This window comes from Agrobacterium vitis, from assembly GCF_037039395.1.
Classification (GTDB): Bacteria; Pseudomonadota; Alphaproteobacteria; order Rhizobiales; family Rhizobiaceae; genus Allorhizobium; species Allorhizobium vitis_E.
Window position 1 is genome coordinate 3,798,653 of the sequence record NZ_CP146242.1, and the last position, 57,671, is coordinate 3,856,323.

54 protein-coding genes (2 of these 54 running past the window's edge) are annotated in these 57,671 nt (G+C 57.8%); 21 read left to right on the forward strand and 33 right to left on the reverse strand.

Going from position 1 to position 57,671, the window contains the following annotated elements:
• The 17 genes from V6582_RS20115 to V6582_RS20195 form a co-directional block, all read right to left on the reverse strand.
• On the reverse strand, positions 1-48 hold the beginning of the coding sequence (locus V6582_RS20115; protein WP_337739375.1) for a DUF4279 domain-containing protein. 369 nt of this gene lie to the left of the window's left edge; the window shows 48 of its 417 coding nt (coding positions 1-48); it begins with the start codon at positions 46-48; the stop codon falls past the left edge of the window.
• 36 nt (positions 49-84) lie between these two features.
• On the reverse strand, positions 85-1,056 hold the full coding sequence (lipA, locus tag V6582_RS20120; RefSeq protein WP_156634024.1) for a lipoyl synthase: 972 nt from the start codon (positions 1,054-1,056) through the stop codon (positions 85-87).
• Positions 1,057-1,094: 38 nt separating this feature from the next.
• Positions 1,095-1,343 (reverse strand): GlsB/YeaQ/YmgE family stress response membrane protein, encoded by a 249-nt coding sequence (locus V6582_RS20125; protein WP_015915932.1) that lies wholly within the window; start codon positions 1,341-1,343, stop codon positions 1,095-1,097.
• Positions 1,344-1,413: 70 nt separating this feature from the next.
• Positions 1,414-2,859, reverse strand: coding sequence for a dihydrolipoyl dehydrogenase (gene lpdA, locus V6582_RS20130; RefSeq protein WP_060715993.1), 1,446 nt, complete (start codon positions 2,857-2,859; stop codon positions 1,414-1,416).
• A gap of 77 nt (positions 2,860-2,936) precedes the next feature.
• Entirely contained in the window at positions 2,937-3,203 is a 267-nt protein-coding gene (locus V6582_RS20135) for a YdcH family protein (protein WP_070150865.1), read from the reverse strand.
• Between the two features lie 96 nt (positions 3,204-3,299).
• The gene (locus V6582_RS20140; protein WP_156634026.1) at positions 3,300-3,938 is read right to left on the reverse strand and encodes an SGNH/GDSL hydrolase family protein; all 639 of its coding nucleotides are present in this window, start codon (positions 3,936-3,938) and stop codon (positions 3,300-3,302) included.
• Positions 3,935-4,387 carry a hypothetical protein gene (locus V6582_RS20145; protein ID WP_156634028.1) on the reverse strand — a complete coding sequence of 151 codons (453 nt, stop codon included), beginning with the start codon at positions 4,385-4,387 and terminating at the stop codon, positions 3,935-3,937. The genes V6582_RS20140 and V6582_RS20145 overlap by 4 nt, the downstream gene beginning before the upstream one ends.
• A 17-nt stretch (positions 4,388-4,404) precedes the next feature.
• A complete protein-coding gene (locus V6582_RS20150; protein WP_156634030.1) occupies positions 4,405-5,751 on the reverse strand; it encodes a pyruvate dehydrogenase complex dihydrolipoamide acetyltransferase in 1,347 nt (448 codons plus the stop codon).
• A 15-nt stretch (positions 5,752-5,766) separates the two neighbouring features.
• Positions 5,767-7,161, reverse strand: a complete 1,395-nt coding sequence (locus V6582_RS20155; RefSeq protein ID WP_349508905.1) for a pyruvate dehydrogenase complex E1 component subunit beta — start codon at positions 7,159-7,161, stop codon at positions 5,767-5,769.
• 20 nt (positions 7,162-7,181) lie between these two features.
• Complete coding sequence (pdhA, locus tag V6582_RS20160; protein ID WP_156613903.1) at positions 7,182-8,228, reverse strand: pyruvate dehydrogenase (acetyl-transferring) E1 component subunit alpha; 1,047 nt, start codon at positions 8,226-8,228, stop codon at positions 7,182-7,184.
• Positions 8,229-8,429: 201 nt separating this feature from the next.
• A complete protein-coding gene (locus V6582_RS20165; protein WP_015915925.1) occupies positions 8,430-8,741 on the reverse strand; it encodes an FtsB family cell division protein in 312 nt (103 codons plus the stop codon).
• Positions 8,742-8,921: 180 nt separating this feature from the next.
• Positions 8,922-10,196 carry a phosphopyruvate hydratase gene (eno, locus tag V6582_RS20170; protein WP_156634033.1) on the reverse strand — a complete coding sequence of 425 codons (1,275 nt, stop codon included), beginning with the start codon at positions 10,194-10,196 and terminating at the stop codon, positions 8,922-8,924.
• An 89-nt stretch (positions 10,197-10,285) separates the two neighbouring features.
• A complete protein-coding gene (kdsA, locus tag V6582_RS20175) occupies positions 10,286-11,140 on the reverse strand; it encodes a 3-deoxy-8-phosphooctulonate synthase (protein WP_156634035.1) in 855 nt (284 codons plus the stop codon).
• Positions 11,137-11,988, reverse strand: a complete 852-nt coding sequence (locus V6582_RS20180; protein ID WP_156634037.1) for a VOC family protein — start codon at positions 11,986-11,988, stop codon at positions 11,137-11,139. The genes kdsA and V6582_RS20180 overlap by 4 nt, the downstream gene beginning before the upstream one ends.
• A 216-nt stretch (positions 11,989-12,204) precedes the next feature.
• Complete coding sequence (locus V6582_RS20185; RefSeq protein WP_156634039.1) at positions 12,205-12,885, reverse strand: hypothetical protein; 681 nt, start codon at positions 12,883-12,885, stop codon at positions 12,205-12,207.
• 99 nt (positions 12,886-12,984) lie between these two features.
• The gene (locus V6582_RS20190; RefSeq protein ID WP_156634041.1) at positions 12,985-14,205 is read right to left on the reverse strand and encodes an amidohydrolase family protein; all 1,221 of its coding nucleotides are present in this window, start codon (positions 14,203-14,205) and stop codon (positions 12,985-12,987) included.
• 117 nt (positions 14,206-14,322) lie between these two features.
• Positions 14,323-15,522, reverse strand: coding sequence for an amidohydrolase (locus V6582_RS20195; protein ID WP_156634043.1), 1,200 nt, complete (start codon positions 15,520-15,522; stop codon positions 14,323-14,325).
• 235 nt (positions 15,523-15,757) lie between these two features.
• Here V6582_RS20195 and V6582_RS20200 point away from each other — a divergent pair, with 235 nt between their 5' ends.
• Positions 15,758-17,311 (forward strand): gamma-glutamyltransferase family protein, encoded by a 1,554-nt coding sequence (locus V6582_RS20200; protein WP_156634044.1) that lies wholly within the window; start codon positions 15,758-15,760, stop codon positions 17,309-17,311.
• A 404-nt stretch (positions 17,312-17,715) separates the two neighbouring features.
• Here the strand turns inward: V6582_RS20200 and uvrB are convergent, their stop codons facing one another.
• Both uvrB and V6582_RS20210 read right to left on the reverse strand, forming a co-directional pair.
• Positions 17,716-20,706: an excinuclease ABC subunit UvrB gene (uvrB, locus tag V6582_RS20205; protein ID WP_349508906.1), complete on the reverse strand. Its 2,991-nt coding sequence runs from the start codon at positions 20,704-20,706 to the stop codon at positions 17,716-17,718.
• 141 nt (positions 20,707-20,847) lie between these two features.
• On the reverse strand, positions 20,848-22,785 hold the full coding sequence (locus V6582_RS20210; protein WP_156634048.1) for a putative bifunctional diguanylate cyclase/phosphodiesterase: 1,938 nt from the start codon (positions 22,783-22,785) through the stop codon (positions 20,848-20,850).
• Between the two features lie 347 nt (positions 22,786-23,132).
• On the opposite strand from V6582_RS20210, the gene V6582_RS20215 reads away from it, so the two are divergent.
• Entirely contained in the window at positions 23,133-23,486 is a 354-nt protein-coding gene (locus V6582_RS20215; protein ID WP_156634050.1) for a VOC family protein, read from the forward strand.
• Between the two features lie 237 nt (positions 23,487-23,723).
• On the opposite strand, the gene ccoP is transcribed toward V6582_RS20215, so the two are convergent.
• From ccoP to ccoN, 4 genes are read right to left on the reverse strand one after another with little or no spacing between them, the layout of a single operon-like run.
• A complete protein-coding gene (gene ccoP / locus V6582_RS20220) occupies positions 23,724-24,587 on the reverse strand; it encodes a cytochrome-c oxidase, cbb3-type subunit III (RefSeq protein ID WP_156634052.1) in 864 nt (287 codons plus the stop codon).
• 2 nt (positions 24,588-24,589) lie between these two features.
• Entirely contained in the window at positions 24,590-24,751 is a 162-nt protein-coding gene (locus tag V6582_RS20225; RefSeq protein WP_049777167.1) for a cbb3-type cytochrome c oxidase subunit 3, read from the reverse strand.
• A gap of 10 nt (positions 24,752-24,761) precedes the next feature.
• Positions 24,762-25,493, reverse strand: coding sequence for a cytochrome-c oxidase, cbb3-type subunit II (ccoO, locus tag V6582_RS20230; protein ID WP_070164610.1), 732 nt, complete (start codon positions 25,491-25,493; stop codon positions 24,762-24,764).
• 10 nt (positions 25,494-25,503) lie between these two features.
• Positions 25,504-27,144, reverse strand: a complete 1,641-nt coding sequence (gene ccoN, locus V6582_RS20235) for a cytochrome-c oxidase, cbb3-type subunit I (RefSeq protein ID WP_156634054.1) — start codon at positions 27,142-27,144, stop codon at positions 25,504-25,506.
• 323 nt (positions 27,145-27,467) lie between these two features.
• Between ccoN and V6582_RS20240 the strand changes: the two genes are divergently transcribed.
• Together V6582_RS20240 and V6582_RS20245 are read left to right on the forward strand one after the other, a co-directional pair.
• Entirely contained in the window at positions 27,468-27,827 is a 360-nt protein-coding gene (locus V6582_RS20240) for a hypothetical protein (RefSeq protein ID WP_156634057.1), read from the forward strand.
• Positions 27,828-27,870: 43 nt separating this feature from the next.
• Positions 27,871-28,377, forward strand: a complete 507-nt coding sequence (locus V6582_RS20245; protein ID WP_156634058.1) for a hemerythrin domain-containing protein — start codon at positions 27,871-27,873, stop codon at positions 28,375-28,377.
• Between the two features lie 383 nt (positions 28,378-28,760).
• Here the strand turns inward: V6582_RS20245 and V6582_RS20250 are convergent, their stop codons facing one another.
• The 4 genes from V6582_RS20250 to rpiA all read right to left on the reverse strand — a co-directional run bounded on the left by V6582_RS20250 (position 28,761) and on the right by rpiA (position 33,537).
• Positions 28,761-30,137: a class II 3-deoxy-7-phosphoheptulonate synthase gene (locus V6582_RS20250; protein WP_156634060.1), complete on the reverse strand. Its 1,377-nt coding sequence runs from the start codon at positions 30,135-30,137 to the stop codon at positions 28,761-28,763.
• A 338-nt stretch (positions 30,138-30,475) separates the two neighbouring features.
• Complete coding sequence (gor, locus tag V6582_RS20255) at positions 30,476-31,864, reverse strand: glutathione-disulfide reductase (RefSeq protein ID WP_156634063.1); 1,389 nt, start codon at positions 31,862-31,864, stop codon at positions 30,476-30,478.
• 239 nt (positions 31,865-32,103) lie between these two features.
• Positions 32,104-32,697 carry a DUF2059 domain-containing protein gene (locus V6582_RS20260; protein WP_156634065.1) on the reverse strand — a complete coding sequence of 198 codons (594 nt, stop codon included), beginning with the start codon at positions 32,695-32,697 and terminating at the stop codon, positions 32,104-32,106.
• Between the two features lie 141 nt (positions 32,698-32,838).
• A complete protein-coding gene (gene rpiA / locus V6582_RS20265; protein ID WP_156634067.1) occupies positions 32,839-33,537 on the reverse strand; it encodes a ribose-5-phosphate isomerase RpiA in 699 nt (232 codons plus the stop codon).
• Between the two features lie 235 nt (positions 33,538-33,772).
• Between rpiA and V6582_RS20270 the strand changes: the two genes are divergently transcribed.
• Complete coding sequence (locus tag V6582_RS20270; protein ID WP_337739373.1) at positions 33,773-34,471, forward strand: HAD family hydrolase; 699 nt, start codon at positions 33,773-33,775, stop codon at positions 34,469-34,471.
• A 65-nt stretch (positions 34,472-34,536) separates the two neighbouring features.
• On the opposite strand, the gene V6582_RS20275 is transcribed toward V6582_RS20270, so the two are convergent.
• On the reverse strand, positions 34,537-36,381 hold the full coding sequence (locus V6582_RS20275; protein WP_156634068.1) for a L,D-transpeptidase family protein: 1,845 nt from the start codon (positions 36,379-36,381) through the stop codon (positions 34,537-34,539).
• 411 nt (positions 36,382-36,792) lie between these two features.
• Here V6582_RS20275 and fumC point away from each other — a divergent pair, with 411 nt between their 5' ends.
• The 4 genes from fumC to V6582_RS20295 all read left to right on the forward strand — a co-directional run bounded on the left by fumC (position 36,793) and on the right by V6582_RS20295 (position 41,951).
• Positions 36,793-38,184, forward strand: a complete 1,392-nt coding sequence (fumC, locus tag V6582_RS20280) for a class II fumarate hydratase (RefSeq protein ID WP_156587045.1) — start codon at positions 36,793-36,795, stop codon at positions 38,182-38,184.
• A 58-nt stretch (positions 38,185-38,242) separates the two neighbouring features.
• Complete coding sequence (locus V6582_RS20285; protein WP_156634070.1) at positions 38,243-38,983, forward strand: hypothetical protein; 741 nt, start codon at positions 38,243-38,245, stop codon at positions 38,981-38,983.
• A 114-nt stretch (positions 38,984-39,097) separates the two neighbouring features.
• Entirely contained in the window at positions 39,098-40,702 is a 1,605-nt protein-coding gene (locus tag V6582_RS20290; RefSeq protein WP_156634072.1) for a fumarate hydratase, read from the forward strand.
• A 181-nt stretch (positions 40,703-40,883) separates the two neighbouring features.
• Positions 40,884-41,951, forward strand: coding sequence for a GGDEF domain-containing protein (locus V6582_RS20295; protein ID WP_060715615.1), 1,068 nt, complete (start codon positions 40,884-40,886; stop codon positions 41,949-41,951).
• 18 nt (positions 41,952-41,969) lie between these two features.
• On the opposite strand, the gene V6582_RS20300 is transcribed toward V6582_RS20295, so the two are convergent.
• On the reverse strand, positions 41,970-42,332 hold the full coding sequence (locus V6582_RS20300) for a DUF971 domain-containing protein (protein WP_337739374.1): 363 nt from the start codon (positions 42,330-42,332) through the stop codon (positions 41,970-41,972).
• Between the two features lie 444 nt (positions 42,333-42,776).
• Between V6582_RS20300 and moaA the strand changes: the two genes are divergently transcribed.
• The 4 genes from moaA (at position 42,777) to mobB (ending at position 45,942) form a co-directional block, all read left to right on the forward strand.
• Positions 42,777-43,778 carry a GTP 3',8-cyclase MoaA gene (moaA, locus tag V6582_RS20305; RefSeq protein WP_156634081.1) on the forward strand — a complete coding sequence of 334 codons (1,002 nt, stop codon included), beginning with the start codon at positions 42,777-42,779 and terminating at the stop codon, positions 43,776-43,778.
• 100 nt (positions 43,779-43,878) lie between these two features.
• Entirely contained in the window at positions 43,879-44,772 is an 894-nt protein-coding gene (locus V6582_RS20310) for a DMT family transporter (protein WP_349508907.1), read from the forward strand.
• 14 nt (positions 44,773-44,786) lie between these two features.
• Entirely contained in the window at positions 44,787-45,428 is a 642-nt protein-coding gene (mobA, locus tag V6582_RS20315; protein ID WP_156634392.1) for a molybdenum cofactor guanylyltransferase MobA, read from the forward strand.
• Positions 45,415-45,942 carry a molybdopterin-guanine dinucleotide biosynthesis protein B gene (gene mobB / locus V6582_RS20320; RefSeq protein WP_156634393.1) on the forward strand — a complete coding sequence of 176 codons (528 nt, stop codon included), beginning with the start codon at positions 45,415-45,417 and terminating at the stop codon, positions 45,940-45,942. Before mobA ends, mobB begins: the two co-directional genes overlap by 14 nt.
• 56 nt (positions 45,943-45,998) lie before the next feature.
• On the opposite strand, the gene V6582_RS20325 is transcribed toward mobB, so the two are convergent.
• On the reverse strand, positions 45,999-48,596 hold the full coding sequence (locus V6582_RS20325) for an OmpA family protein (RefSeq protein ID WP_349508908.1): 2,598 nt from the start codon (positions 48,594-48,596) through the stop codon (positions 45,999-46,001).
• Between the two features lie 289 nt (positions 48,597-48,885).
• Here V6582_RS20325 and V6582_RS20330 point away from each other — a divergent pair, with 289 nt between their 5' ends.
• From V6582_RS20330 to V6582_RS20360, 7 genes are all read left to right on the forward strand, one after another.
• On the forward strand, positions 48,886-49,662 hold the full coding sequence (locus V6582_RS20330; protein ID WP_156634395.1) for a transporter substrate-binding domain-containing protein: 777 nt from the start codon (positions 48,886-48,888) through the stop codon (positions 49,660-49,662).
• Between the two features lie 95 nt (positions 49,663-49,757).
• Positions 49,758-50,561 carry an ABC transporter permease gene (locus V6582_RS20335; RefSeq protein ID WP_156634396.1) on the forward strand — a complete coding sequence of 268 codons (804 nt, stop codon included), beginning with the start codon at positions 49,758-49,760 and terminating at the stop codon, positions 50,559-50,561.
• The gene (locus tag V6582_RS20340; protein WP_156634397.1) at positions 50,558-51,388 is read left to right on the forward strand and encodes an ABC transporter permease; all 831 of its coding nucleotides are present in this window, start codon (positions 50,558-50,560) and stop codon (positions 51,386-51,388) included. Before V6582_RS20335 ends, V6582_RS20340 begins: the two co-directional genes overlap by 4 nt.
• Positions 51,389-51,623: 235 nt before the next feature.
• Complete coding sequence (locus tag V6582_RS20345) at positions 51,624-51,890, forward strand: usg protein (RefSeq protein ID WP_156634427.1); 267 nt, start codon at positions 51,624-51,626, stop codon at positions 51,888-51,890.
• A 194-nt stretch (positions 51,891-52,084) separates the two neighbouring features.
• A complete protein-coding gene (locus V6582_RS20350) occupies positions 52,085-52,894 on the forward strand; it encodes a methyltransferase domain-containing protein (RefSeq protein WP_060715624.1) in 810 nt (269 codons plus the stop codon).
• 126 nt (positions 52,895-53,020) lie between these two features.
• The gene (gene pip / locus V6582_RS20355; protein WP_156634398.1) at positions 53,021-53,995 is read left to right on the forward strand and encodes a prolyl aminopeptidase; all 975 of its coding nucleotides are present in this window, start codon (positions 53,021-53,023) and stop codon (positions 53,993-53,995) included.
• 105 nt (positions 53,996-54,100) lie between these two features.
• Positions 54,101-54,970: an NAD(P)-dependent oxidoreductase gene (locus V6582_RS20360; RefSeq protein ID WP_156634399.1), complete on the forward strand. Its 870-nt coding sequence runs from the start codon at positions 54,101-54,103 to the stop codon at positions 54,968-54,970.
• Positions 54,971-55,009: 39 nt separating this feature from the next.
• On the opposite strand, the gene V6582_RS20365 is transcribed toward V6582_RS20360, so the two are convergent.
• The 3 genes from V6582_RS20365 to V6582_RS20375 form a co-directional block, all read right to left on the reverse strand.
• Positions 55,010-55,498 carry an Lrp/AsnC family transcriptional regulator gene (locus V6582_RS20365; RefSeq protein ID WP_015915887.1) on the reverse strand — a complete coding sequence of 163 codons (489 nt, stop codon included), beginning with the start codon at positions 55,496-55,498 and terminating at the stop codon, positions 55,010-55,012.
• 65 nt (positions 55,499-55,563) lie between these two features.
• Positions 55,564-56,199 carry a uracil-DNA glycosylase family protein gene (locus V6582_RS20370; RefSeq protein ID WP_156634400.1) on the reverse strand — a complete coding sequence of 212 codons (636 nt, stop codon included), beginning with the start codon at positions 56,197-56,199 and terminating at the stop codon, positions 55,564-55,566.
• Entirely contained in the window at positions 56,196-56,720 is a 525-nt protein-coding gene (locus V6582_RS20375; protein ID WP_156634401.1) for a thermonuclease family protein, read from the reverse strand. Before V6582_RS20375 ends, V6582_RS20370 begins: the two co-directional genes overlap by 4 nt.
• 121 nt (positions 56,721-56,841) lie before the next feature.
• On the opposite strand from V6582_RS20375, the gene V6582_RS20380 reads away from it, so the two are divergent.
• Positions 56,842-57,671 carry the 5' portion of a sensor histidine kinase gene (locus V6582_RS20380; RefSeq protein WP_156634402.1) on the forward strand. The gene runs 706 nt beyond the window's last position, so 830 of the gene's 1,536 nt are visible here — the first part of the coding sequence; the start codon lies at positions 56,842-56,844; the stop codon falls past the right edge of the window.

Below are 57,671 nucleotides of genomic sequence, written 5' to 3' on the forward strand. Positions count from 1 at the left end.
ATCAAGATCATCACCGGCAAGCCTGAGCGAAATCCTAAACCGCCTCACGCTCGCCAAATGACCAATCCTTTACCCTGAAGCGCGTTACTCCGCAGCCGCCAGCAGCTTCTTTTCGCGGTTGGCCTTCAACCGGGCAAAGTCGTCACCGGCATGGTGGGAGGAGCGGGTGAGCGGGCTGGAGGCCACCATCAGGAAGCCCTTGGTATAGGCGATATCCTCATAGGACTTGAATTCTTCCGGCGTCACGAAACGTTCCACCTTGTGGTGCTTGCGGGTCGGCTGGAGATATTGGCCGATGGTCAGAAAATCCACATCCACAGTGCGCAGGTCATCCATCAATTGCAGCACTTCGTTGCGCTCTTCGCCAAGACCGACCATGATGCCGGATTTGGTGAACATTGTCGGGTCGAGTTCCTTGACCCGCTGCAACAACCGGACAGAGTGGAAGTAGCGGGCGCCCGGACGGACCGTGAGGTAATTGCCCGGAACGGTTTCCATATTGTGGTTGAACACGTCGGGCTTGGCGGCAACGACGCGCTCCAGCGCACCGGGCTTTTTCAAAAAGTCCGGCGTCAGGATTTCGATGGTCGTGGCTGGCGAAGCCTCGCGGATAGCCCAGATCACCCGTTCGAAATGCTCGGCACCACCATCGGCCAGGTCGTCGCGGTCCACGGACGTGATGACCACATGCGACAGGCCCATCTGTTTGACAGCCTTCGCAACATTGGCAGGTTCTTCGCGGTCAAGCGCATTCGGCTTGCCGGTCGCCACATTGCAGAAGGCGCAGGCGCGGGTACAGATCTCACCCATGATCATGAAGGTGGCGTGCTTCTTTTCCCAGCACTCGCCGATATTCGGGCAGCCAGCTTCTTCGCAGACGGTGACCAGCTTGTGAGAGCGCACCAATTCGCGGGTTTCCTGATAGCCCTTGGAGGTCGGAGCTTTCACCCGAATCCATTCCGGCTTGCGCAGCACCTCGGTATCCGGCTTGTGAGCCTTTTCCGGGTGGCGGATGCGCTTGTCGTCCGGCTTGGTTCTATCGAGGATGGTAACCATCGTGTTTCCTTTGCCGCCGATGAGCGGCTTTTAAGTCTCTATTTCCGCACCAGCTTGGCGACGAACAGCAGAATGCAGGCGCCGATGAAGCTGGTAATCAGGTAGCCAACCCAGTCGCTGGCGACGAAAATGTCAAAGCGCCGGAAGATGGCATTGGCGATGACCGAACCGATAATGCCGATGACGATGTTCATGAAAATGCCGAAGCGCATGTCCATCAACTTGCCTGCCAGCCATCCGGCCAGACCACCCACGAAGATCGCCGTCAACCAGCCCACATTTTCCATCGTCTATCCTTTGTTGCCCGCCCCTATATAGCGAGCCGGGCAATATCTCGCAATGTCACTGTCCGAAGGGTCAGGCGTTCAGCACCTTGCCATAGGCATCAAGCACGCTTTCCTTCATCATTTCCGACAGTGTCGGATGCGGGAAGATGGTGTGCATCAGCTCTTCTTCTGTCGTCTCCAGGTTCATGGCGACCACGAAGCCCTGGATCAACTCGGTCACTTCCGCGCCGACCATATGCGCGCCGATCAACTCGCCGGTCTTCTTGTCGAAGATCGTCTTGATCATGCCATTGTCTTCGCCCAGCGCGATGGCCTTGCCATTGGCGTTGAAATTGTAGCGACCAACACGAATCTCGCGGCCCTGTTCTTTTGCCTTGGCTTCGGTGAGACCGACTGAGGCGACCTGCGGATTGCAATAGGTGCAGCCAGGGATCAGAGATTTGTTCATAGGATGAACATGCGGCAGACCGGCAATCTTCTCGATGCAGACAACGCCTTCATGCTCGGCCTTATGAGCCAGCATTGGCGGACCGGCGACATCGCCGATGGCATAGAGGCCGGGCACATTGGTCTTGCCATAGCCGTCGATGACGATGCAGCCGCGATCCGTCTTGACGCCCAAAGCTTCAAGACCGAGATTTTCGATATTGCCCTGCACGCCGACAGCCGAGATCAGCCGGTCAGCCGTAATCTGCTGTACCTTGCCATCCTTGGTTTCGACATGAGCGGTGATGGAGTTGGCGCCCTTTTCGACCTTGGAAACCTTGGCCTCGGTGATGATCTTCAGGCCGCGCTTTTCCAGAGCCTTGCGGGCGATGGTGGAGATTTCCACGTCCTCGACCGGCATGATATTGGCCATCAGCTCAACCACGGTGACATCGACACCCATCGAGCGATAGAAGGACGCGAACTCGATGCCGATGGCGCCGGAGCCCATGACGACGATGGATTTCGGCATGAAATCCGGCTTCATCGCTTCGAAATAGGTCCAGATCAGCTTGCCATCTGGCTCAATGCCCGGCAGAGCGCGGGGACGCGCGCCGGTGGCGACGATGATATGCTTGGCAGTATAGGTGCCCTCACCCAACACGCCCTTCGGAACCGGATTTTGCGGCTGCACGGCAGGCTTGGACGATGCGCCGACGACGATCTCGTTTGGCTTGGTGAGCTTGGCCTCACCCCAGATCACATCGATCTTGTTCTTCTTCATCAGATAGGCAACGCCGCCATTGAGGCGGGCCGATACGCCGCGCGACCGGGCAACAACGTCTTTCACATCGGCGGTCATGGTGCCGTTCAGCGTCAGACCATAGCTCTTGGCGTGATTGGCGTGATCGAGAATTTCCGCCGACCGCAGTAGCGCCTTGGTGGGGATACAGCCCCAGTTGAGGCAGATGCCGCCAAGATGCTCGCGCTCGACAATCGCGATTTTCAGGCCAAGCTGGGCGGCACGGATCGCAGTCACATAGCCGCCAGGGCCGGACCCGATGATGATGACGTCATAAGCATTCGACATGGGCGCTTCCACTCCTCGGTTTCCTTGGGGTTGCGCCTCTCGGCCCAACCCGTGACGGGACTGGAAGCGCAACCGGCTTATAATGCCGGTGTCTCGGCCTCCGGTTCATGACGAACCAGCATCCCGTAGATTTCGTCCTTGAGCCGCATCCGCTTCTTCCTGAGGTCTTCCATATGGAAGTCGTCGAGCGGCTCTATATTTGTTTCAGCGCGATGAACTTGCCGGTTGATTTCGTGATAGGCATCGAACAATCGAACGAAATGGCCGTCCGTTTCCTTCAAATGCCGCATCAGAGTCACAAATTCCGGAAATTCCTCTGCCAGTTCATGCGGAGTGTTGGACATGATCTTTCCCCCTTCAAGGTTGCAAGATCATTTTAAACCCGCCGCATGGTCGTTCCTTGATTCCAATCAACCCGCGTTACGGTCCATGCTTTCCCTTCACAGGCCCAGCATCATCCGCACCACAGGCTCCAGACCGCGCCCGATGGCGCGGGTATTGTCAGCATCGAGATGAATGCCATCCATCGGCGTGGTCTTGGCCACCGAACCGGCATCGAAAAAGCCACAACCCAGTTCATCCGCCGCATCGCGGTACATGCTGGCCAGCATTCCACCTTCCTCGATGGAATGATTGAACATCGCCCCGAACATCACATTTGCGGTTTCGCGGATCGGCGGCGGCGAAACAATCAGCACATCCGGGCCTTCGAAATCAAAACCCCAGTCATGCTGATGGACCAGCTTGACCAACCGCTTGATGCCAGACGTCGCGCCAATCGCCGTTCCCTGAATACCGCGCTTCAGATCATTGGTGCCTAGCATCAGGATCACCAGATCCAGCGGCTTGTGGGTTTCAAGAATGCTCGGCAACAGCCTCACACCATTGCGATCACAATCCGCAAGATGATCGTCATAAGCAGTCGTGCGCCCATTCAAACCCTCGGCAATCACCCGAACGCCATGACCAAGCGCTTTTTGCAACACGCTGGTCCAGCGGTCCTCATGGGCGTGACGGCCAAGGGCGACTGGGTCGTATCCCCAGGTCAGACTGTCGCCGTATGCGAGAATGGTTTTCATCTATTGAACCCTCCCTGACGGCCTTTGTAAGCGACCAAACCCCAGTGACTAAAAAGTAGTACCGTTCCGGAAATAAGCATTGCTAATAAATACGGAAGGTCTTGGCGGAAAGCTGCTGCCTCAAAAGATACGAAAAGCAACGCAGTCAAACCAACAACAAACGCCACAAAAAGCACTGTCATCGAGAGATGAAAGACACCAACGCTAAAACGAAGCGACGCACAAGATACGACATATGCAACAGCAGCCATTGGCAGCAAATTGAAACACACCAGAAACAGGTCCTGAGGGGGAGGAGGGCTACTACCTTCACCTCCCCTTGGAGCTAAGCTTCCCAAATATAGATTGAAGGCGAGAAAACCTGAGATAACGCCAACAATCGTTGCATAGAAGCTTGTCCTAAGACACCTCTTCATCGACTGCCCTCGAGACATCAGGTTATCTGCCACCATCCTCTTGAGGCCTACTACACCAGCATGCCCATCGGGTTTTCGATGTAGCGTTTGAACGCACCGAGAAGTTCGGCACCCAAGGCTCCATCGACCGCACGGTGGTCGGTGGACAGCGTGACGGTCATGACATTGGCGATTTTCATTTCGCCCTTCTTCACGACAACGCGCTCTTCACCAGCGCCGACTGCCAGAATGGTGGCATGCGGCGGGTTGACCACGGCGGCAAAGTTCTTGACGCCCATCATGCCCATGTTGGAGACCGCTGTTGTGCCGCCCTGATATTCCTCAGGCTTCAGCTTGCGGCTCTTGGCGCGTGCGCCCAGATCCTTCATTTCGTTGGAAATGGCGGACAGGCTCTTCAACTCGGCCTGGCGGATGATCGGGGTGATCAGGCCGCCCGGGATCGACACAGCCACGCCGACATCGGCATGCTTGTGCTTGACCATGTTGGTGTCGGTCCACGAAACATTGGCATCTGGCACATCGCGCAGAGCCAGCGCCATGGCCTTGATGACCATATCGTTGACCGAGAGCTTGTAGACCGGCTTGCCGTCCTTTTCAGCGGCTGCACCATTGAGCTGGGCGCGAAGGGCCAGCAGGGCATCCAGTTCGCAATCCACGGAAACGTAGAAATGCGGAATGGTTTGCTTCGATTCCTGCAAGCGCTTGGCGATGGTCTTGCGCATGCCGTCATGCGGCACCAGCTCGTAGGAGCCTTCGGCAAACAGCTTGAGCACAGCATCGTCAGACATGCCCTTGGCCAGCGCCGGAGCAGGTGCTGCGCCAGACGCCGCAGGAGCGGCGGCAGGCTTGGCACCGCCGGTGCTGACGGCCTTTTCGACGTCGCTCTTTACCACCCGGCCCTTCGGCCCGGTGCCGGAAATCGCCTTGAGATCAAGACCGGCTTCCTTGGCGAGACGACGGGCGAGTGGCGACGAGAATACCCGGTCACCGGATGCGGCTGCCGGAGCAGCGGCCTGAGGGGCAGCTTGGGGGGCCGCAGCAGGAGCATCTGCCTTGGCTGCGGGAGCTTCGGCCTTTGGAGCTTCCTCCTTGGGTGCCTCAGCCTTTGCCGGAGCGGATGCACCGCCACCCGCCGCAGCAGCCGACACATCCTCGCCTTCAGCGGCGAGAATGGCGATCAGCGCATTGACCTTGACGCCTTCGGTGCCAGCGGGAACGACGATTTTGGCAACGACGCCTTCATCGACCGCTTCCACTTCCATGGTTGCCTTGTCGGTTTCAATCTCGGCGATCACGTCGCCGGACTTGACGGTGTCGCCTTCCTTGACCAGCCACTTGGCCAGATTGCCCTCTTCCATCGTGGGAGAGAGGGCCGGCATGGTGATATTGATCGGCATATGCCTCGCCTCCCCTTATTTGTAGCAGACGGATTTAACGGCCTGGACCACTTCGCCGACATTCGGCAGAGCGAGCTTTTCAAGGTTGGCCGCGTAAGGCATCGGCACGTCCTTGCCAGCCACGGTCAGAACAGGCGCATCGAGGTAATCGAAAGCTTCGCGCTGAATGCGGTTGGCAACGAAATCGCCCACGGACGACTGCGGATAACCTTCTTCCACCACGACCAGACGACCGGTCTTCTTGACCAATTCGATTACTGTTGGCAGATCCATCGGACGGATGGTGCGCAGGTCGATCAGCTCGACATCGATGCCAAGCTTGGTCAGCTCTTCCACGGCCTTGGTCGCATAGGTCATGCCAATGCTCCAGGACACGACGGTGACATCCTTGCCGGACTTGTGAATGCGTGCCTTGCCAATCGGCAGCACGAAATCATCCAGCTTCGGCACATCGAAGCTCTGACCGTAGAGAATTTCGTTTTCGAGGAAGACCACCGGGTTCGGATCGCGGATCGCCGCTTTCAGCAGGCCCTTGGCATCGGCTGCCGTGTAAGGCGAGATGACCTTCAGACCGGGGATCTGGCTATACCATGCGGCATAATCCTGGCTGTGCTGGGCGCCAACGCGAGCCGCAGCGCCGTTCGGACCACGGAACACGATGGGCGCGCCCATCTGACCGCCGGACATGTAAAGCGTCTTGGCAGCCGAGTTGATGATCTGGTCAATCGCCTGCATGGCGAAGTTGAAGGTCATGAACTCAACGATCGGACGCAGTCCTGCCATGGCGGCGCCCACGGCCACACCGGCAAAACCATGCTCGGTAATGGGAGTGTCAACCACGCGACGGTCGCCGAATTCGGCAAGCAGGCCCTGGGTGATCTTGTAGGCACCCTGGTATTCCGCCACTTCCTCACCGATGATGAATACATCGTCATTGGCGCGCATTTCTTCGGCCATGGCTTCGCGCAGTGCTTCACGCACGGTCATCGATACCATTTCCGTTCCGGCCGGAATGGACGGATCGCTGGCAGCGCTTGAAATCGGCTGAGCCGGAACAGGCGCGGAAGCAGAACCGGTCTCGGTCGGCTTTTCTTCCTGCGGCACGGCAGGGGCTGCGGGCGCCGCTGCGCTTTCAGCCTTGGGAGCCGAAATGTCGGACGCGCTTTCGCCATCCTGCAACAGCACGGCAATCGGCGTGTTGACCTTGACATTCTGGGTTCCGGCTTCGATCAGCAGCTTGCCGATCACGCCTTCATCCACGGCTTCCACTTCCATGGTTGCCTTGTCGGTTTCGATTTCGGCGATCACGTCGCCGGATTTTACGCTATCGCCTTCGGCTTTCAGCCACTTGGACAGCGTGCCTTCCTCCATTGTCGGAGACAGGGCGGGCATGAGAATATCGACTGGCATGGGCTAACCCTCCCTCTCGCTTACAACAGGATGTCGGTGTAGAGCTCGGATGCATCCGGCTCCGGATCGGCTTGGGCGAAATCGGCGCTGTCGGCGACGATGTCGCGCACGTCCTTGTCGATCAGCTTGAGATCGTCTTCGTTGGCCCAACCCTTTTCCAGGAGACGCAGCCGGACCTGTTCGATCGGGTCATGCTCGGAGCGCATTTTCTGCACTTCGTCCTTGGAGCGGTATTTGGCCGGGTCGGACATGGAGTGACCGCGGTAGCGATAGGTTTCCATTTCCAGGATGACCGGGCCCTTGCCGGCGCGGCAATGCTCGACAGCCTGCACGGCAGCCGCCTTGACGGCCCGCACATCCATGCCATCCACCTTGAAGCCGGGGATGTTGAAGGACACGCCGCGCTGGGAGAAATCCGTCTGCGCCGAGGCGCGGGCAACGGACGTACCCATGGCATAACGGTTGTTTTCGATCACATAGATCACCGGCAGGTTCCACAGGCGCGCCATGTTGAAGCTCTCATAGACCTGGCCCTGGTTGGCCGCGCCATCGCCGAAATAGGCGAGAGAGACATTGTCATTGCCGCGATACTTATTGGCGAAGGCCAGACCCGTGCCGAGCGACACCTGGGCGCCGACGATGCCGTGGCCACCGTAGAAATGCTTCTCCTTGGAGAACATGTGCATGGAGCCGCCCTTGCCCTTCGACAAGCCGCCGCGACGTCCGGTCAGTTCGGCCATCACACCGCGTGCACTCATGCCGCAAGCCAGCATATGGCCGTGGTCACGATAGCCGGTAATAACCTGATCGCCGAGCTTCAGCGCCATCTGCATGCCGACAACGACAGCTTCCTGGCCTATGTAGAGGTGACAGAAACCGCCGATGAAGCCCATGCCGTAAAGCTGACCGGCCTTTTCCTCGAAGCGGCGGATCAGAAGCATTTCGCGATAGGCTTTCAGTTCCTTTTCGCGGTCAAATTCTTCAATCGTCCCAACAGCGAAATCGCCTTTTGCAGGCTTTGCTGCCGGTTTGCGGCCTGAAGCAGTCGCGTTTTTGCGCGGTGCCATTCATCCCTCCCTGAGTTGTGTAAGGGTTTTTGATTGGCACACACCATATGCAAGAATGGGACAGGCCGCAATGCATTAAATGCATGCCTTCCATTCCGTATAAACACCAGATTTTTAATAATTTTTTGCGATTAACTTGATTTCAGTTAATCAACAATCCCCTAAATATGACGGGCATTGTCGCGAATGGAATGATTCACACTAGCGATTGAAAATGACGATCTCGTCGGGGCGCGACATATTCAGCTGATAGCGGGCTTTTTCATCGATCATATCGCGTTCAAGCGAGCCGTCGCTGAGCAGTTTTACTTGCGTTTCCAGCTTCTTGCGGTCGTGAATGAGCGCCGCCAGCTCCTTGCTCCGCTCAGCCCGCACGACATCGAAATGCTCGCCGGCCTTCAACCCGTAATCGCCATGAATGCTGTGATAGCCGAAATAGCCGATAAAGGCGATGGTGACGGCGGGAAGGACCAGGCGTCCAAATTTACGGTTCTTATGGTGACGTGTCCACATTCTCGATTTGGCCTTGCAACGCACAACATCTTTGCATCGACATTAGAGCCATTTGCTTAACCGAGTATTGACCTTGTTGCGAAAAAGTTCAGCCGCTGCTCAATGCAAAAGCCCGCACCGTTTGCACAGCGCGGGCTTGAGTGAAAAATCGTTGCGGAACAACCAGCTCCGCTCGCCGGATCAGGCCTTCAGAATGGACGTACCGGCATAAGCGGCCTGCGGTCCAAGCAGTTCCTCGATACGGATCAGCTGGTTGTACTTGGCCAGCCGGTCGGAGCGCGACAGCGAGCCGGTCTTGATCTGTCCGCAATTGGTGGCAACCGACAGGTCGGCAATGATCGAGTCTTCGGTTTCGCCCGAACGATGCGACATGACGGCGGTATAGGCAGCCTTGTGCGCGATCTCAACCGCATCCAGGGTTTCCGACAGCGAACCGATCTGGTTGACCTTGACGAGGATCGAGTTGGCGACACCCATGCGAATACCGTCGCGCAGGCGGGCGGAATTGGTGACGAACAGATCGTCGCCAACCAGCTGGGTCGTCGCACCGATCTTGTCGGTCAGATATTTCCAGCCGTCCCAATCGTCTTCAGCCATACCGTCTTCGATGGAGATGATCGGATATTTGGCAGCCAGCTCAGCCAGATAGTCAGCCATGGCTTCCGGCTCCAGCGTGCGGCCTTCGCCTTCCATAACGTATTTGCCGTCCTTGAAGAATTCGGTCGAAGCGCAGTCAAGCGCCAGATACATGTCTTCGCCCGGACGATAACCAGCCTTCTCAATCGATTTCATGATGAAATCAAGTGCTTCCGGCGCACTCTTCAAGCCCGGTGCGAAGCCGCCTTCATCGCCGACATTGGTGTTAAAGCCCTGCGCCGAGAGTTCCTTCTTCAGCGTATGGAACACTTCCGAGCCCATGCGCACGGCGTCACGGATATTCTCCGCACCGACAGGCATGATCATGAATTCCTGGAAGTCGATCGGATTGTCGGCATGTGCGCCGCCATTGATGATGTTCATCATTGGCACAGGCAGGATGCGGGCATTCGGACCACCGACATAGCGATAGAGCGGCAGGCCGGAGGCTTCTGCAGCCGCCTTGGCAACGGCCAGCGACACGCCGAGAATGGCATTGGCACCGAGGCGCGACTTGTTTGGCGTGCCGTCCAGCTCGCGCATGATCGTGTCGATCTGGATCTGGTTTTCAGCGTCATGGCCGCCGATGGCGTCATAGATTTCGCTGTTGACGGCTTCGACCGCCTTTTCGACGCCCTTGCCCAGATAACGTGTGCCGCCATCGCGCAGCTCAACGGCTTCATGGGCGCCGGTGGAAGCGCCCGACGGAACTGCAGCGCGGCCCATGCTGCCATCTTCCAGATAGACATCGACTTCGACGGTCGGATTGCCGCGGCTGTCGAGAATCTCGCGGGCAATAATGTCGGTAATAGCGGTCATGGTCACTCCCTGCTGTAAAGGCTGAACAAGGCTCTGTTCGCCCTGTCTTAGCCGATGAATTGAAAATTACAATGACATGGTCCGGGCCTTCAGGCGGCCTTGGTGACGGCGTCGAACGCCAGCAGTTTTTCCAGCAAGCGCTCAAGGTCCTTCAGGTAAACCATATTGGGACCGTCGGACGGCGCATTGTCAGGGTCCTGATGCGATTCGATGAACAGACCCGCGACACCAACCGCAACGGCTGCACGTGCCAGCGTTTCCACAAATTCGCGCTGGCCACCGGTCGAGCCGCCCTGCCCGCCCGGCTGCTGTACCGAGTGCGTGGCATCGAAAATCACCGGTGCGCCCATGCCTGCCATGATCGGCAGCGAGCGCATGTCGGAGACCAGCGTATTATAGCCGAAGGAAGCGCCGCGCTCACAGAGCATGACATTGGGGTTACCGGACAATGTGATCTTTTCCATCACGTTCTTCATGTCCCAGGGCGCCAGAAACTGGCCCTTCTTGACATTGATCGCCCGCCCGGTCTTTGCCGCCGCCACAAGAAGATCGGTCTGACGGCACAGAAAAGCCGGGATCTGCAAAACGTCAACCACTTCAGCCACTTCGGCGCACTGGTCTTCGCTGTGAATGTCGGTCAGGACCGGAAAGCCGAATTCCTTTTTAAGGTCGGCAAAGATTGCCAGTCCCTGCTCGATGCCGATGCCGCGCCCGGCCTTCAGCGAGGTGCGGTTTGCCTTGTCGAAGGAAGATTTGTAGATGAGGCCAATGCCGAGCTTGTCGCAGATTTCCTTGATCCCGCCCGCCATCATGAAAGCGTGCTCGCGGCTTTCCATCTGGCAGGGACCACAGATCAGCGAAATTTTCGCGCTGTTGGAGAAAGAGACCGTCTTGGCGCCTTCGCCAATGGTGACGGTTGCATTCGGCAGGGCGGAAGCGGTCATGGCGTATTCTCCTCAAACAGAAAGGCAACGCCTTGTCCGGGCGCAGCCGGGACGGTAATGCCGCCCGCTAGTCTCTCATGGGCAACGCCATTAGCAGCCAGAACCGTCGCTGTCACCTCAAGATCGGCAACCGTAAACACCAGTGCCTCTGCCACCAGGGCCTTGTTCTTCGTCTCTCCGGAAATGATTTCCATCGACAGGTTTGCTGCGTCGAAGGCCAACCCATTGGTGGTTTGCCTGCCTTCGGCACCAAACACCGTCTTCCACCATCCGGCATAACGGGCCGGCTGGGGCGCATAGAAAAACACCCGCCTTAGTCCTGTCACGCCATTGGCATGGCTTTCAAGCGCGCTGCGATCAGCGGGAAGCGGATCGACCCGCTCGCAGGTAAACAGGAAGAACGGCTCCACTTCCCGGGCTGCAAAGGCTAGTCTGAAACTGGCCACCGTTTCGCTGCCATCCGGCAGCCTTACAGGCCGCGAAAATTGCAGCATTTTGCCGCCCTTCATTCCGGCAGCGACAAACGTTTCATGGTCGGCGCGGGCATCTTTGGACGCCGTGACGATGGCCGAGACGCCCTCGTCATGCACTTGCCGGAATATCCGGTCATGCACCAGAAACGCATTACCTTCAGCATAGGCCGCATCGACAGCAGTGCTGTCGCCGATGGCCAGCGGTTCGAGATAGATCCCATTGGCCAGGAATACACATGCATTGACCGTGCCGAACGGATGGCGCCCATCCGGCGCAACCGTAAAGCCAAGAGCAGTCAGGCGGCTTCGCGCCGCCTCCAGCGTTTCTACAGATAGCACCAGATGATCGACAAGGCGGGCATTTGCGTTCGACATTTTAAAAAACTCACTGTGGAGCGGTGGTGTCAGGTTACGGCGACCTTAATGCGCCATATATTGTGAACTAAGCTTTATATCTGCTGCATAATTTCTCCTTAAACCGCAATCGGTCTAAGGAATGACGCAGTAAAGCTCGAAGATATGAACCACATCTTCGAGCTTTGAAGGCATTGCAAAAGGCATACGAACTGCCGATCGTCAACGATATCGGTACTAGTTGGTATCGAACTTCGGCGGCGTAAAATCAAGCAGGTCGCGGCGATAGGTCTCCACCACCATGCTGATCGGCGTTCCATCCGGCACGCTGAGCAATGCTTTGTGCTGAAGAACGTATTCAGGCACCGACAAGGGATTGCCGCTTGCCGATGGCACCGCGCTGCCCATTTCCCATCCGTCCGGTAATGGCTTCCACAACAGCTCTGCAGACATCGTATGCCGCTGGAAATGCAGCGGCTGCACCACGCGGCCAAACGCACCATCCGTCGTGTCGAGCACCTTATTCATGTCATCGGTCAGCCTGGCCGGTACATACCAGTTGTCGGCTTCAGACAGGATACGGTCACCGCATTTCAGCCGCACCCGGCGATAGCCGACCTTGTCACCATCCGCGACCTTCAGAGCAGCGCGAATTTCGCCCGTGGCGGGCTTGTCGACATCCTTGACCCGTTCGGCTGTGATTTTTGCTCCATCCGCCAGCTTATGAGTGCTGCACCAGCGGTCCAGCGTCAGCGTGGCACTGTCATGGCTCAGCAGGTCAGCATTCAGCGTTTGCAATACGGCCAATGCCTGTAACCGCGACACGGGCGTATCCGGCCAGGAGGCAGGCGCGGCAGCAAGGCTGAAAGACGAAACGGTCATGGCGGCAACCACAGCTGGCAGGAATAACAAACGCATGCAAGCTCCTGAAATAGAAGGAAAAACTCTAACGGAAAGTTGGGTGGACATCAGCATGAAAACATGACGGAGAGATGACCGCATTCCGACATTTCGATGTCACCGGTAGAGCTGCGGCGGCTTGCGCTCGAACGTCTTCATCCCGCATTTCCAGCCCGCCATCGCAGGCGCAATCGTTGCCACGGCCTCGGCACCGGAGACGGCATCAAACAGGACGAGATCCGCGGCAGCCCCGACCTTCAGCTGTTCATCCAGCCCCATCAGCCGGGCCGGATAGCGGGTGATCATCTCGAAGACCTTGTTCAGATCATCAGGCGTCGCCAGTTGGGCAACATTAGCGTAGAGATTGGCCATGCGCATCAGCGAGACGTCGCCAAACGGCGTAAACGGGTTAAGGACATTATTGGTCGAGATAGTGACATTCACCCCCTGGCGGGCCAGAAGATGTGCCGGAGCAATGCCCCTTGGGCAAAGATGATCGATATCCCGGCCGGTCAGAAACAAATCGGTAGCAGGCAGCACCGTCACCGTAATCCCCGCCTCGGCCAATTGCTTTGCCACACGCTCCACCTCATCGGGAGGAATTGCAGAAAGCTTGGTGACATGGCCAACGGACACCTTGCCTTGGTAACCCCGCGCCAACGTCTGAGTAATGACCGTCGGCAGGTTGGACCCGGAAGGATCGAGATCGAAATCGAGATGGAAATCAACAGGCACATCGAAGCGCTGGGCCAGTGTGAAAATGCGAGAAATATGCTCGGCGGGCCGAGGGTCCGTGTAAGGGCAACCACCAATCAGATCGGCTCCTTGCGACAAGGCGATTTCCAGCATCCGCTCGGTTTCCGGCTCATTGGTCAACCCTTCCTGGGCAAAGGCGCAGATTTCGATATCGACCAGATGGGCGTAATCTGCCTTCAGCTTGCGGATCGCCGAAAACGACCGGAAACCGGCGCGCGGATCGATTTCCACGAAGGTCCTGATCCGGGTCGTGCCTTGGACGATGGCCCGTTCCACGACATCGGCGGCGCGGGCATAGACATCTTCCTCGGTAAAGGCCTGCTTGGCTTTCGAGGTCTCCGACACGGCTTCCGCCAGCGTTCCGTTACACACCCGGCAGCGCCCGATGATCCCTGCCTTGTCGAGATGAAGATGGGTTTCAATCAACCCGGCGCAGACCAACCGGCCTGCCGCATCCTCCTGCGGCGCATCGCAACGAAAATCCGCTTCCAGCGCAACGATTCGCCCCGCCTTGAAGGCGATGTCCAGCGGCTGCGCCAACAATGGCAGCCTGGCGCGGCGCAACACGAAATCAATCGCCATGCGTTTTCGTTTTCCTTTCCGGCTGGCAATCATCCAGCCACCGTCTCTGCCGCACGAAATCTCTTTTCATCCGCAAGCGATATCCCATGGCCACAATATCTAATGGATTGGCGACCGTCACGAGGCGACGAGATTACCGTTGCTGGCAATCAGTACACCCGCCTTGAACACCATGCGCTCCATCGGACGCACCGCCACGGCTTCGGCAATGGAGGCGACCGGCAAGATAATGAAATCGGCTGGGCTCCCTTTGCCGAGTGCCGCACTGCTGCGTCCTAAAACCTCAGCCGAAAGGGTACTGACCAGCGCGAAGGCATGTTCAAGATCGGCATCGGCGCGAAAATTCTGCCGGTCGCAGAGAATGCTCGCCCGCTCCAAAAGATCGCCATTGCCAAGCGGCGACCAGGCATCGCGGATATTGTCATTGCCGGAAAATACCCGCACGCCCGCAGCCTTCAGCCGCTTGATCGGCGGCATACTGGTATCGCCAGGACCGATGGTCATGATCGCCACATCGGCGCGTGCCAGCGCTTCCGCTGTGCGCCCGAAATCCATATCGTCCAGCGCGCCCAGGCAATAGGCATGGCTGACGGCGCATTTACCCTGAAGACCATGCGCTAAAGCCCGTTTGGCGATCTGACGGATTTCGAAAGCGCCAAGCGGACCCGGATCGTGCAGATGCAGATCCACTCCGACGCCGTAACGCCCGGCGATGGCAAAAATTGCGTTGAGGTGGCCAGTAATGTCATCGTCTATTCCAGCCGGGTCGAGACCACCGATCAGGTCCGCACCCGCCTTGACCGCCTGCTCCAGCAGATCGGCAGTGCCGGGATCGGCCAAGACGCCGGACTGTGGAAACGCCACCGTCTGAATATCGACCAGATGACCATGGCTTTGCTTGAGGGACAATATGGCTTCCAGCCCGGCCAACCCGACTTCCGTATCGATATCGGCATGACTGCGGCAGGCGACGGTGCCATAGGCGGCCATTTTTTCCAGCAGCTTGCCGCCGCGTACTTCGACTGGCAAGGGCAAGGAGCGGCGGAGCGCCTTTTCTGCCCGGATTCGCTCGGCGACCGAGCCACCGGGAATATGGGGAATGAACGGCATGCCGATCAGCGTCTTGTCGAGATGTACATGACCATCGACCAGGCCCGGCAGGACCAGACCGCCGCGCGCATCGATGCGCGGCTTTTCCGTTGAAACGCCCTCACCCACGGCTGGACCGATCGCGGCAATGGCATGGCCAGCAATAACGATATCGACCGGCTCACCGAGACCATTGCGGGCATTGAAAACGACGAGGGTGGCGCTCATGGAAGGATCGGCTTTCCAACAGACGGGCAAACAGACAGATAAAATGCGGGTCGGATCATGGCGTATTTCCTGGCCGAACACGAGGTTTAAAGCAAAGTCAGGATTGCGGTAATTTGGTGTTCCGTGTCAGGCTTGGACTTGATTATTCCCCGCCTCTTGCCGGAACGTACCCATGCCCTCGTCATCTCACCCAACTTCCCAAACGACACACGCTGCTTCTGGCCCTGACACTGGAATGGTCACCAGCCCGCATCCGCTGGCAAGCGCCGCCGGATTGGCCGTTCTGGAGCGCGGCGGCACGGCAGCGGAAGCGGCCATCGCCATGGCCAGCACCATTGCCGTCGTCTACCCGCATTTCTGCGGCCTGGGCGGCGACTCGGTCTGGATTATGGCCGATAGGCAGGGCCGCCAGACCTGTTTTATTGGAATCGGTCAAGCAGCGGAAAAACTGCCTGATTTTACCGGCGACAGTATTCCGCTGCGCGGTCCGCTTTCAACCCTGACCACCGCCGCCACCGTCGATGCCTGGGAGGCCGTTCACCGCTATTCGGGGGAGTATTGGGGTGGAAAACAGCTGTTCGGCGATCTGTTGCAGGATGCCATTCATCATGCGCATCAGGGGTTTCCGGTTAGTCGCTCGCAAGGCTTCTGGCTCGATATGCGCAAGGACGTGCTTGGCGATTGGTCAGGCTTCATCAACCTGTTTTTCAACAATGGACGACCCTTTGCTCCGGGAGAGATCTTTCGCCAGCCAGAGCTTGCCCGCTCCCTGGAGGATATTGCCAGCCATGGCGCGCGCAGTTTTTACCAAGGCACGCTTGCCCAGCGCATCGCCGAGGGGCTTCGGGCTGCCGGCTCGCCAATCACCCTTGCCGATCTGGCAGCAACACACACGCGGCAGGTGGAACCGGCGCGCCTATCCTATCGCGGGCTGGAGCTTCTCGCGCCACCGCCGCCGACACAAGGGATATCCACTCTTACGATCATGGGCATTCTCCAGCATTTCGACCTTTCCGCCCTCACCCCTGGCAGTGCGCAGCATCTTCATCTGGTCGTCGAGGCGGTGAAACAAGCTTTCCTGACCCGCGACCAGATCGCCGATCCGGATTTTTCCGATCAACCCGTGCAGCAATGGCTGTCGGCAGAACAATTGCAAAAGGCCGCCAGGGCCATCAATCCAGACCGGGCGCTGGCCTGGCCTCATCCCTACCGAACAGGGGACACGGTGTTCTTCGGCGCAACTGACGCTGCGGGCCAAAGCGTCAGCACGTTGCAAAGCACTTATTTCGACTGGGGCAGCGGCGTTGTCGTCGGCGATACCGGCATTCTCTGGCAAAACCGAGGTGCGGCCTTCTCCCTCGATCCACAAAGCCCCAATTGCCTGCAACCGGGCAAAAGACCGTTCTACACCCTCAACCCCGGACTTGCCCTGCGCGACGGCGAACCGGCGCTGATCTACGGCACCCAGGGTGCGGACGGCCAGCCACAGACCCTGGCCATGCTGCTGACACGGCTGATCGATTATGCCCAGCCTCCTGCCCAGGCGCTGGCCGGACCACGATTTCTCCTGGGAAAAACGTTTTCCGACAGCCGCGACAGTTTGAAAATTGAGGAAGACTGCGGCCAGGCCGTGCTCGATACGCTGGCCGATCTCGGCCATCAGCTCGCACCCATTGAGCCGCAAAGTCCAATCGCGGGCCAGGCAGGTGTCATCACCATCGCCCCGGATGGCAGTCTGGCAGGCGTTCACGACCCACGTGGCGAGGGTGTGGCGCTCATCGCGTATTGACCAATTGCATAGGGTCATTGATAGGTGATCGTTCGTCTTGATTTTCGCAAGCTGATGATTCATTTGAGAATTTTGCGCTACGCTCAAGGCGAGAATGTAGCAGCATCTCCGAGCCTTGGGACGAGAGCATCCGACAACGATTTGGGACAGAATTGCGGAAACGACTGTTGCGCAAGCAAGATCCTATAGCATCGAACCGGCTTCGGTTTTTACACGATGCTATAGGATACCCAACCGAAAAGGGGGGCTGTTTTCGGTTAGCCCTGTTTTCATCCATCTGGAGATGTGTCAACGACTTTTACGTTTTCTAACAAAATTCAGAGAATTTCAGTGTCTCGCAGAAACAGTGAAACTCTCTATCTATTTGTTTTTACGCATTTTCGGACAAACACGCAAAGGCCAAGCTACCGCCCAGGTTTGCCGGTTTTTCCCTTGGTGCGTGTCTTGCGTTTCTGATCTCCGGCATCTTCGTAGGAACCGGCCCCGGATTTGGCGCGGATGATCGGACGGGGATCGTCCGTTTTGGCATCGCCGCTTTTCGGGCCGGGCTTTTCGGGAAGCTTGCCGGGAATAGGTTTTTCCGTCCGACCGACCGTCATTTCATCCAGGCTGTTCTTGCGAAACAGCGGCTTGGCCGTGTCCGTGCCGGGGCCCATGTCATCCAGGGATGGTTTGGCGAAATAGGAGCCGATGTCACTAGAATTGTCTGCTGCAACGCCAGCGGACTGGCCGGACCCGGCTTGCTCTTGCGCCCGGGCCGCTGCCTTTTCGCCGGGATCGCCCATGCTGGCCAGCTCGACCTCCTTCAAACGCTTGATTTCGTCGCGCAAACGAGCTGCGGTTTCGAAATCGAGGTCGGCGGCGGCATCCCGCATCTGTTTTTCCAGCGCCGAAAGATGGGCCTGGAGATTGTTGCCAACCAGATGACCACCAGCGGCAAAGCCTTTGCCGCTCGCCCCGGAAATATCGGCGCGGACATGGTCACGCTCGTAGACCGAATCGAGAATGTCGGAAATCTTCGCCTTGACCGATTCGGGCGTGATGCCGTGTTCAAGATTGTAAGCCACCTGCTTTTCCCGGCGACGCGACGTTTCGTCCATGGCGCGCCGCATGGAGCCAGTGATCTGGTCGGCGTAGAGAATGACCTTGCCATCGACATTACGCGCCGCGCGGCCAATCGTCTGGATCAGCGAAGTCTCGGAGCGCAGGAAGCCTTCCTTGTCGGCATCGAGAATGGCGACGAAGCCGCATTCGGGAATGTCCAGACCTTCGCGCAGCAGGTTGATACCAACCAGCACGTCGAAGGCGCCGAGCCTGAGATCGCGCAGGATTTCGATGCGTTCCAGCGTGTCGATATCCGAATGCATATAGCGCACCCGCACGCCCTGCTCGTGCAGATATTCCGTCAGATCCTCGGCCATGCGCTTGGTCAGCACCGTCACCAGCGTACGGTAGCCCTTCAGCGAGGTTTCCTTGATCTCACCCAGCACGTCATCGACCTGGGTCTTGGCGGAGCGCACTTCGACCGGCGGATCGATCAGGCCGGTCGGGCGAATGACCTGCTCGGCAAACACGCCGCCCGATTGTTCAAGCTCCCAACTGCCGGGTGTCGCCGAAACCGCGACGGTTGGCGGACGCATGGCGTCCCATTCCTCAAACCGCAGCGGCCGGTTATCCATGCAGGACGGCAGCCGGAAACCGTATTCGGCCAGCGTCGCCTTACGCCTGAAGTCGCCACGATACATGCCGCCAATCTGACTGACGGAGACATGGCTTTCATCGATAAACAACAAGGCGTTATCGGGAATATATTCGAACAGGGTCGGCGGCGGCTCGCCCGGCGCACGGCCTGTCAGATAGCGGGAATAGTTTTCAATGCCCGCACAGGAGCCAGTCGCTTCCATCATTTCGATATCGTAGCGGGTGCGCTGCTCCAACCTTTGCGCCTCCAGCAGACGCCCGCCCTTTTCCAGCTCGGCCAGCCGCTGCTTCAGCTCTTCCTTGATCGCCTTGATCGCCCCGTTCAGCGTCGGGCGCGGCGTGACATAGTGCGAATTGGCATAGATCTTCACCGATTTCATATCGCCGGTCTTGTGGCCAGTCAGCGGATCGAATTCGGTGATCGCATCGATTTCGTCGCCGAACATCGAAATGCGCCAGGCGGCATCCTCCAAGTGTGCGGGGAAGATTTCGATGGTATCGCCCCGCACCCGGAAAGAGCCGCGCACGAAATTGATGTCCTGCCGCTTGTATTGCTGCGCCACGAGGTCGGCCAGCAATTGCCGCTGGTCGATCCGGTCGCCGACCGACATCTGGAAGGTCATCGCCGTATAGGTTTCGACCGAGCCGATACCGTAGATGCAGGACACCGAGGCGACGATGATACAATCGTCCCGCTCAAGGATGGCGCGGGTGGCGGCGTGGCGCATACGGTCGATCTGTTCGTTGATCGAGCTTTCCTTCTCGATAAACGTATCCGAGCGCGGCACATAGGCTTCCGGCTGGTAGTAATCGTAGTAGGAAACGAAATATTCCACCGCATTGTCGGGAAAAAAATGTTTGAATTCCGAATAGAGCTGGGCCGCCAGCGTCTTGTTCGGCGCCAGAATCACTGCTGGCCGCTGAGTCGCCTCGATCACCTTGGCCATGGTGAAGGTCTTGCCGGAACCGGTCACGCCGAGCAGGACCTGACTGCGCTCCCCGGCATCGATGCCTTCCACCAGATCCTTGATCGCCGTTGGCTGGTCGCCCGCCGGTTGGTAGTCCGACACCATGCGGATCGGGATTCCCCCCTCGGACTTTTCCGGCCTGGCCGGGCGATGTGGCGCCCAGATCTTGCCACCCTTGAAAAGTGGATTGCCGCTTTCGATCAGCGCCGACAGCGCCTCCACGGTCGCCGTCACAGCGCCTGGGGCAAGGCTTTGCGCCTCTTCCAGCGACGTATCCATGCCAGACACCGGGTTAAGACCGGCAGCCGCGCGCGTGGCCGGATCGGAAGATGCGCCGATGGATACACCTCGGGAGGTGCGCATGGCGCTGCCGCCGTCTTCGCTCTTGGCCTTGGCGGTGCGACCGGCCTTTACGGGGTCGGCCCCGGTCTTGCTGCCCGTGCTTTTCTCAAGCGCTATCTTTTCGGCATGTCTGCGCGCTTCGATCTCGATCTTCTTACGGTGCTTGCCAGCCTTGGAGGCGAGTTCCCGTTGGCTTTCGATGCCTCCGGCTTCCGCTTCGGCTTCCAGCTGCTTCACCCAGTCCGCGACACTTCCGCTCAAGGGCGCTCCTTCGAAAGCAGCCTGTGGCGCCTCTTCAAACCCACCAGCGTAAGGCACCCCTGCCTCATCCTGCGATGGGTTATCATTGTTACGGACGGGAGATTTTTTCGGAGATCTGGCCATGGTCCGAATATGGATAAGACCGCAGTCAAAGTGAAGTGCGCCAGACGAAAATCAGAACAAAAAAGCAACAATTTCGCTAAAGTTTTTACCCATTCGCATTCTCGGAAAAACCAAGGGGTTATTTCCCTTGAGCGCCCTCCATCAGGCCACAGCGCGTCGTGATTTTTTCTCACTCAGTTGCTTTTTTTTAGAATCGAGCCATTTGGGCAGCATATCCGCAGGCATGGGCCGGGAGAAATAATAGCCCTGGCCTATCGTGCAGCCGATTTCGGTCAATGTCCTGGCATCCGCTATCGTTTCCACGCCCTCCGCCACGATATCGACGCCCAGGGCCCGGCCCAGACCGACCAGAGCGACAACCAGCGCCTTATTCTTTGGCGAACCGCTCATACCGGTGACGAAACTGCGGTCGATCTTCAACCGGGTGATCTTCAGGCTGATCAAATAGGCCAGGGACGAATAGCCCATGCCGAAATCATCCACCGTCAGCTTGTAGCCGCTGTTTTCAAGCCGGGTCAGTTGTTCACCGGCGACCGCCGGATCCAGAATGGTTTCCTCGGTAATCTCCACTTCAAGGAGATTGCGATTGACGCCATAGGCAGCGGTCATCCGGTCGAGCATGACAGATACGTCATAGAGCGCAAATTCACGCGGTGAAACGTTCAAGGCAACAGCCGTATCCGGCATGCCAAGCTCTTTCAGCCTGTTGAGCAGCCGGCAGATATTTTCCGTCACGAAACCAGTCAGCGCCTCACACATCTGCATGGCCTGGGCGGCGTTGACAATTTCAGGCGGAGCAATCGCCCCGAACTCCGGATGAAACCAGCGGACCAGGGCCTCGAAGCCAACAATCTTGCCGGTGGCAAGATTGATCTGCGGCTGAAACCAGGTCTCGAGCGAAGAATCACGAAGCGCCGCTGGCAGATCCTGCTCGATACGGCGCTGGCGATCGATGCGCTGTTTGATCTGATGATCGAATTCCCGCAATTGCCTGCGACCGTCCTGCTTGGCATCCGACAAAGCCATGCTGGCGCAGGTAAACAGACCGTCGCCATCTTCCGCATGGTCGGGAAAAAACGCAATCCCGGCGCTCAGACCGGGCGTGACCTGGGTGCCATGCACGATAATCGGAATCATCGACGCGGCGATCACGGTCTCAGCCAGCGCCCGGCAATCCTGGCGTACATCGCCGCTCCGCAACAGGATGGCAAACTCATCGCCGCTGATCCGGGCTGTGACGGCATCAGCGCCAGCGGCATTTTTCAACCTTTGCCCCAGGATCGCCAGGAACTGGTCTCCGCCGCGATGGCCAAAAGCATCGTTGAGCAGCTTGAACCGGTCGACATTGACCAATAACAGGCCAATTTCCCGGTTTCCAACTTTGGCGGCGGCGATTTCCCCTGCGAGCCGTCCATTGAAATAGATCCTGTTGAACAGCCCCGTCACGGGATCGCCGTTGGCCAAGACTTCCAGCCGCAAATTCTTGTGCTGAATATCTTCATTGGCAATGGTCAGCGATTGAGTCGCGGCCTGGCTCCTCAGTTTGGCCATTTCGCTATCCAGAAAGGTCCTGTCTGCCTTCAACAGCAGATGAGACATGAAAATGGCCAATACCATGAAATTAAACGTGGAGATGGTCGCAATGATGCCGCCGTGAATCGCGAAATTCCACAATATCGCTAAAATCATCGGAATACAGTAGCTGAAGGCGACCTGACTGGTGCCGGCCTGGCGGAACATGGCTGTCGCCACCAGACCACCGACAACCACCAGAATAGACGCATTGCGGCCCAGCAAGTCCATATCGACCACCGCTATCGGCAGCAGAGCCCAGACAGCCCCTTGCACCAAGGCCGTGATGCACATCAGCCGAAGCACGTCATCCGGATTGGACAAGGCATATTGACGGTGCTGCAGATGGCGCGACAACAGGAAGCGGAATAGGGTTGCGGCAGCCAGCGCCATCATCCAACCGATAACGACGCTCACGTCATTCACCTCGGCCAGAAGTAGAATGGACGTGGATAGCCCAGCCATCACATTGTAAACTGCCGCCGCTCCACTGCCACGCAATGCCATGGACGCCCGAGCCTTATGGGCAGACGACAATAAAAATGCTTTTTGATCCGCAGTTTCTGAAAACAAGACTATCTCATTCTTCAAACTAGGCGCAATAATTGTTTTTTTCAGGAGCCTGCCGCTAAGATTGCGCTTTTCCGGTAAGAAATAATGAACAATGCAGTTAAAAATCGCACAACGCCTTATGATTAAGCATCGCTAAAAAAGATACGCGAAATATGCATGCTGTGGATGCACGAAGGTTCACTTTAGCCTTCTCACACTACTGCATAATTTTCACCTTAAACAGCAACCGATTTAATGTGATTACGCAACAGGAAAATACAAACGAGGGGAGATGGTCGAGCATGATGCAACGAAACGATCAAATTGATTATATCGAATTCAACGTGCGCGACATTTCGGCCTCAAAACAATTCTACGCCACGGCCTTTCGCTGGTCCTTTACCGATTACGGACCGGATTATACCGAATTTAGCGATGGCCGGCTGAAAGGTGGATTGACCACGACCGCTCCGGTTTCAGCGACCGGCGGGCCGCTGGTCATCCTGTTTGCCAATGATCTGGAAAAGGCCGTGAGCAGCGTTGAAAGCGCCGGCGGCACGATCATCCGCCCGATCTTTTCCTTTCCCGGCGGTCGGCGGTTCCACTTCCGCGACCTGGATGGCTATGAGCTGGCGGTCTGGTCGGACAGTCTCTAGCAACGGGCATAAAGCTGAAACTCGGCTGATGCTGCACCTGGCCAGCCTTCGTCCAACCAGGTTTAAGACAAACGAATACCAAGGTCACTGAAAATGGCAGTTGGTATTCCCATTGCATATATCTCAAGCGGTGCAAGCATCTGAGATATCTGCAATGCATTCAAGGCGAGGATGCGTGAGCACCTTCGCCTTGGTATAAAGTGAGCCGCCGGAACGGTTGCGCCCCGGCAGCTCTTCTCACTCGCCGCCGCCGAGTGAGTGGACATAGACAGTCAGTTCCTTGACCGTCGTATCGCCTAGACGCGCTGACCATCCCGGCATGACGCCATGCTTGGGATGAGCCACCTGCTGGATGATCTCCTGCTCGCCTTTGACCTTCAGCCAAATGGCATCGCCGAGATTGGGCGCACCGAGATCGCGATTGCCCTCGGCCTTTTCACCGTGGCAGGCAACGCAATTGTCCATGAACACCTGCTTTCCGGGCGCAACCAATGCGTCGTTGGACGGCTTGCCCGTCAGGCTGACGACATAGGCGGAGACCTGGCGGATTTCCTCGGGCTTCAGGATATCGGCAAAGGCCGGCATTTCCGACGTCCGGGTTTCCGGATCGCTCGTGTAGCGAATACCGTGTTGCAGCGTGGTGTAGATGGCATCCACACTGCCGCCCCACAGCCAGTCATCGTCGTTCAGGTTTGGATAGCCGGGGCCGCCAGCCGCACCAGACCCATGACAGGGGGTGCAATTGACCTTGAAGGCCGCAGCACCGCCAGCGGTGGCGAATTCGGTCAGATCCTTGTCGGCCAGGATATCCTTGATCGGCAGGGCCGCGATTTTGTCGGTGAACACCGATTGCGCCGCCTTGGCCTCTGCAAGCTCGGCGGTGACTGCGGCACGGTTGGTATAACCGAACAGGCCCTTGGTATTGGTGGAGAGCATCGGCCAGGCCGGATAGACCACCGTATAGCCAATCGCCCAGACGATAGTGGCGTAGAAGGTATAGACCCACCAGCGCGGCATAGGATTGTTCAGCTCGCGGATGCCGTCCCATTCATGGCCCGTGGTTTCGACACCGCTGATTTCATCAATGTGTTTGTCAGACATGATCAGTCCTCCCGCAAGGGGATAGAGGCAGCATCTTCCGCCCGCTCTTTGGCGCCCGGACGAAAGACGAAGAGAATGGCGCCCGCGAAGAACAGCAGCATGGCGAGCATGCCCCAGCTGTCAGCGAAATGGCGCATGGCCGTATAGATTTCGGTTCCTTCCATTACGCCCTCCTCAACGGTAGCCGGTTGCGTCGTCATATTTGGTGAAGTCCACCAAAGTGCCGATCATTTGCAGGTAGGCGATCAGCGCGTCCATTTCGGACAGGACCGCCGGGTTGCCGTCGAAATCGCCGACTTTCGCCTTGGGATAGCGGGCCAGCAATGCCGTGGTATCGGCATTCGGGTCTGCCTGGGCGGCCAGATCGGCCTTGGCATTGTCGATCATGTCCTGAGTATAGGGCACGCCGACTTCGCTGTTGACCTTCAGGTCCATGGAGACATTGGTGATCTTCAGCGGCGTCTCTTTCAGGAACGCATATTTCGGCATGATCGATTCCGGCACGACCGAGCGTGGATCGCTCAGGTGCTGGACATGCCAGTCATTCGAGTAGCGATCCCCGACACGGGCCAGATCTGGCCCGGTGCGCTTGGAACCCCATTGGAACGGATGGTCGTACATCGATTCCGCCGCCAGGGAGTAATGGCCGTAACGTTCCACTTCGTCACGGAACGGACGGATCATCTGGCTATGGCAGAGGTAACAGCCTTCGCGGATGTAGATGTCGCGACCGGCCAGCTCGAGCGGCGAGTAGGGCCGCATGCCCTCCACCTTTTCGATGGTGTTTTGCAGGTAGAACAGCGGCGCGATTTCAACGATACCGCCCACCGCAACCACCAGCAGCGAACCCAAAAGCAGCAGGCTGGCATTTTTTTCGATGATCTTATGTTTATCGAGAATGGACATGGTGCCCTCCTTACTCCGCCGGTTGCAGGACAGGCGCCATGGCCGAACCTGCAAGAGGCGCCTCGTTGCGCTGGTGGCCGAGAATGGTCATGGCGATATTCCAGGCCATGACCAGGCTGCCCGCGAGATAGAGCCCGCCGCCAACGGCGCGCATGACATAGTATGGGAACATGGCCTTGACGGTTTCCGCGAAGGAATAGACCAGGAAGCCCTGCGCATCGTATTCGCGCCACATCAGGCCCTGCTGAATACCGGCCACCCAGAGCACGGCGGCATAGACGACGATACCGAGCGTGGCGAGCCAGAAGTGCCAGTTGACCATCCGCATCGAATAGAGGCGGTCACGGTGCCAGAGCTTGGGCGTCAGGTAGTAGATCGCGCCGAAGGTGATCATGCCGACCCAGCCGAGAGCGCCGGAGTGAACGTGACCGATGGTCCATTCGGTATAGTGGCTAAGCGAATTGACCGTCTTGATCGACATCATCGGGCCTTCGAAGGTCGACATGCCGTAGAAGGCAATGGCCATCACCATCATCCGGATGATCGGATCGGTACGGATCTTGTCCCAGGCGCCCGAAAGCGTCATCAATCCGTTGATCATCCCGCCCCAGGACGGCATCCACAGCATGATCGAGAACACCATGCCCAGCGTCTGCGCCCAATCGGGCAGCGCGGTATAATGCAGGTGATGCGGACCGGCCCAGATATACATGAAGATCAGCGCCCAGAAGTGGATGATCGACAGCCGGTAGGAATAGACCGGGCGACCGGCCTGCTTGGGCACGAAATAGTACATCATGCCGAGGAAGCCCGCCGTCAGGAAGAAGCCGACGGCATTATGTCCGTACCACCACTGCGTCAGCGCATCCTGCACACCGGAGAAGGCCGAATAGCTCTTGACGCCGAGGAAGGAGACCGGAATCGCCAGGTTATTGACGATATGCAGCATGGCGATGGTGACGATGAAGGCCAGGTAGAACCAGTTGGCCACATAGATATGCGGCTCCTTGCGGGTCAGGATCGTGCCGAGGAAGGCAATGAGATACCCCACCCAGACAACCGTCAGCCAAAGATCGACATACCATTCAGGTTCCGCATATTCACGGCCCTGGGTGATCCCAAGCAGATAGCCGGTGGCAGCCATGACGATGAAGAAGTTATAGCCCCAGAACACGAACCAGCCGAGCGTGCCGCCGAACAACCGGCTGCGACACGTGCGCTGCACCACATAAAACGACGTAATGATCAGGGCATTGCCGCCAAAGGCAAAAATCACGGCCGAGGTGTGCAATGGCCGCAGCCGCCCGAAATTCAGCCAGGGGCCGAAATTCAGATCAGGGAAGGCCAGTTGCAGGGCGATGACCAGCCCGACAAGAAAGCCGATCACACCCCAGAACACCGTGGCGATGACGCCATAGCGGATGACCTCGTCGAAATATTCCGACTTGGGTTGCGCCGCAGCCCGGCTGGAGACCCCAGCCGCCGCCGGTGCAAACCGGATATGGCGCAGCATGACGACCGTGCCGCCCAGCAATACGAAAAAGGCCACCCACATATGGGCGGCAAACAGGCTGTCATAGGCGAAACCCGCCCCGAGCAGCGCGGCAAAGGCCAGAATGGCCAAAACCATGGTTTCGAAAGTATAATTCATTGTTGGCATCCCCCAACGGCTTTGTGTCGGCACGGCCCCTCCTTAAGGGAAGGGTTCCGCCCTGATTTGTGGTTTGCGCAGTCGCTCCATGAAAAAAGCCATTCCGTTTCCGGGACGTTTTTCTGACAGCGCCAGAGTATTTCCAGCAAAAGTACGTAAAAACAGCGAGATAGAGCGTCTTTCATTTCGAGGAGTTCAGTATTGCTCACCACGCCATGCCGCCTGCCGGATGGATAGACTTCTGCGTCGAGTCTCTGTTTGACATTCCGCAGCCTCTGCAACCTTGATTCAAATCAAGGCAGCCCATGCAAAGGCCGCGATATATGAAGGACGGCAATGGCATTGTGTCGCAGGCATCGGATATCCGATGCGGAGACATTGCGAACCGGCAGTTGCGGCGAAACACCGGAGGGCCTGAAAGGGTCTTTGGCGTTTCCCAAGTGACCCTTTCAATGCGCGTTGCGCATCCTGATCGGGAAACGGTCTTCAAGGCGGGATTTTTCGCGCCCTTGCACGATGCCGCATTGCCAAGTTCAGAGCCCGGCGCTGCGACCGACACCCATGGCTCTTTGAAAATGGCCCTGGCATTTCATTTCCGGACATCTCAAGCCTTTGATGCATTTGAGATATTCGACATTCGTGCAGGCCGGAGATGTGGCTCACACCTTCGCGCTTGTCAGTAACGCCCTACGCATGTGCCGGGCCGGCAAAAGAAGGAGATGCGGAATGCAGAGCAGTTTGGACAAGACGGGTTTTCCGAAGACCAGAGACGCTCGGCCCCTTGCTTTGCCGCCATGTGAGACCAGTCTGGAATGGCTGCAACATGCCCATGGGGAGCAAATGGCGCTATGCGCCGAGCTGGAAGAGATCGCCGATTCGCTGCCGAACAATATCAACCGGCAGAAATGCATCTACGCGGCCAAGGCGCTGACCCCGCTGATCAAGGGCGTCCACCACTATGAGGAAAGCATCCTGTTTCCCTGGCTCGAAACATCGACACGCAGCAGCATCGGCATCCACGAAACGCTGAACCGATTGCGCTTCGAACATTGCGAAGACGAGTGTTTTGCCGAGGAACTGACGGATGCCTTGCTCAAACTCGGCGGCGGTCGTGAAGTCAATATGGAGGCCGTGGGCTATATGCTGCGTGGCTTCTTTGAAGGGCTGCGACGCCATATCGCCTTCGAGAGAGAACATATCCTCTGCCAGATCGGTGAAGCCCAGCTATCCTGACGGCTAAGCTTTCGCCGTTGATCACAACGCTGACGGCGCGGCACTCTTTGGTCAATAAAAACCCGTCACTCCATGAACTGCCCCCGGAAAGGTTGATGTCCAACTTCCGGGGGCAGTTCATGGAGTGACGGGATCAGACTGCTGACAAAGCCCGCATTTATCCTCAACGTCGTGCTCGGCCTTGTGCCGAGCATCTAAGCACAGCAATTTAATCCAATAACGTCAATGGCTTATTGATCGGCAGCAGGCACTCGGGGCAAGCCCGAGGGTGACGAAATGCAGAGATCGGGGTTTATCAATAAACCGAAGCCGTCACCCTTGCGGTGACGGCTTTTTGGTTTGAGCCTAAACGATCAGGCCTTGATTGATCTCAAGTCTCGATTTCAGGCGCCGACGGATCTCAGGCGCTTCTCATCGCGCCCGCCCTTCATCCGCTCGGCCAGAAGGAAGGCCAATTCCAGCGCCTGGTCCGCATTGAGACGCGGGTCGCAATGCGTATGATAGCGATCCTGCAAATCCTCAGCGGAAACAGCCCGTGCGCCGCCGGTGCATTCGGTGACGTCGTTGCCGGTCATCTCGATATGGATACCGCCCGGATGCGAGCCTTCGGCGCGGTGGATCTGGAAGAAGCTTTCCACTTCCGACAGGACACGGTCGAAAGGCCGGGTCTTGTAGTGGTTGAGCGTGATGGTGTTGCCATGCATCGGATCGCAGGACCATACGACCTTGCGCCCTTCCCGCTCGACTGCGCGGATCAGGCGCGGCAGATGGTCGGCAACCTTGTCGTGGCCAAAACGGCAGATCAGCGTCAAACGACCTGCTTCATTCTGCGGATTGAGAATGTCGATCAGGTTGAGAAGATCGTCCGCCTGAAGCGACGGTCCGCATTTGAGACCCAGCGGATTCTTGATGCCGCGGCAATATTCGATATGGGCATGATCGGCCTGACGGGTACGGTCGCCAATCCAGATCATGTGGCCTGATGTGGCGTAATGATCGCCAGATGTCGAATCGACGCGGGTCAGCGCCTCTTCATAGCCGAGAAGCAGCGCTTCATGGCTGGTGAAGAAATCGGTTTCGCGCAGGCTGGCATTGGTTTCCGCCGTGATGCCGACTGCCTTCATGAAATCCATGGTCTCGGAAATCCGGTCGGCCAGCTTGCGGTAACGCTCGGCCTGCGGGCTGTCCTTGACGAAGCCCAGCATCCATTGATGAACGTTTTCGAGATTGGCATAGCCACCCATGGCGAAAGCGCGCAGCAGGTTCAGCGTCGCGGCTGACTGGCGATAGGCCATCAACTGACGATGCGGATCGGGAACACGAGACGCTTCGGTGAAATCGATGCCATTGATGATATCGCCGCGGTAGCTCGGCAACTCGACATCGCCCTGACGCTCGAAATCCGACGAGCGCGGCTTGGCGAACTGGCCAGCGATGCGGCCGACCTTGACGACCGGAAGCTGGGCGCCAAAGGTCAGTACGACGGCCATCTGCAGGAAGGCGCGGAAGAAGTCGCGGATCGTGTCGGCGCCGTGTTCGGCAAAGCTTTCGGCACAATCGCCGCCCTGAAGCAGGAAGCCGTTGCCATCAGCCACATTGGCAAGCGCCTTTTTCAACCGGCGCGCTTCACCAGCAAAGACCAGCGGCGGATAAGTGGCCAGCTTTTTCTCTGCTGCGGCCAATGCGGCCTGATCCGGATAGGCCGGAGCCTGCTTGATCGGCTTCTGCCTCCAACTTGTCGGGGTCCAATTCTGCGCCATCGTCTTCACCTAAACAAAACGCGGCCATGCCTGCGGGCCGCTCGGATTGGCGGCTTATAAACGCTTAATGGAAGCTTGAAAAGCAATACCTTGCTGTCAAATTGGCCTTCCATAGGTGAAAACCACTCTGGAAGGATTTTGGACAACAGGGAAGCAGTAACTGCCTCCCTGTATATTGAAGGGGAGCGGTGGTTTTCACAGTCTGTTCAAGAATTGCTGTTGGCGTGGCGAAAATGGTGGTTTCGAGAACCGGAGCGGAGCGTACTTAGCGTACGTGAGCACCGGAAGCGCAGAAATTGCCTTTTGCAGCCCGCCAGCGGCTATTCTTGGATAGGCTGTCAGACCCGCTCGCCGTTCCTGATCCGATAGCTCGGGTTATACATGGTGACCAGTTCCTCCGACGCGGTCGGATGCACGGCCATGGTGCGATCAAAATCGTCCTTGGTGCAGCCGGCCTTGAGGGTAATTCCGAGCAATTGCGCCATTTCGCCGGCGTCATGGCCAAGAATATGCGCGCCAACCACTTTTCGGTCAGCCGCATTGACGATCAGTTTCATGATCACTTTCTCGGTGCGGCCCGATAGCGTCGCCTTCATCGGGCGGAACTCAGCCTTGTAGACCTCGATCTCCGCGAACTTGCGGGCCGCCTCCTCCTCGGTCATGCCGACCGTGCCGATTTCCGGCTGCGAAAAGACCGCCGTGGCGATCAGGTCGTGATCCGGCGAGGTCGGATTGTTCTTGTATTCCGTCTCGATGAAACACATGGCCTCATGGATTGCCACCGGCGTCAGTTGCACCCGGTCCGTCACGTCACCCAGTGCAAAAATACCCGGCACGTTGGTGCGTGAATATTGATCGACGATGATGGCGCCGCGCTCATTGACAGCGACGCCCGCCGTCTCGAGACCAAGGCCCTTGGTATAGGGATCGCGGCCCAAAGCCAGCATGACCGTTTCAGTGGAAATCACCCCATTGTTTCGGGTACGGACGGAAAGACCGCCTGCGGCCATCTTCTCGACTTCCTCCATCACATCCGTGCAGAGAATACGAATACCCTTGGCTTCCATGGCCTGGTGTAGGCCACGGCGGATATCCTGGTCGAAGCGCGACAGGATTTCCTTGCCACGATAGATCAGCGTCGTATCGACACCGAGACCATGGAAGATATTGGCGAATTCCACAGCGATATAACCGCCACCGGCAATCACGATGGAGCGAGGCAGCGCCTCCAGATGGAAGGCTTCATTGGAGGTGATGCACAGTTCATGCCCCGGCAAGGAGGCATGTGCATTGGCAGAGCCGCCGACCGCAATGATGATCCGCTCGGCGGTCACTTCGCGTCCGCTCGCCAGCAGACGGACGCGGTTGGGGCCGGTCAGTTCCGCCCGGCTCTCAATCAGTTCCGCACCGGCGCTGTTGAGGCCCTTTCTGTACAGGCCTTCCAGACGTTCGATTTCCTGGTCCTTGGCGGCGATCAGCTTTTTCCAGTCGAATCGGCTTTCGCCCACCGTCCAGCCAAATCCCGCCGCATCTTCGAAATGCTCGTGAAACTGCGATGCATAAACGAACAGCTTTTTCGGCACGCAGCCCCTGATGACGCAGGTGCCACCAAACCGGTATTCCTCGGCAATCGCCACCCGCTTGCCCATGGATGCCGCAAGCCGGGCGCTACGCACACCGCCGGAGCCGCCGCCGATGACGAACAGATCATAATCGAATGATGACATGGAAAACTCCCGCAAGACGGACGGCCAAAGCGTCCCTCGAAAATTTCAGTGGATCGACCGGACTGCAAAAGAAGGATGACCGCTGACAAAAACCGCTACGATATCCATCCCCTATGGCATCCCTATATGGGGATAGATGAGACCGACGACAAACAGCCTGTCGACCGGATCATTTCTGACCGGCCTGACGATAAAGCCCGGAACCAGGTCCGGGCTTTTCTTTGATCGGTGTTCTCAGATCAAGGCTTGGGGGCAGGTGCTGGAGCAGCAGGCGCCGGAGCCGGATCGGAAGCAGGCATCTGCGCCTTCAGCTGTGCACCGGCCACCTTGACCAGCGCATCATTGGTGTTCTTTTCCAGGTCACGCGCCACACCGGCGGCCCAGATATCGGCGGACTTGCCGAGCTCACGATTGGCGACCGGCTGGTCCTTGATCAGCTTCTTGCCAGCCGGGCTGGAGAAGAAAGCCGCAATCTGCTTCAGCTCTTCCTGGGTGAACGCCTTGGCATAAACCGTTGCCGCTTCCTTTTCGAGATCACCACGGCGTGCAGCCAGCGCGATAGCCTGCTGGTCGACCGTCTTGTCGATCTGGTCTTCAAGGTTAGGATAAGCCTGGATGAGCTGTGCCTTCAACCGAGCGGCAACATTCGGCAGGATATTGTCGAATACATTGGTGACGCCCAGCGCAGTGATAGCCTGACGGGCGGTATCGATCTGCGCATCCGTCACATCCTGCGCGCGAGCGGCCGGACCAGCCAGAAGCGAAGCTGCGATAACCACACCGGCAACCATGTGACCGAGATTAAGGCGACCGAGACCCTGATATTTGCTCATAAAACTCATGCTCCTGTTTGTGTCCCCAGCGCTCGCCTCCAACGGCAGCGCGCTGAATTGTCATATTGGTATTATCGATGCGCATGGCCTCAGCATAAACGTGCTCCAGACCATGGCCATCAGGCTATCAAGCCGCGTCAATCACGCCACAGGCTCGATCACCCGCGCACCATCAGAGCCAGCCACCACGGCCAGCGATGCCATGCCGATGAACAGACCGTGCTCCACCACCCCGGGTATAGCATGCAATGCCTGAGAAAGGGCCACTGCATCAGGAATGCGGCCAAAAGAAGCATCGAGAATATAATGCCCGCCATCCGTCATAAACAGATCGTCGCCAGACATGCGCAGGCCAATCGTCCCCGACAGGCCCAGTTTGGCGGCGGCCTTTTCGATGGAGATCCGGGTTGCAATGCCACCAAATCCATTGATCTCGATGGGCAGCGGATAAGCGCCCAGCGTCTCCACCAGCTTTGTTTCGTCGGCAATGACGATCACCCGCGACGACGCAGCAGCGACGATCTTTTCGCGCAGCAGCGCTCCACCGCCGCCCTTGATCAGGGTCAGGTGACGATCAAGCTCATCGGCGCCATCGATGGTCAGGTCCAGTTCCGGCAATTCATCGAGCGACATCAGCGGCACGCCCAGTTCCAGGCAAAGCCTTGCGGTGCGCTCCGACGTTGGCACGCCTTGAACCTTGAAACCGTCGGCGACCTTTTCAGCCAGCAACCGCACGAACTCCTCGGCGGTCGAACCGGTACCGATGCCGAGCCGCATCCCATTTTCGACATAAGACAAAGCCAGTTCTGCGGCTTTGATCTTCATTTGACGAACGTCCATGCTGCCCGCAACTCCTCTTGCAACACTCGGCCAAGGCCTTTCGAAACTGCCGGTCAATGCAGCAAACCTTGCTGGTTTGCCAAGCATTCCGCAGAAAGTTCTCGCTGTTTACACGGGTCGCAAGCCAAACGAAAGCCCCTTTCGACGCCTTCCAAACTTGCATTTCGCCCTGAAAAACCTTAGCCCTGCCCGCCGAAACCCAAGGTTTTAAGTGCAATCCATGGAAAGTTAGCCCGTGTCCCCAGCAATTAACGCCGCCCCCGCCACAGTCGTCTTCGACCTGGATGGAACCCTTGTCGATACGGCAGAGGACCTCGTGGCCAGCCTCAACCATACCATTGCCGCTGCCGATCTCGCGCCGCTGGAGGCCGATGACCTCAACCATCTGGTCGGACACGGTGCGCGGGTGATGATCGAGCGGGCCTTCAGCCTGCGCGGCAGGCCGATTTCCGAGGTTGAATTCCAGCCCCTGCTTGAACGGTTCATCGACCATTACAAGGACCATATGCCCGGCAAAAGCCAGCCCTATCCCGGCCTGCTGGACGCCCTGGAACGGCTCGACACGGCGGGCCACCGGCTGGCGGTCTGCACCAACAAGATGGAGGGCCTCGCCCGGCCACTGCTCGAAGGTTTAAACCTGACGGCGCGGTTCACGGCCATTACCGGCGGCGATACATTCGATGTGCGCAAGCCCGATGCCGGCCATCTGCTCGGCACCATCGCCAAGGCTGGCGGCGACCCGCGCCGGGCTATCATGGTCGGCGATAGCCGCAACGATATTCTGGTGGCGCGCAATGCCGGTATCCCCTCCATTGCCGTGCCTTTCGGCTATTCGGACGTACCGGTCGCCGACCTCGGACCCGATGTGATCATCACGCATTTCAATGAATTGACCTTGGAACTGGTCGACAGGCTTCTCAACAAGGCCAACTGAAATCCCAAAACATAAAAGGCCCGGATCGACCGGGCCTTTTGCTTATATGCCTTGCTTAGATTTTGTCAGCTTTGCACACCGCGCGCGGTCGACGTCACATCGAAGGCCTTGCGGGTCGCTTCATCGCGGCCATAGACGTCGTCGTAATAGCGGACGACCCCATCCTTATCCGGCCAGGCGGTGAAATAGGCGACATAAACAGGGAACTTCTGCGGCACCTGCACGGCGCGGTTCTGGCCGGAGGCAATCTGTGCATCGATGTCTTCGACTGTCGTACCCATCACGGCTGCGGCCATGACGCGCGGCTCGGCCAGACGCACACAGCCGTGGCTGAGCGCACGCATATCGCGTTTGAAGAAGCTCTTCGCCGGTGTGTCATGCATGTAGATGGCATGGGCATTCGGGAAAAGGATCTTCAGGTCGCCCAACGCATTGTCGCTGCTTGGCGGCTGGCGCACATCGACATCGCTGGTCGTGTACCAATCGACCTGCGAAGAGGCCACCTTGCGGCCCTTGTAGCTGACTTCATAGCCGAGACGGTCGAGATAGCTCGGGTCCTGGCGCAGCTTGGGCAGCATTTCATTGACGATGATCGACCGCGGAACGCCCCAATAAGGGTTGAATTCCACCGTTTGAATCATGTTCTGGAAGAAGAAGGTCTGGTGCTGGGGCGCTCCGACCACGACCTTCATGGCAATCTGCTGCTGGCGGTCGTTGAAATAATAGGCCTCGAAAGCCGGCTGGTTGATGAACACATAGCGCGGCCCCAGATCGGCAGGCAACCAGCGCAATTGCTCCATGGCAACCACGAGCTTTTCGATCTTCTCGGCATTGGAATGACCAACCATGGTGCGAACCGTTGCCTGGCCAATGACGCCGTCCGGCTTCAGGCCGCGTTCCTTCTGGTAGCTCTCGACCAGAGCCACCAGTTCCGGTGTGTAGTCCGGCGTGCCGGTGTAGTCGGTCAGCGTCAACGCATGCTCAGTCTTCAGCGCGTCGCTGCCATAGGTCTTGATGCCTTCGACGATATTGGCAAGCTCGGGATTGCTGCCGCCGGGCTTCAAGACGCCGGTCAGATTGATCTTGACGGGCTTGCTCTGCTGCTGATTGGCCTCTGCCACCAATTTGGCAAGCTCAGCCTTCAGCGCCTGGAATTGCGGATTGGCGGGATCGCGGCCATGCAGATAGGCAGCGATATCCGGGCTCGAATGCACCAGATCCAAGACCGGATCGAGATTGACAGTCTTGCGCTTGAAATCGTGATAGCCAGAAATGCGGTTCGGATCGAGCCTGCCGCGCACCGTGTCCTGAACATAGGTCAGGATCTTGGCCGACAGGTTGAGTTCGAAGGCCATCAGCGCCTGGCGGCGGGCGTCTTCGGGCATGGTGTCGAGACCATCAGGCACTTTCACCGCATAATCGGCTGGCTCAAGCCCGGCCGTATCAGCCGTTGCCAGGGCGGCAACCGCCGACTTTGCCTTGTCGGTGATGGCGGTATCGCTGGCCCAGATCAGCGCGCCCTTGTTGTTATAATAGTTTTCCACAGCCTGCGCCACGTCGGGCGTGGCTTCAACCTTGACCTGCGACATGGCGAGATGGGCGACGGCCAGGGCATGGTCTTCACCAAAAACCGGAATCGGCATGTCCGGTGCCTTGATGGAGATCGCACGCTTGCTCTCGGCCTTATAGGCATAATAGCGAGGTGCGGCGACCTTCTGGATCGGCTCTGGATCGCGCAATTGGGCCTGGGGAATGATTTCCGCCGGCGCTGGCTGGCGACGCTCCTCCGACCTGCCGCGCAGCAGATCCATCAGGGTCGTGGCGCTCGCCGTCTGCGGCAGGGCGGCCACAACCGTGGACGTGGTCAGGAGGACTGCAATCAGCGCCCGGTTCAGTGAAGGTTTCTGCAACTGCTTTCCCCATTCAGAAAGGTCAAGGTCGGGATTCGAAGTCGGTCCCCGAATATTAGCCGGTTCCCTAGCCGATTGCATCGGCTTTGGAAAGTTAACCATGCTAAAATGCTTGAAAAACAGAGGGTCAACTTTAAGTGACCGATCAGCGCGCAGCCATGGTTAACACGACGTCAAGGTTAAGCCGGGAATTGGTTAAAATTCAGTAACCGCAGATCCTTTCTTCCACCAAACTTTGATGACATTACCGCGACTGTACAACCGACCTGGCCTGTAACCGGGATGCTTTGACGCGGGCGCGAAAACATGTATCAAAGCGTCATGTTTTACGGCGACCGTCGTCGAGCCGGTCAACGGAGCCCCGGTCAACGGAGCAATTGCGTATTCAGACCCATCAGTTGGAGACACATCATGACTGCAACCCGTACCGAAACTGATACATTTGGCCCTATCGAGGTTGCCAGCGATCGATATTGGGGCGCGCAGGCGCAGCGCTCCCTGGGCAATTTCAAGATCGGCTGGGAAAAGCAGCCCCTGCCGGTGGTGCGGGCCCTGGGTATCGTCAAGCAGGCGGCGGCCCGCGCCAATATGGCGCTCGGCGGGCTGGACTCGACCCTCGGTGAAGCAATCATCAAGGCGGCGCAGGAGGTGATCGACGGCAAGCTCAACGATCATTTCCCGCTGGTAGTTTGGCAGACCGGCTCCGGCACGCAATCGAACATGAATGCCAATGAAGTGATTTCCAACAGGGCGATTGAAATGCTGGGCGGAGTGATGGGTTCGAAAAAGCCCGTTCACCCCAACGACCATGTCAATATGAGCCAGTCGTCCAACGACACCTATCCGACCGCCATGCACATCGCCTCGGCCGAATATGTCGTGCATCATCTGATTCCCGGCTTGAAGCATCTGCATGCGGCACTGGATGCCAAGGCCAAGGCTTTTGACCACATCATCAAGATCGGCCGCACCCATACCCAGGACGCGACGCCACTGACACTCGGCCAGGAATTTTCCGGCTATGCCGCACAGGTCGCCTCCTCCATCAAGCGGATCGAGCTGACGCTTCCAGGCCTTTATGAGCTGGCGCAGGGCGGCACCGCCGTCGGCACCGGGCTGAACGCCCCCATCGGCTTTGCCGAAAAGGTCGCCGAAGAAATTGCCGCGATCACCGGCCTGCCCTTCGTTACCGCGCCCAACAAATTCGAAGCGCTGGCCGCCCATGACGCCATGGTGTTTGCGCATGGAGCGATCAGTGCGGCGGCGGCGGCCTGCTTCAAGATCGCCAACGACATCCGCTTCCTCGGCTCCGGCCCGCGCGCGGGTCTTGGCGAACTGGCCCTGCCGGAAAACGAGCCTGGCTCCTCGATCATGCCCGGCAAGGTCAATCCAACCCAGTCGGAAGCCATGACCCAGGTCTGCGCCCATATCTTCGGCAACAATGCCGCCCTGACTTTTGCGGGCAGCCAGGGCCATTTCGAGCTGAATGTCTATAATCCGATGATGGCCTATAATTTCCTGCAATCGGTGCAACTGCTTGGCGACGCCGCCGTCTCCTTCACCGACAATTGCGTCGTCGGCATCGAGGCCCGCGAAGACAATATCAGGAAGGGCGTCGAAAACTCGCTGATGCTGGTGACGGCGCTGAACAGCAAGCTCGGCTACGACGCCTGCGCCAAGATCGCCAAAACTGCTCACAAGAACGGCACGACATTGCGTGAGGAAGCCGTGGGCGGCGGCTATCTGACCAATGAGGAGTTCGATCAGTATGTCCGGCCGGAACTGATGATCGGGCCGAAGTAAAAACTCTACTTGATTCGATTAGATGAGCCTCGCTATAAATTTGTAAAGCGGGGCTCAAATGTTTTTAGTATCTGACATAACAGCGAAAAGTGCTGTACGGATTGGAAGTATTTTTGTGCCGCCTTGCGCGGTCGAAAATAGGCTGCAATCAACTTGCAAACAAATTTTAGTACACACCAACCATCCTGAATATCCATACCAACTACTCGGAAGCATGACCTGTATAAAAATATATGACCGGTATTTTGGAGTCTGTACGGGTCATCAGATAAGTGAATCTCAATTCGAAAACACATCTATATTTATTTTTACAAAAAACCTCACCGTAACAGCAAGTAGGATATACACATTTGATTGCGATGAATCTGACTTATCAATTCGAATATTTGAATTTTCTGAAGCTGTTCTTGAAATGAAATCGATTTCAAACCAGTTCTTTGAAGTATCACCTGTATCAATTTGGCCGAATCAGGCGAGAGACCATTTTGCTATTTTTGGCTTTCCAAGCAAATTTCAAAAAGTGGATAGCACTTATGAAACAAAAACGGTGGTTGTTTCTGCAAAATACAACAGAAAAAGTAACTCTCCGTACACCCATGTGCTTGAGATAAAAGAAAATTTTGAATTAACTTCAGATGGCATGAGCGGAGGAACGGTCTATTATATGGCGGGCTATCCCGGGGATTACTTCATCGGGTGGGCCGGCATCGTTGTAAGGGGTGGAAATCCATCAAAATATTTATATTTTATAGAATCTGGTTTTATCTTGGAGAAAATTACGGAAGCTATATCGCAATAAGCTGCTAAACATCTGAATATTCGATTCACAAATCTACTTTAGAATCATTTGCAAACTGCGCTTCGCCGAACTAGACCAAATGCCGAAAATCCGTTTGGCAAAAAGGCTCCTTCGATGGCTGACGATCTCTTTCCCCTTGGCGAAGACACGACTCCCTACCGCAAACTGACCGCCGATTACGTCTCGGTGGAAACATTCAAGGGCCAGGACATTCTGGTGGTGGAGCCGGAGGGCCTCAGGCTTTTGGCCGAAACCGCGCTGTCCGACATCAACCACCTGCTGCGCCCCGGCCACCTGAAGCAGCTTGCCTCGATTCTCCAGGACCCGGAAGCCACCGACAATGACCGTTTCGTGGCCTATGACCTCCTGAAGAATGCCAATATCGCCGCCGGTGGTGTGTTGCCGATGTGCCAGGATACCGGCACCGCCATCGTCATGGGCAAAAAGGGCCGCCGCGTCTGGACGGACGGCGGCGATTATGAAGCCTTGGCCCGCGGCGTGCGCGACGCCTATGAAAAGCGTAACCTGCGCTACTCGCAGTTGGCACCGTTGAAGATGTTCGAGGAAAAGAACACCAAGACCAATCTGCCCGCCCAGATCGACCTCTATGAAGAGGGCGAGGATGCCTATAAATTCCTGTTCATGGCCAAGGGCGGCGGTTCGGCCAACAAGACCTTCCTTTACCAGGGCACGCCTTCGCTGCTCACCCATGACCGGATGATTGATTTCCTGAAGGACAAGATCCTGTCGCTCGGCACGGCAGCCTGTCCTCCCTATCATCTGGCGATCGTCATCGGCGGGCTTTCGGCGGAAATGAACCTGAAAACGGTCAAGCTCGCTTCGGCCCGCTATCTCGATGGACTGCCCACCGAAGGTTCCGAAAGCGGCCATGCCTTCCGCGACATCGAGATGGAGCAGGAAATCCACAAGCTGACGCAGTCGCTTGGCGTCGGCGCCCAGTTTGGCGGCAAATATTTCTGTCATGACGTGCGGGTCATCCGCCTGCCGCGTCATGGTGCCTCGCTGCCGATTGGCCTTGGTGTCTCCTGTTCCGCCGACCGTCAGGCGATGGGCAAGATTACCCGCGACGGGATCTTTATCGAGCAGTTGGAAACCGATCCGTCGAAATACATGCCTGACATCGACGAGGCCGCCCTCTCCTCCTCCACAGTCAGCATCGACCTTAACCAGCCGATGAGCGCCATCCTGGCCGAGCTGACCAAGCATCCCGTCAAGACCCGGCTGTCCTTGACCGGCACGATCATCGTCGCCCGCGATCTGGCGCATTCCAAGATCCGCGAACGGCTGGAAAATGGCGAAGGCATGCCGGACTACATGAAGAACCACCCGGTCTATTATGCCGGCCCGGCCAAAACGCCGGAAGGCTTTGCCTCCGGTTCCTTCGGGCCGACCACGGCTGGCCGCATGGATAGCTATGTCGACCAGTTCCAGTCGTTTGGCGGCTCGATGGTGATGTTGGCCAAGGGCAATCGCTCCCGCGCCGTGCGTGAAGCCTGCAAAACCCATGGTGGCTTCTATCTCGGCTCCATTGGCGGGCCTGCGGCCCGGCTTGCCCAGGACTGCATTCGCCATGTCGAAGTGCTGGAATATCCGGAATTGGGCATGGAAGCCGTCTGGAAGATCGAGGTTGAAAACTTCCCGGCCTTCATCGTGACCGACGACAAGGGCAATGACTTCTTCCAGGAATTCAATCTCTGAGCATTAGCCCAGGCGCGAAGGCAATTATTTGGCTTCGCGCCTGTACTTCAATATTTTACTCTGATTTTTCTATAATAAACGACAATCTTAAATTTCCCGGCATTCTTTACTTATCGCTTTAAATATTTACTCACCATTCAGCCCTAATCCTGAGCGAGGATTATCGGATGGGGCTGGCAGAATGAACACCGCAACATTGGCGCGATCGCAGGGGCTCGATATCGCAACGCAAATTTCCTTTGCGATGCGCTCGATGGGCATTTCGCCGCTGCCAAGAAATTACGAGCTGTTCTACGAGGCCTATATCGGCTCCAACCCGGTCCTGACCCGCAGGGTGACCGCGCTTGGAAGCCGGGCCACCCAGGATGACCTCGACCGGATTGCCGAGGAGTTTTTCGGCCACAATTCCAACCGCATTATCGAAAATGCCCATTCAAGGCTGGTTTCGGAACTGGACAATCTGCTGCGCCTGATGAAGCAGGAACAAAGCTCGCTGGAGACCTATAACAAGCTGCTGGATGAGACCTGCTCACGCATCAATGCCAAGAGCAGCGGCAGTGTCGATCTGCTGCGCAATGCAATCGCCCTTTTGACGCGAGCAACAGACGATACGCTGGCCCATGGCGAAAAGACCGCCGAAAGCTTTACTCAGAAATCCGTTGAAATGGATGCCGTGCGGCGTGAACTGGACGAATACAAGCGGATCGCCAATACCGATTCTCTGACCCGGCTTGCCAATCGCCGCGCCTTCGATGAGCGGATGGCCGGACTGTTCAACTATCCCTCGACACTGACGACAACGTCGCTCATGCTGATCGATATCGACCATTTCAAGAAGATCAACGACACCTTCGGCCATCCGGTCGGCGACAAGATCCTGGCGACCGTTGCCGGTGTCATCCGCGCCAATGCACCGCGTGATGCCTTCGTGGCACGGGCGGGTGGCGAGGAGTTCGCCATCATCGTCGAGGGCATGCCGGATACCGAAGTGTTCGGCCTGTGCGAACGCATCCGCACCAATCTGGAAAACACCCTGTTTCGCAATTCCCGCACCGGTGTCAATTACGGTCCGGTCACGGTCTCCATCGGCTTTGCCCTGGCCGCCAATTGCCAGGACCCCGGCGAACTTTACAGCCGCAGCGATATCGCCCTTTACTGCGCAAAGAATGCCGGTCGCAATTGCAGCAGGCCGTTTGAGCCGGGCATGCGCAAGGATTTTGCCAAGGGCTGGCTGATCTACAAGGGGTGAGACCTGATATAAAAGCACCTACACCGTATCGCGCGACAGGCCCTTTGCCTCCAGATCACGCAGATAATCCGCAAACTTCGTCTCACCAGTTTGCCCAAGCTCGCGCAGATAGGCCCAGGTGAAGATGCCGGTATCATGGCCGTCGTCAAAGCCGATCCGCACCGCATAATTTCCGGTTGGAATAAGTTTGGCAATCGCCACATTGCGCTTGCCGGGCACGGTAATTTTCTGGCCCGGACCATGGCCCTGTACCTCCGCGGACGGTGAAAGCACCCGGAGCATTTCCGCCGCCACACTGACGCTTTCCCCATTATCGAAAACCAGCGTCAAAAGCCGCCGATCCGGTGACACCCTGATTTCCTTCGGCCAAACTTCGCTCACCACATTCTCCCTGTCATATTTTAAAGTACCGCACGCAACACAATCCGAGGAAACCGCTTCGCACTTTTCGGTCTGATCATTTTTCCATTCGCATCAGATGAACTTCCTTGCCGCTATTGCGGACGCAAAACCGCTTCGCACTTTTACTGCAATAGCTCGAAACCGCTTCGCACTTTTCGGTCTGATCGTTTTTCCATTCGCATCAGATGATCCGAAAACCGCTTCGCACTTTTCGGTCTGATGCTGTATCACCCGATTCAGTCCGATCCAACTTATTCCAGTCGTCCAGCCTGTTGCCTTGCTTGACGGATCGCAATGCGCGCACCAGATTAGTGAGCAATCATGGAGGTTCGCTTGGATTATGCCCCCCGCCTGCACCAGCCGGCGCCAAACTTGCAGGAAAATCAGACCTTGCAGGCCCATGCCGGTCTACAGCCAGCGCAGATGCCAGACAAAATGATAGACCCTTTCGGTCGGGCCGTGACCTATCTTCGGGTGTCGGTGACGGACCGGTGCGATTTCCGCTGCACCTATTGCATGGCGGAAAACATGACCTTTTTGCCGAAAAAGGACTTGCTGACACTGGAGGAACTGGACCGGCTCTGTAGTGCCTTCATCGCCAAGGGCGTGCGCAAGCTACGCCTGACCGGTGGTGAGCCGCTGGTGCGCAAGAACATCATGTTCCTGGTCCGCAGTCTGTCACGTCACTTGCAAAGCGGCGCGCTTGAGGAACTGACGCTGACCACCAATGGTTCGCAGCTCGCCCGCCACGCAGCCGAACTGGCCGACGCGGGGGTGCGCCGCATCAATGTCTCGCTGGATACGCTGGACGCGCAGAAATTCCGCACCATCACCCGCTGGGGTGATCTCTCTCAGGTCATGAAAGGTATCGATGCTGCCCAGGCGGCGGGTATCCACATCAAGATCAATGCAGTTGCCCTGAAAGGTTTCAACGAGGATGAACTTCCCGATCTGATGCGCTTTGCCCATGGCCGGGGCATGGATCTGACGCTGATTGAAACCATGCCGATGGGCGAAATCGACGAGGACCGCACCGACCGCTATTTGCCCCTTTCCGAGGTTCGGCAAGGATTGGCAGAGCATTTCACCCTCCAGGATCTCGACTATCAGACTGGCGGCCCAGCCCGTTATCTGCATGTCAAGGAAACCGGCGGCAGACTGGGTCTGATCACCCCCCTCACCCATAATTTCTGCGAGAGCTGCAACCGCGTTCGCCTTACCTGTACCGGCACGCTCTATATGTGTCTCGGCCAGAACGATGCAGCCGATCTTCGGGCCGCCTTGCGGGCCAGCGAGGATGACGCGCTGCTGGCTGCGGCCATTGATGAGGCAATCCTGCGCAAGCCCAAGGGCCATGATTTCATCATTGATCGCACCACCCGTCGCCCCGCCGTATCGCGCCATATGAGCGTCACCGGCGGTTAACAGGTATTTTCAAACCTTTGCATCTACTGGTTTTCTGGATAGAACACCGCATCAGCCCGGGCGATCTGTCCAGGCGGACTGTTTGGAAAGCTTTTATTCGATGGTGCTGACCCGAAATATGAAGGGCGCGATGTTCATGGCTGCGGCCATGGCCGGCTTCACCATCAACGACGCCCTGTCGAAATCGCTGACCGAGGTGATGAGCGTCGGGCAGATCATGCTGGTGCGCGGGGCGCTGACCACGCTTCTGGTCTATTGTATTGCCCTTCAGGCCCGCGCCGTAATTTCTCCCAGACTGCTCGCCAATCCTCTGATCATGACCCGCGTGCTGTGTGAGATTCTGGCCTCGATTACCTATCTCACGGCATTGTCTGCCATCCCGCTGGCCAATGCCGCCTCCATCCTGCAATCGCTGCCGCTCGCCGTCACGCTTGGTGCTGCGATATTTCTGCGCGAGCCGGTCGGCTGGCGGCGCTGGCTTGCCATTATCGCTGGCTTTATCGGGGTGATGATTATCATCCGGCCCGGCCCGGAAGGCTTTACCCTGTCGGCGCTCTACGTGCTGGGCAGCGTGTTTTTCGCCGCCACCCGTGATCTGGTGACGACACGAATCGACAGGGCAACGCCTTCCATCGTCATCACCCTGATGACCGCCGCTGGCAACGCACTGGCTGGCGCCGCGCTCATTCCGTTCCATGGTGGCTGGCAGCCGCTATCCCTCCCGTCTTTCGGGGTACTGATCTGTGCCGCTATCTTGATGTTCATTGGCTATCAATGCATCATTCTCGCCATGCGCACCGCAGACATTTCCTTCATCGCGCCCTTCCGCTATTCGGGCCTGCTCTGGGCCATCGGCCTTGGCATTCTTGTGTTCCATGAATGGCCTGACCCCTGGATGCTGCTGGGCATGGCCGTCGTGGTCGGATCGGGGCTGTATACGTTCCACCGCGAACGGCTGCGGAAAATCCGCGATGCCAGCGCGCTGCCGGTTTGAAGCAAGGGGACGCCATGGCACCCGCTGCAACACCAACCGACCTTCCCGGCGTCATTCTGGCTGGTGGACTGTCGCGCCGCATGGGCGCGGATAAGGCAACCACTATGCTGGCAGGCCTTACCCTGCTGGACCATGTGGCAAACCGGCTGTCACCTCAGGTCGGCAGTCTCGCCGTCAACAGCAACGATCCAACCCTTACCACCCACCTGCCCCGGTTCGGCGATGCGATCAGCGGTTACGCGGGGCCGCTGGCGGGCATTGCCAGTGCCATGGAATTTGCCCGGCAGGTCTCATCCTCCAGCCATGTGCTGGTCGCGCCCATCGATACGCCCTTCCTCCCGGCAGATCTGACGCAACGTCTGCTGTCTATGGCAGCCAACGACAAAACCGTCGTGCTGGCACGTTCGCTCGGACGGGTTCACCCGGTTGTCGGCCTCTGGCCGGTAGCGTTGAAAGAACCAATCGAGCATTGGCTGGGCCAGCCCGACAATCGAAAACTCATGCGCTTCCTTCAGGATCAACCGTGTATCGAGGTCGAATTTCAGGCCGTTGAAACCAAGCACGGCCCGCTTGACCCATTTTTCAACGTCAACAGCCCGGATGATCTGGCCCGGGCGGAAATCTATCTAGAGGCCCTGCCCGATGACATCAAATGATCGCGCCCCTCACAGGGTATTCGGCATTTCCGGCTGGAAGAATTCCGGCAAGACGGGGCTCACCGAGCGGCTGGTTGCCGAACTCACACAGCGCGGCTTCAGGATTTCAACAATCAAACACGCCCATCATGATTTCGACATCGACAAGCCCGGCGCCGATAGCTACCGGCACCGTCAGGCCGGTGCGGCGGAGGTCGCTATCGTCTCCGGCACGCGATTCGCCATCATGCATGAACTGCGGGGAAGCCCAGAGCCAAGCCTCGATGAAATTTTGTCTCGGCTATCTCCCTGCGATCTGGTGCTGATCGAAGCCTATAAACGCGAGGCAATCCCGAAAATCGAGGCGCGGCGTCTGGACGCAAAGAACGCCGCACCGCTTGCCCCTGATGATCCGCATATCATCGCCATCGCTGCCGATCATCAGATCAACGACATAGACCTGCCGGTCTTCGATCTCGATGACACGATAGCGATTGCCGATTTCATCGCCTCAGCAACCGGTCTTTCCTCATAAAAATGCCGCCGGATCGCTCCGGCGGCATGGATGATATCTGAGTTCTATCAATATTATCAGCGGGCCGCCTGCACGGGCCGCACCAGCGGCGTGACACGGCGAACGGTGACGCGCCGGTTCTGCTGTTCCGGCCCATAGGTCATCACCTTGAGGAATTGCTCGCCATAACCCTGCGTGATCATGTTTTCCGGCGGAATGCCGTAAACCTGGGTGAGAACATTGGCGACCGATTCGGCTCTGCGGTCAGACAGCACCAGGTTTGACTTTGCCGAACCAACGGCATCGGTATGGCCCTCGATCAGGAAGGTTTCGCCCGGATCGTCCTTCAGCACCCTCACTATGGCATCAGCGACCTTCTTCAAGGTACCGGCCTGGTTCATGGAAATATCGGCGCTGCCGGTGGCAAACGTCACGGTATCAAGATCGATGCGGCGCATCTTATCGCGGATACGGGCAGAGTTGCGAACCTCGTCAATCGTATAGACACGCTCGACGGGCTCTACCGGCGGCTGCTCCATGAACTTGTAATAATCGCGGTCGGGCGAGCTGCCGACATCGATGATATAGTCATTGAGCGGCACACGCAGGCGCATCGGCGGCAGGTCCGCACCCGGATCGCGGTAGACAACCCGGCGGTCGTCGTCAGCGCTGTAGAGATCCGGCGAATAGAACAGCACATATTCCTGGCCATTGGCATCGATTCGCGACCGCTGGATCAACTGGCCATAGCGATTGCGCAGGCTGACGATCCGATCGCCGTTTTCCTTGAAGACGGTGATGCGGACACGCTGGTGATCCACCTGCTCATAAACCGGTGGGCGGCCATACTGGGCAAAGCGGCGGTTATCGTCGCTGCGAATGACGATCTGGCCACCGTAATCCATCACCTCGCGGTCGTCGTCGAAGCTGCGCTCGACGCGGACGTCATCAGGATAGATGAATTGCGGCTGATCGCGCAGACGGCGTCCCTGATATTGATCGATGGATTCGATGCGGATATCCGGGCGCGGACGGTTGCCGTAATAGTCCTGCTGGGCCTGAGCATCGCTTTCGGGAATTGCATAGCGATCCTGATCGTCGGCCTGCTGACGCAGACGGCGCAACTGGTCTTCGGACATGCCGCGACGCCAGTTATTGTCCTTGTCGCTGTCGAGCACGGGCGCACCGCGATCCACCGGCAGAATGATGGTTTCATCGGTCTGCGACGGCTTGTCGGCCAAAGCCCGCAGCCGCTGCAATTCTTTCGGCGTAAATGGTGCCTGTTCCTGCGGCGGCAATTGCGGGCGCAATTGCTGATCGCTCACGGCACCACCAGGCGCTCCCGGAACTCCCGGGGCTCCTGCACGACCGGGTTGGCCAGGTTGGCCGTTCTGTCCAGGTTGACCGCCTAGCCCCGGCGCACCGCCTTTTCCACCTTGACCAGCCGTTCCTCCCTGACCAGGAAGACCGCCCTGCTCACGGGACTGCGTGGCATTCATTGGCGGCAACAGAGCCGGACGAGGCTTGCCAGCGTCATCATTACCGGGACCGGGCGGTGGCGGCATAGGTGCATCGGCGCGCGGTGTTGCAGGGGCGCCAGGCTGAACGGGGGGCTGGGACGCCTTTGGCGCACCCGGCGCCTCGGCAGGTGGCTTCTGCCCACCCGGCAGCGGCGGTTCGGCCATTGGAGGCGCTGGAGGCTTACCTGCTGGCGGATTGCCAGCAGGCGGCTCTACGGGTGCGTTGGGCGCAGCTGGCTTTACCTCAGATTCAGGCGTCGTTTTGGGTTCGGGCTTGGCTTGCGGTTCCGGTTCGGCTGGCCGCGGAGCTTGCGGCTTTTGGCCTCCCTGCGGCTGGCCTACCGGTGCCTGGCTTGCGGGAGCTTGGCCTTCCGCTTGCGGATTTGCGCGCTTCTGGCCTTCCGTGGCTTTTCCAGCCGGATCTTGTTCAGCAGGATTCGGGCCGGGCTTCTTGCCAGCCGGTCTCTGGTCTTCCGGTTTCATGGGCTGCCCTTCGCCCTTTGGCGCACCCGGTTGCGGCGTACCGGGCTGCGTTACAATGCTGCGGTCGCCAACAGGCGGCATAGGCGGCTGAGCGTCGTTCTTTTTCGGCCTGACCGGTTTTTCTTGAGGCTGGGGCTTTTCTTGAGGCTCAACCGGCGGCTCGGCCATTTTCGGCGGCGGAGCCTTTTGCGGCTCTATCGCTGGCTCCATCGGCTTTTCGTGTTTTTTCGGCGGTGGCGGCTCGGCGGATGGCGCCTCCATTCCGGCCGGAGGCTTTGGCCTGGTCTGTTGGGCTGGCGCTTCTTCCCGGGCAGGTGCTTCTACACGGGCAGGCGGGGCGGCCTCACTACGGGCGGGTGGCGCTTCAGGGCGCTTCTCTTCCTTCGGCGGTTTTGCTGCCTCTGGCGGGCGCTCCTCGCCGGGCTTGCCCTCTTCGGGCGGCCCCTTCTTTTTCTGCTTCGGCAGCTCTTCCGGCGGCGGCTCGGCCTGGGCCATCAGCACGATCCCGTGACCGTCAAGTGTCGTGCCAGCCGACATCGCCCGCATCCGGCCGGCAATATCCTGGCCTGGTGCGAGATTGTCGGAAGTATAAGAGGCGGCAAAGGATGGTGCGGCAACGAGATTTGCAAGTGCAATCAGCACCGATGCCGTTATCCTGGATTGTACTGCCATGGGTTTTCCTCGCAGTTGAGGCATTTTGCCTCGTTGTTCTTGAATTCGGTTTATTAACGACGTGCTTTTACACGCCGGATTCTAGGCAGGAAGATGGCTGGGTTGGAATGAACGAAGGGTGAATGACGTGTTCACGACATCAGGCGGGGGGTGGCGAGCTTTAGCAGTTGCAATTTGCGCAAAAACGGAAAAACTGACGAAACGTTCCGGCGAAAATTCAAAGAAATTGCCGGCGTCTGCGCCAGGGGGACCTTCCCATACCCTCCTGGTAACCAACAGAGAGGATCTCATGCGTATCTCGTCACGTTTTCTGGCCGCCGCCTCCCTTGCTGCCCTATCATTGTTTGCCGGTGGCGCCATGGCTGAAGAAAAGCTCGTTATCGGTACGGAAGGCGCCTATCCGCCCTACAATAACCTGGAAGCCGACGGTTCGCTGACCGGCTTCGACATCGATATCGCCAAGGCGCTTTGCGAGGAAATGAAGGTGACCTGCACCTTCAAGACCAATGATTGGGACGGGATCATCCCGGCCTTGCAGGCGAAGAAATTCGACGCCATCGTCGCGTCGATGTCGATCACGCCAGAGCGTCTGGAAAAGGTGGATTTCTCCAAGAAATACTACAACACCCCGCCAGCTATCGCCGTACCGAAGGATTCGCCGATCAAGAGTGTTGAAGACCTGAAGGGCAAGACCATCGGCGCGCAAAGCTCTACCACCCATGCCAATTATGCTGAAAAGCATATGGCCGATTCTGAGCTGAAACTTTACCCGACAGCCGATGAATATAAGCTGGACATCACCAATGGCCGCGTTGATGCTGTCATCGACGATGTCGTCGTGCTGACGCAATGGGTCAAAAGCGATGCGGGTGCCTGCTGCAAGATCCTAACGCCGCTGCCGATCGATGAGGTCATCAACGGTCCGGGTGCAGGCATCGCGGTGCGCAAGGGTGAAACCGCTCTGGCCGACCGCTTCACCAAGGCCATCGCCGCCATTCGCGCCAATGGCACCTACCAGAAGATCAACGCCAAATATTTCGATTTTGACGTTTACGGCGACAAATAAATCGGTTTAAGACGGCGTGATCCGGGTTTATCCCGGATCACGCACAACAGATAAAGCAAAAACATGCGGCGGAGACCGCAAGGGGAATTGGCTAAATGGGCGGACTCGCTTCCGCGCTCGACGCCTTCTGGGCGCTCGTTTCGCAGATTTTCGATCCCTTTTGCGGCAGCGCCGGGATCTTCACCTGGTTTGCATCCGGGACACTTCTGGCCTGCGGCGATGCGGGCTGGGGAGATGAAATCGGCTTCGGCTTCAAGGTCACCGTCACGCTGGCCGCAGCAACCCTGCCGTTCGGATTGGTGATTGGCTTCCTGATTGCCCTTGCCACCCAAAGCAGCGAGCGCATGCTGCGTCAGGCCGCCGCAATCTATACGACGATCTTTCGCGGCCTGCCCGAACTCCTGACGCTGTTCATCGTCTATTATGGCTCGCAGATCCTCATTCAGGCCGTCCTCGCCTCCATGGGCTTTGAGGAACGGATTGAAATCAACGCCTTTTTCGCAGGCATGATCGCGCTGGCTCTGGTGTTTTCGTCCTATTGTGCTGAGGTGCTGCAATCGGCCTTCCGGGCCATTCCCTCCGGCCAGTATGAGGCGGGCTTTGCCATCGGCCTGTCGCGCACCAAGACCATGTTGCTGGTGATCGTGCCGCAATTGATCCGCATCGCCCTGCCCGGCATCATCAATCTGTGGATGAACCTTTTAAAGGATACTGCGCTGGTCTCTGTCATCGGCCTTTCCGACATTATCCGCCAGACCGGCATTGCCGCCCGCGTCACCAAGGAAGCCTTCCTGTTTTATACGATTGCCTGTGCGCTTTATCTGGTGCTGGCAATCCTCTCCTCCATCGCCGTCGGCTATATCGAAAACTGGACGAAACAGTCGGGGGCGAACCGATGAGCCACAGTCTTGAACTGATTCCGCCGCGCCCAGCACCTCCAAGGCATGAGCATCGCGTTACCCCTGGCAGGGTATTGGGCGGATCTTTGCTGCTGGTCTGGGCTTTGCTTGGCCTTGGCCTGCTGGCGATGATGATCGGCAATTGGGACCAGGACAAATTCATCAAATACGGCCCGCGTTTTATCTCTGGCCTTGGGACGACGCTCAGCATCGTCGCCATCTCGATTGCGGCGGGCGCAGTCCTTTCCATCCCAATTGCCGTCGGGCGGATGTCGGAAAACCGTCTGGCCAATGCCGTGACCTATGCCTATGTCTATGTCTTTCGCGGTACGCCGCTGCTGGCGCAGGTGTTTCTGGTCTATTACGGCCTGGGCGGGTTCCGAACGGAATTTGAGGCTGTCGGTCTCTGGTGGTTCTTCCGCGATGCCTGGTATTGCGGGTTGCTGGCCCTGTCGCTGAATACGGCAGCCTATCAGGCTGAAATCCTGCGGGGCGCGATCCGCAGCGTCGGACGCGGCCAGCATGAAGGTGCTGCTTCGCTGGGGCTGCCGCGCGCTGTCACTTTCTGGAAAATCATTCTGCCGCAGGCGCTGATCGTCGCGCTCCGGCCTTACGGCAATGAAATCATCCTGATGGTCAAGGGCTCGGCCATTCTGTCGATCATCACCGTTCTCGATATGATGGGCGAGACCCGCTACGCCTTCTCGCGCACCTTCGACTACCAGACCTATCTCTGGGCGGCGATCTTCTATCTCGCCATTGTCGAAATCCTGCGCCATGGCTGGGCCGCCATCGAAAGACGGCTGACGCGCCATCTGAAGCGCTGACAAGCGCTTGGCAGCACTCATGGCAATACGCTGCTAACCATATGATTTTTATTTCGAAATGTCATTTATGACAGTTTTGTTAAGCCTCGATTAAGCCTCGCATGGAACCATCTTCCTATCGGACGAACCGATGCGCGACGGGCAGGTCGCACCTGTGCCGCCGGGATCAGAATGGGAACGAAACGAGGTTGCCATGAACACTGACATCAGGAATGACGACACACCTAAATCTGGCATGACTTCCGATATGGAAATGCTGCTGAAGGGCTATGGCATGACCACAGCGCAAATTCTCTACCGCATGCCGGATCACCAAAACCTGCTGCAAACCTTCGTCTGGCAGAATTACGATCTGGCCCCGGATTTTCCGGAGATGCGAGGTTTCCTGAAATTCTGGCAGGAAAAGCTGGATGGACCGTTGCATTCGGTACGCTATGTGCATCGCAAACTGATTGCTGCCAACGAATGGCGGGCGCTGAAAGGCGAATTCATCCTGCATTGACGGTCGGCCTTGGAGGGACAGCTGGCGATGTTGCCAAACGCGCCATGAGCCGGTAGACCCTCACGCCAATCGCCTGTTCTCGGCACCGACCATTGACTTTCAATGCCGGGCCGAGATCATGCGGATGGATTGAAATTTACGCCAGAGCCTGACGCCCGATCCGGTGCGCGGCGGCGTGATCTGAGGGCGACGCAATGGCGAAAATCGATGAAGAAAAGCTATCCGAGGCTTATAACCGGGCCTTGGCGCTTGAAAAGGCTGGCGATATCGACGCTGCGGTGAAAGCCTATCACGAGGTTCTGGAAATCGATCCGGAAGACCATGGCGGCGCTGCCGTCCGCCTTGCCTCGCTTGGCCGTGGTGAAACGCCGCCACGTGCCTCCGATGCCTATGTGGAAACGCTGTTTGACCAGCATGCCGAGGATTTCGAGGATATTCTCGTTGATCAGCTCGGCTACGCCGTGCCGGTCATCGTGCGCCAGCGCTTGCAGGAACTGAAGCTTGGCCCGTTCAAGCGCCTGCTGGATCTCGGCTGCGGCACCGGTCTGACGGGCGGCACCCTGCGTGACATGGTGGACGATATCACCGGCATCGATCTTTCGGAAAACATGGTCGAGATCGCCCATGAGAAAGACCTTTACGACACGCTTTACGTTGCCGAAGTCGAGGATTTCCTCGAGGACAATGACGAGGACCTGTTCGACCTGATCACTGCCACCGATGTTCTACCCTATCTTGGCGCGCTTGAGCCGCTGTTTTTCGGCGTGTCGGAAAATCTTATGCTGGGCGGCTATTTCATCTTCTCCTCGGAAACCATGGGCGAGGATGTGCCCTACAAGGTCGGCCCGCATCAGCGTTTCGTCCATGCGCAGACCTATATCCGCGAGCGGTTGGCCGCCACCGGCTTCGAGGTCATCGAAGTCACCGACATCAATGTGCGCATGCAGGATGGTGAGCCTTCGCCCGGCCATCTGGTGATCGCGCAATTGAAAACCTTGAACTGACCTGCTGCATAATTCTTTAAACCGAAATTGGTTTAAAGAGAAAATTATGCAGCAGATTTAAGGAGCTACAGCGAACCTTTGTGCGCCATATATGGCGCACGGCGCTGTAAAAGCCGCGAGGGCGAGATGACAGGACCAGAGCTTCATCCGCCCTTGCCGCCCTACCGAACTGGTCACCTGCCGGTCACGGGCGGCCACCGGATCTATTTCGAATGCAGCGGCAACCGTCAGGGCATCCCGGCCCTCATTCTGCATGGCGGCCCCGGCTCCGGCCTCTCTGAAACCACGCGCCGGTTCTTCGATCCAGAGCACTATCACATCATCCAGTTCGACCAGCGCCATTGCGGTCGCAGTCTTCCCTTTGCCGGCGATCCGGTGGTCGATCTCAGCACGAACACACTGCCGCATCTGCTTGAGGATATCGAAGCTTTGCGCCTCTACCTCGGCATTGAGCGCTGGCTTGTCATGGGTGGCTCCTGGGGGGCGACGCTGGCGCTCGCCTATGCCCAAGCGCACCGGGAGCAGGTTCTCGGAATGCTGCTGACCATGGTTGTCACGACAAGTGCTGCCGAAATCGAATGGATAACACGCGGCGTCGGACAGTTTTTTCCCGCAGAGCATGCGCGCTTTCTTGACCATCTTCCAAGGGATCAGCGAGACGGCGATCTCGCTACGGCCTATCACCGACTGCTGATCAATCCTGATAAAGAGATTCATGAAAAGGCCGCAAGTGCTTGGTGCACATGGGAATCTGCCACTCTCTCCATAAAGCCGGGCTATGTCCCACATGTCAGGTGGTCGGACGCCCGGTTTCGGCTGTGCTTTGCTCGGCTCGTCACCCATTACTGGTCGCATCGCGCCTGGTTGGCTGAGGGGGAAATCCTTCAGGGTATCAAGCTGTTGGATGGCATTCCTGCCATATTGATTCACGGTCGCCTCGATTTCGGCAGTCCCCTGAAGACCGCCTATGAGCTGCACCTTGCCTGGCGGGGCAGTCGCCTGATTGTCGTTGAAGATGGCGAACACAATATCAGCGTTCCGGGCATGACGGCTAAGGTCATCGAGACCCTGAAATTCCTTGCCCGCGAATTGAAAGCCTGAGCCATCATGCGGCCATCAGAAGAGGTTTCACCCAAAAACAACTTTTCCTGTGTGGCCGGCTGCGATACCTCTGGCGACACGCAATAAGCAACGGAGACTTAAGACATGGCCAAGGTGGCATTCATCGGATTGGGCGTCATGGGTTATCCCATGGCCGGACACCTGAAAGCGAAGGGCGGCCATGATGTGACGGTCTATAACCGCACCACGGCCAAGGCCGAAAGCTGGGTGGCCCAGCACGGCGGGGCGCTTGGCCTGACGCCGGCAGAGGCTGCGACCGGTGCTGATTTCGTCTTCACCTGCGTCGGCAATGACGATGACCTGCGTGCAGTCACCATTGGCGCCGATGGTGTTTTCGCGGGCATGAAACCCGGTGCGATATTGATCGACAACACCACCGCCTCAGCGGACGTGGCCCGGGAACTGTATGAGGCTGCAAAAGCCCAAGGCTTTGGCTTCATCGATGCGCCGGTGTCCGGCGGCCAGGCCGGGGCGGAAAATGGCGTGCTGACGGTGATGTGCGGCGGAGACGAGCCGGTGTTCGAACAGGCCCGTCCGGTGATCGAAGCCTATGCACGGATGATCGGCCTGATGGGCCCAGCGGGTTCCGGTCAATTGACCAAGATGATCAACCAGATCTGCATCGCCGGTATCGTGCAGGGCTTGGCGGAGGGGGTGCATTTCGGCAAGCGGGCCGGTCTCGACATTGAAAAAGTCATCGAGGTGATTTCCAAGGGCGCTGCCGGTTCGTGGCAGATGGAAAACCGCCACAAGACCATGGCCGTCGGCAAATATGATTTTGGCTTTGCCGTCGATTGGATGCGCAAGGATCTGGGCATCGTGCTGAACGAAGCCAAGACCAATGGCGCCACCCTGCCGCTGACAGCCCTGGTCGACCAATTTTACGGCGACGTGCAGAAGCTTGGCGGCAATCGCTGGGATACGTCATCCCTGCTAGCCCGGCTGGAAAAGTGATGAGATTTGGGGAGCCTGTCTATCGGGCTCCCCAGCCCCTTATTCCTCACCCGATTTGTTATTATCGAGCATCATGTAATCGAGCGGCAATTCGGTCGTGTATTTAATCTGCTCCATGGCGAAAGCCGAGGATACGTCGCGGATCTCGATCTTGGCGATCAGCCGCTTGTAGAAGGCGTCATAGGCGCCGATGTCAGGCACCACGACCCGCAGCAGGTAATCCACATCGCCGCTCATGCGATAGAATTCGACCACTTCGGGAAATTCCGCCACCACTTCGGAAAAACGCTTCAACCATTCAATCGAATGGGTATTGGTGCGCACCGAAACGAAGACCGTCACCTTGGTATTGACCTTGACCGGATCGAGCAGCGCCACGCGGCGCTTGATCACGCCATCCTCTTCCATCTTCTGGATACGCCGCCAACAGGGCGTGGTGGAAAGACCGACCTTCTTGGCGAGGTCAGCAACGGCAAGAGTGGAATCCTCCTGCAAAATACGCAGAATTTTACGGTCCAGACGATCCATGAGCGACACCATTGAAATTTTTTTCCGGTATAGCGCAATTTGGAGCAAACGAAAGCAAAATGCTTTCACCGCAGACAGTGATCCACTTGCTTTTTCAAGACAGGTAGCAATTCTGCCTCAAACCACGGATTGCGACGCAGCCAACCGCTGTTTCGCCAACTGGGATGTGGCAGTGGCAAAATTTTCGGCCCGGGCCGGTTGGTAAAAAACGATTCGCGCCAGCTTTCCACCGTGGCATGCAATGTTGGTTTTCGCTGGTCCCCCATGTGCCAGCGTTGCGCATATTGGCCAATGGCAAGCACCAGCTCCACCTGAGGCATGACGGCCATGGCAGCATCGCGCCAATGCGGGGCGCATTCGCGTCGGGGCGGCAGGTCGTGGCCGCTGGCGTCGTATCCCGGAAAGCAGAAGCCCATCGGCAGGATGGCAAAGTTGCGGCTATCGTAAAACGCCTCCCGGTCCACGCCCAACCATTGCCGCAGCCGATCGCCCGAGGCATCGTTGAAAGGCAGTCCGGTTTCATGCACCCGCTTGCCCGGCGCCTGCCCGGCTATCAGAATGCGGGCTGTAGGCGACAGGACGGCGACGGGCCTTGGTTCATGCGGCAGCGCCGTTGCCTGCGTCGGACAATCCCGACAGATCCGGCAGGCGTGAATGGCGGCACGCAGTCCGTCGAGGTCAACAGGCACGCTCACGGTCAATTTTCGTCCTGCTTGCGGATGATGTCATTGCGAGGATGCAGCTTTCGCCATTCTTCCGGCCGGTCGAACGTGCCTGCCCAAAGCCCGGCTTTGTCGGCCTGGGCTTGCTTTTCCTCATTCTCATAGCCGCCCGCATTCAAAACGAGACCGGAGCGAACCATGTCGGCGCCAACATCTCGGTCCATGACAGTGCAAGTCACCAGAATACGGTCGTTTTCAATGCGATCCCTTCCCTGGCAGAGGACGCCAGCCTGAGCCATGCGCTGGGCGAGACCAAATCGGGCCTGCGCACCGCAAAGCTGGACAACACCATCCTCGCCCCGGCACCGCTGACCGATTTCCGGTGAATCCAGGCCCCTGAGTTGCAGGCGTTGACCATTGGTCACCAATGTTTCACCATCGGCAATGATGAAAGGGCCATCGAAGGACGGCATCTTGCGGGGCCAGAAGGCAGCGGCAAGCATCGTGCCGATGACCAGGCAGACGAAGGCGGCAGCGATGATCCGATGCATGCGTGTCACAATCTGGCCCTTTTCAATAACAGCCGGTATCCGAGAATGGCAAATAAAACCTTTCCAGAAAGTAACTCTTAAGACTTCATGGCTAGTCTGAGACGGACCGCGGAAAAAATGCAACCATATCATGGGTAACGGCGTCTCAAACTCGACCGACAAGAATATTGTCGACCTATCGCGTAGCCACCGCAACAAGGCGACGGCAAAAGCCTTACGCATGACCAGAGAACGCTTGCATTCCACCCATGGCGGCACACCGGCTTTCGAAAAAGACCTGCTGTCCATGCATACGCAGGCCAGCCTGCAAGGCGCGGCCATCACACCCTTCATCACGATATTGACCGCTGGCCTGACAGCTTACCTGTCGGGAAGCCCGATCTATATCCTCTGGGCACTGCTGACGCTGAGCATTCACGCCCTGAACATTCTGCTCATCCGCAAGGCTGCCAAACGCATTCCGGTCACTCATCGCCAGGAACATTGGCGTCATGTGCTGTTGGCCGGGCATCTGGCCATGGGCTGCTGCTGGGCGGCCTTTACCTTTCAGACCTGCGAGGCATGCGGCCCGACAAGCGACCTGCTGCTCAAAGGCTCGGTGCTGCTGGTCGTGCTCTGCACCACGGCCATGACCAATATCCTGCTGCGTCAGGCCGTGCTCTATGCGTTTACCCCACCGATCATCGCGCTTTCCGCCCAGGCGTTTTTTTCGCAGCGCGTCGAAGACGCGACGCTGGCCCTGGCCTTTACCGTCTCCGTGCTGTTCTTCATCTATATCACCGGCAGGCTCTACGTTTCCAACCTCAAGCTGATATCCTTCCAGAGCGAAAAGGACGACCTGATCGCCGAGCTGGAAGTGGCCAAATCCATGTCGGACGAAGCCCGCCGCCGGGCGGAAGAAGCCAATATGGCGAAATCGCGCTTTCTCGCCTCGATGTCGCATGAGTTGCGCACACCATT

Bases quoted from the DNA above. Each gene is read 5' to 3' on its own strand.
- lipA (WP_156634024.1), bottom strand. From the start codon at position 1,056: ATGGTTACCATCCTCGATAGAACCAAGCCGGACGACAAGCGCATCCGC.
- V6582_RS20125 (WP_015915932.1), bottom strand. From the start codon at position 1,343: ATGGAAAATGTGGGCTGGTTGACGGCGATCTTCGTGGGTGGTCTGGCC.
- lpdA (WP_060715993.1), bottom strand. From the start codon at position 2,859: ATGTCGAATGCTTATGACGTCATCATCATCGGGTCCGGCCCTGGCGGC.
- V6582_RS20135 (WP_070150865.1), bottom strand. From the start codon at position 3,203: ATGTCCAACACTCCGCATGAACTGGCAGAGGAATTTCCGGAATTTGTG.
- V6582_RS20140 (WP_156634026.1), bottom strand. From the start codon at position 3,938: ATGAAAACCATTCTCGCATACGGCGACAGTCTGACCTGGGGATACGAC.
- V6582_RS20150 (WP_156634030.1), bottom strand. From the start codon at position 5,751: ATGCCGATCAATATCACCATGCCGGCCCTCTCTCCCACGATGGAAGAG.
- V6582_RS20155 (WP_349508905.1), bottom strand. From the start codon at position 7,161: ATGCCAGTCGATATTCTCATGCCCGCCCTGTCTCCGACAATGGAGGAA.
- pdhA (WP_156613903.1), bottom strand. From the start codon at position 8,228: ATGGCACCGCGCAAAAACGCGACTGCTTCAGGCCGCAAACCGGCAGCA.
- V6582_RS20165 (WP_015915925.1), bottom strand. From the start codon at position 8,741: ATGTGGACACGTCACCATAAGAACCGTAAATTTGGACGCCTGGTCCTT.
- eno (WP_156634033.1), bottom strand. From the start codon at position 10,196: ATGACCGCTATTACCGACATTATTGCCCGCGAGATTCTCGACAGCCGC.
- kdsA (WP_156634035.1), bottom strand. From the start codon at position 11,140: ATGACCGCTTCCGCCCTGCCGAATGCAACCGTCACCATTGGCGAAGGC.
- V6582_RS20180 (WP_156634037.1), bottom strand. From the start codon at position 11,988: ATGTCGAACGCAAATGCCCGCCTTGTCGATCATCTGGTGCTATCTGTA.
- V6582_RS20185 (WP_156634039.1), bottom strand. From the start codon at position 12,885: ATGCGTTTGTTATTCCTGCCAGCTGTGGTTGCCGCCATGACCGTTTCG.
- V6582_RS20190 (WP_156634041.1), bottom strand. From the start codon at position 14,205: ATGGCGATTGATTTCGTGTTGCGCCGCGCCAGGCTGCCATTGTTGGCG.
- V6582_RS20195 (WP_156634043.1), bottom strand. From the start codon at position 15,522: ATGAGCGCCACCCTCGTCGTTTTCAATGCCCGCAATGGTCTCGGTGAG.
- V6582_RS20200 (WP_156634044.1), top strand. From the start codon at position 15,758: ATGGTCACCAGCCCGCATCCGCTGGCAAGCGCCGCCGGATTGGCCGTT.
- uvrB (WP_349508906.1), bottom strand. From the start codon at position 20,706: ATGGCCAGATCTCCGAAAAAATCTCCCGTCCGTAACAATGATAACCCA.
- V6582_RS20210 (WP_156634048.1), bottom strand. From the start codon at position 22,785: ATGGCATTGCGTGGCAGTGGAGCGGCGGCAGTTTACAATGTGATGGCT.
- V6582_RS20215 (WP_156634050.1), top strand. From the start codon at position 23,133: ATGATGCAACGAAACGATCAAATTGATTATATCGAATTCAACGTGCGC.
- ccoP (WP_156634052.1), bottom strand. From the start codon at position 24,587: ATGTCTGACAAACACATTGATGAAATCAGCGGTGTCGAAACCACGGGC.
- V6582_RS20225 (WP_049777167.1), bottom strand. From the start codon at position 24,751: ATGGAAGGAACCGAAATCTATACGGCCATGCGCCATTTCGCTGACAGC.
- ccoO (WP_070164610.1), bottom strand. From the start codon at position 25,493: ATGTCCATTCTCGATAAACATAAGATCATCGAAAAAAATGCCAGCCTG.
- ccoN (WP_156634054.1), bottom strand. From the start codon at position 27,144: ATGAATTATACTTTCGAAACCATGGTTTTGGCCATTCTGGCCTTTGCC.
- V6582_RS20240 (WP_156634057.1), top strand. From the start codon at position 27,468: ATGAAGGACGGCAATGGCATTGTGTCGCAGGCATCGGATATCCGATGC.
- V6582_RS20245 (WP_156634058.1), top strand. From the start codon at position 27,871: ATGCAGAGCAGTTTGGACAAGACGGGTTTTCCGAAGACCAGAGACGCT.
- V6582_RS20250 (WP_156634060.1), bottom strand. From the start codon at position 30,137: ATGGCGCAGAATTGGACCCCGACAAGTTGGAGGCAGAAGCCGATCAAG.
- gor (WP_156634063.1), bottom strand. From the start codon at position 31,864: ATGTCATCATTCGATTATGATCTGTTCGTCATCGGCGGCGGCTCCGGC.
- V6582_RS20260 (WP_156634065.1), bottom strand. From the start codon at position 32,697: ATGAGCAAATATCAGGGTCTCGGTCGCCTTAATCTCGGTCACATGGTT.
- rpiA (WP_156634067.1), bottom strand. From the start codon at position 33,537: ATGGACGTTCGTCAAATGAAGATCAAAGCCGCAGAACTGGCTTTGTCT.
- fumC (WP_156587045.1), top strand. From the start codon at position 36,793: ATGACTGCAACCCGTACCGAAACTGATACATTTGGCCCTATCGAGGTT.
- V6582_RS20285 (WP_156634070.1), top strand. From the start codon at position 38,243: ATGTTTTTAGTATCTGACATAACAGCGAAAAGTGCTGTACGGATTGGA.
- V6582_RS20290 (WP_156634072.1), top strand. From the start codon at position 39,098: ATGGCTGACGATCTCTTTCCCCTTGGCGAAGACACGACTCCCTACCGC.
- V6582_RS20295 (WP_060715615.1), top strand. From the start codon at position 40,884: ATGAACACCGCAACATTGGCGCGATCGCAGGGGCTCGATATCGCAACG.
- moaA (WP_156634081.1), top strand. From the start codon at position 42,777: ATGCCAGACAAAATGATAGACCCTTTCGGTCGGGCCGTGACCTATCTT.
- V6582_RS20310 (WP_349508907.1), top strand. From the start codon at position 43,879: ATGGTGCTGACCCGAAATATGAAGGGCGCGATGTTCATGGCTGCGGCC.
- mobA (WP_156634392.1), top strand. From the start codon at position 44,787: ATGGCACCCGCTGCAACACCAACCGACCTTCCCGGCGTCATTCTGGCT.
- mobB (WP_156634393.1), top strand. From the start codon at position 45,415: ATGACATCAAATGATCGCGCCCCTCACAGGGTATTCGGCATTTCCGGC.
- V6582_RS20325 (WP_349508908.1), bottom strand. From the start codon at position 48,596: ATGGCAGTACAATCCAGGATAACGGCATCGGTGCTGATTGCACTTGCA.
- V6582_RS20330 (WP_156634395.1), top strand. From the start codon at position 48,886: ATGCGTATCTCGTCACGTTTTCTGGCCGCCGCCTCCCTTGCTGCCCTA.
- V6582_RS20335 (WP_156634396.1), top strand. From the start codon at position 49,758: ATGGGCGGACTCGCTTCCGCGCTCGACGCCTTCTGGGCGCTCGTTTCG.
- V6582_RS20340 (WP_156634397.1), top strand. From the start codon at position 50,558: ATGAGCCACAGTCTTGAACTGATTCCGCCGCGCCCAGCACCTCCAAGG.
- V6582_RS20345 (WP_156634427.1), top strand. From the start codon at position 51,624: ATGACTTCCGATATGGAAATGCTGCTGAAGGGCTATGGCATGACCACA.
- V6582_RS20350 (WP_060715624.1), top strand. From the start codon at position 52,085: ATGGCGAAAATCGATGAAGAAAAGCTATCCGAGGCTTATAACCGGGCC.
- pip (WP_156634398.1), top strand. From the start codon at position 53,021: ATGACAGGACCAGAGCTTCATCCGCCCTTGCCGCCCTACCGAACTGGT.
- V6582_RS20360 (WP_156634399.1), top strand. From the start codon at position 54,101: ATGGCCAAGGTGGCATTCATCGGATTGGGCGTCATGGGTTATCCCATG.
- V6582_RS20365 (WP_015915887.1), bottom strand. From the start codon at position 55,498: ATGGATCGTCTGGACCGTAAAATTCTGCGTATTTTGCAGGAGGATTCC.